Source organism: Natronolimnohabitans innermongolicus JCM 12255 (genome assembly GCF_000337215.1).
GTDB lineage: Archaea > Halobacteriota > Halobacteria > Halobacteriales > Natrialbaceae > Natronolimnohabitans > Natronolimnohabitans innermongolicus.
The window spans coordinates 111,829-153,901 of sequence record NZ_AOHZ01000068.1 but is presented as its reverse complement, the minus strand read 5'-3'; the positions used below and the strand labels follow the sequence as shown (position 1 = coordinate 153,901).

The 42,073-nt window shown below is 66.2% G+C and carries 39 protein-coding genes and 2 pseudogenes (1 of these 41 cut by a window edge); 24 read left to right on the top strand and 17 right to left on the bottom strand.

What is annotated here, in order from left to right; translation table 11 throughout:
* Positions 1–64 precede the first annotated feature (64 nt).
* Together C493_RS14740 and C493_RS14735 are read left to right on the top strand one after the other, a co-directional pair.
* Positions 65–730, top strand: coding sequence for an HAD family hydrolase (locus C493_RS14740; protein ID WP_007260261.1), 666 nt, complete (start codon positions 65–67; stop codon positions 728–730).
* Between the two features lie 50 nt (positions 731–780).
* On the top strand, positions 781–984 hold the full coding sequence (locus C493_RS14735) for a hypothetical protein (RefSeq protein WP_007260260.1): 204 nt from the start codon (positions 781–783) through the stop codon (positions 982–984).
* Between the two features lie 97 nt (positions 985–1,081).
* On the opposite strand, the gene C493_RS14730 is transcribed toward C493_RS14735, so the two are convergent.
* The 3 genes from C493_RS14730 to C493_RS14720 all read right to left on the bottom strand — a co-directional run bounded on the left by C493_RS14730 (position 1,082) and on the right by C493_RS14720 (position 4,187).
* Complete coding sequence (locus C493_RS14730) at positions 1,082–1,345, bottom strand: glutathione S-transferase N-terminal domain-containing protein (protein ID WP_007260259.1); 264 nt, start codon at positions 1,343–1,345, stop codon at positions 1,082–1,084.
* Positions 1,346–1,441: 96 nt separating this feature from the next.
* Positions 1,442–2,095: a helix-turn-helix domain-containing protein gene (locus C493_RS14725; protein ID WP_007260258.1), complete on the bottom strand. Its 654-nt coding sequence runs from the start codon at positions 2,093–2,095 to the stop codon at positions 1,442–1,444.
* Between the two features lie 217 nt (positions 2,096–2,312).
* A complete protein-coding gene (locus C493_RS14720; RefSeq protein WP_049889391.1) occupies positions 2,313–4,187 on the bottom strand; it encodes a molybdopterin biosynthesis protein in 1,875 nt (624 codons plus the stop codon).
* 199 nt (positions 4,188–4,386) lie between these two features.
* On the opposite strand from C493_RS14720, the gene C493_RS14715 reads away from it, so the two are divergent.
* From C493_RS14715 to C493_RS14695, 4 genes are all read left to right on the top strand, one after another.
* Positions 4,387–5,865 carry an MATE family efflux transporter gene (locus C493_RS14715; RefSeq protein WP_049889383.1) on the top strand — a complete coding sequence of 493 codons (1,479 nt, stop codon included), beginning with the start codon at positions 4,387–4,389 and terminating at the stop codon, positions 5,863–5,865.
* A gap of 291 nt (positions 5,866–6,156) precedes the next feature.
* Positions 6,157–6,480, top strand: coding sequence for a hypothetical protein (locus C493_RS14705; protein WP_007260254.1), 324 nt, complete (start codon positions 6,157–6,159; stop codon positions 6,478–6,480).
* Positions 6,481–6,646: 166 nt separating this feature from the next.
* Positions 6,647–7,972, top strand: a complete 1,326-nt coding sequence (locus C493_RS14700) for a TIGR00341 family protein (protein WP_007260253.1) — start codon at positions 6,647–6,649, stop codon at positions 7,970–7,972.
* 53 nt (positions 7,973–8,025) lie between these two features.
* The gene (locus C493_RS14695; protein ID WP_007260252.1) at positions 8,026–9,153 is read left to right on the top strand and encodes an EstA family serine hydrolase; all 1,128 of its coding nucleotides are present in this window, start codon (positions 8,026–8,028) and stop codon (positions 9,151–9,153) included.
* Between the two features lie 8 nt (positions 9,154–9,161).
* Here the strand turns inward: C493_RS14695 and C493_RS23470 are convergent, their stop codons facing one another.
* On the bottom strand, positions 9,162–9,302 hold the full coding sequence (locus C493_RS23470) for a hypothetical protein (RefSeq protein WP_007260251.1): 141 nt from the start codon (positions 9,300–9,302) through the stop codon (positions 9,162–9,164).
* A 111-nt stretch (positions 9,303–9,413) separates the two neighbouring features.
* The gene (locus C493_RS14690) at positions 9,414–10,742 is read right to left on the bottom strand and encodes a molybdopterin molybdotransferase MoeA (protein ID WP_007260250.1); all 1,329 of its coding nucleotides are present in this window, start codon (positions 10,740–10,742) and stop codon (positions 9,414–9,416) included.
* A 119-nt stretch (positions 10,743–10,861) separates the two neighbouring features.
* On the opposite strand from C493_RS14690, the gene C493_RS14685 reads away from it, so the two are divergent.
* The 4 genes from C493_RS14685 to C493_RS14670 are packed head-to-tail and all read left to right on the top strand — an operon-like array spanning position 10,862 to position 15,016.
* A complete protein-coding gene (locus tag C493_RS14685; protein ID WP_007260249.1) occupies positions 10,862–11,695 on the top strand; it encodes a hypothetical protein in 834 nt (277 codons plus the stop codon).
* A gap of 51 nt (positions 11,696–11,746) precedes the next feature.
* Entirely contained in the window at positions 11,747–12,118 is a 372-nt protein-coding gene (locus C493_RS14680) for an Hsp20/alpha crystallin family protein (RefSeq protein WP_007260248.1), read from the top strand.
* Positions 12,119–12,164: 46 nt separating this feature from the next.
* Positions 12,165–13,874, top strand: a complete 1,710-nt coding sequence (locus C493_RS14675; protein WP_007260247.1) for an ABC1 kinase family protein — start codon at positions 12,165–12,167, stop codon at positions 13,872–13,874.
* Between the two features lie 53 nt (positions 13,875–13,927).
* Positions 13,928–15,016 carry an enolase-like domain-containing protein gene (locus tag C493_RS14670; protein ID WP_007260246.1) on the top strand — a complete coding sequence of 363 codons (1,089 nt, stop codon included), beginning with the start codon at positions 13,928–13,930 and terminating at the stop codon, positions 15,014–15,016.
* Positions 15,017–15,274: 258 nt separating this feature from the next.
* On the opposite strand, the gene C493_RS14665 is transcribed toward C493_RS14670, so the two are convergent.
* Positions 15,275–15,934, bottom strand: a complete 660-nt coding sequence (locus tag C493_RS14665; protein ID WP_007260245.1) for a hypothetical protein — start codon at positions 15,932–15,934, stop codon at positions 15,275–15,277.
* Between the two features lie 303 nt (positions 15,935–16,237).
* On the opposite strand from C493_RS14665, the gene C493_RS14660 reads away from it, so the two are divergent.
* Positions 16,238–16,612: a translation initiation factor IF-5A gene (locus C493_RS14660; RefSeq protein ID WP_007260244.1), complete on the top strand. Its 375-nt coding sequence runs from the start codon at positions 16,238–16,240 to the stop codon at positions 16,610–16,612.
* Positions 16,612–17,481, top strand: a complete 870-nt coding sequence (gene speB, locus C493_RS14655) for an agmatinase (RefSeq protein ID WP_007260243.1) — start codon at positions 16,612–16,614, stop codon at positions 17,479–17,481. Before C493_RS14660 ends, speB begins: the two co-directional genes overlap by 1 nt.
* 85 nt (positions 17,482–17,566) lie before the next feature.
* On the opposite strand, the gene C493_RS14650 is transcribed toward speB, so the two are convergent.
* The 3 genes from C493_RS14650 to C493_RS14640 all read right to left on the bottom strand — a co-directional run bounded on the left by C493_RS14650 (position 17,567) and on the right by C493_RS14640 (position 19,967).
* Positions 17,567–18,055 carry a hypothetical protein gene (locus tag C493_RS14650; protein WP_007260242.1) on the bottom strand — a complete coding sequence of 163 codons (489 nt, stop codon included), beginning with the start codon at positions 18,053–18,055 and terminating at the stop codon, positions 17,567–17,569.
* 94 nt (positions 18,056–18,149) lie between these two features.
* Positions 18,150–18,986 (bottom strand): hypothetical protein, encoded by an 837-nt coding sequence (locus C493_RS14645; RefSeq protein ID WP_007260241.1) that lies wholly within the window; start codon positions 18,984–18,986, stop codon positions 18,150–18,152.
* A gap of 63 nt (positions 18,987–19,049) precedes the next feature.
* Positions 19,050–19,967 (bottom strand): acetamidase/formamidase family protein, encoded by a 918-nt coding sequence (locus C493_RS14640; protein ID WP_007260240.1) that lies wholly within the window; start codon positions 19,965–19,967, stop codon positions 19,050–19,052.
* A 259-nt stretch (positions 19,968–20,226) separates the two neighbouring features.
* Here C493_RS14640 and C493_RS14635 point away from each other — a divergent pair, with 259 nt between their 5' ends.
* Positions 20,227–20,721: a universal stress protein gene (locus C493_RS14635; protein ID WP_007260239.1), complete on the top strand. Its 495-nt coding sequence runs from the start codon at positions 20,227–20,229 to the stop codon at positions 20,719–20,721.
* A gap of 336 nt (positions 20,722–21,057) precedes the next feature.
* Positions 21,058–23,611 (top strand): annotated as a pseudogene (locus tag C493_RS14630) (cbb3-type cytochrome c oxidase subunit I).
* A 44-nt stretch (positions 23,612–23,655) separates the two neighbouring features.
* On the opposite strand, the gene C493_RS14625 reads toward C493_RS14630, so the two are convergent.
* Positions 23,656–25,350, bottom strand: a complete 1,695-nt coding sequence (locus C493_RS14625) for an MBL fold metallo-hydrolase (RefSeq protein ID WP_007260235.1) — start codon at positions 25,348–25,350, stop codon at positions 23,656–23,658.
* A 42-nt stretch (positions 25,351–25,392) separates the two neighbouring features.
* Between C493_RS14625 and C493_RS14620 the strand changes: the two genes are divergently transcribed.
* The gene (locus C493_RS14620) at positions 25,393–26,259 is read left to right on the top strand and encodes a Nif3-like dinuclear metal center hexameric protein (RefSeq protein ID WP_083912421.1); all 867 of its coding nucleotides are present in this window, start codon (positions 25,393–25,395) and stop codon (positions 26,257–26,259) included.
* Positions 26,260–26,272: 13 nt separating this feature from the next.
* On the opposite strand, the gene C493_RS14615 is transcribed toward C493_RS14620, so the two are convergent.
* Positions 26,273–26,662 carry a pyridoxamine 5'-phosphate oxidase family protein gene (locus C493_RS14615; protein ID WP_007260233.1) on the bottom strand — a complete coding sequence of 130 codons (390 nt, stop codon included), beginning with the start codon at positions 26,660–26,662 and terminating at the stop codon, positions 26,273–26,275.
* Positions 26,663–26,802: 140 nt separating this feature from the next.
* Positions 26,803–27,564: pseudogene (locus C493_RS14610) on the bottom strand (glycosyltransferase).
* A gap of 326 nt (positions 27,565–27,890) precedes the next feature.
* On the opposite strand from C493_RS14610, the gene C493_RS14605 reads away from it, so the two are divergent.
* Complete coding sequence (locus tag C493_RS14605; RefSeq protein WP_007260232.1) at positions 27,891–28,085, top strand: hypothetical protein; 195 nt, start codon at positions 27,891–27,893, stop codon at positions 28,083–28,085.
* Positions 28,086–28,321: 236 nt separating this feature from the next.
* Positions 28,322–29,362: a hypothetical protein gene (locus C493_RS14600; protein WP_007260231.1), complete on the top strand. Its 1,041-nt coding sequence runs from the start codon at positions 28,322–28,324 to the stop codon at positions 29,360–29,362.
* Between the two features lie 127 nt (positions 29,363–29,489).
* Here C493_RS14600 and C493_RS14595 read toward each other — a convergent pair whose 3' ends face one another.
* Complete coding sequence (locus C493_RS14595) at positions 29,490–29,945, bottom strand: pyridoxamine 5'-phosphate oxidase family protein (RefSeq protein WP_007260230.1); 456 nt, start codon at positions 29,943–29,945, stop codon at positions 29,490–29,492.
* 90 nt (positions 29,946–30,035) lie between these two features.
* Positions 30,036–30,284, bottom strand: a complete 249-nt coding sequence (locus C493_RS14590; RefSeq protein ID WP_007260229.1) for a hypothetical protein — start codon at positions 30,282–30,284, stop codon at positions 30,036–30,038.
* Positions 30,285–30,535: 251 nt separating this feature from the next.
* Between C493_RS14590 and C493_RS14585 the strand changes: the two genes are divergently transcribed.
* The 3 genes from C493_RS14585 to C493_RS14575 all read left to right on the top strand — a co-directional run bounded on the left by C493_RS14585 (position 30,536) and on the right by C493_RS14575 (position 34,730).
* Positions 30,536–31,063, top strand: coding sequence for a hypothetical protein (locus tag C493_RS14585; protein WP_241430905.1), 528 nt, complete (start codon positions 30,536–30,538; stop codon positions 31,061–31,063).
* 283 nt (positions 31,064–31,346) lie between these two features.
* Positions 31,347–32,936: a hypothetical protein gene (locus tag C493_RS14580; protein ID WP_007260226.1), complete on the top strand. Its 1,590-nt coding sequence runs from the start codon at positions 31,347–31,349 to the stop codon at positions 32,934–32,936.
* Between the two features lie 216 nt (positions 32,937–33,152).
* On the top strand, positions 33,153–34,730 hold the full coding sequence (locus tag C493_RS14575; RefSeq protein ID WP_049889382.1) for an HTTM domain-containing protein: 1,578 nt from the start codon (positions 33,153–33,155) through the stop codon (positions 34,728–34,730).
* Between the two features lie 73 nt (positions 34,731–34,803).
* On the opposite strand, the gene C493_RS14570 is transcribed toward C493_RS14575, so the two are convergent.
* The 3 genes from C493_RS14570 to C493_RS14560 all read right to left on the bottom strand — a co-directional run bounded on the left by C493_RS14570 (position 34,804) and on the right by C493_RS14560 (position 38,261).
* Entirely contained in the window at positions 34,804–35,529 is a 726-nt protein-coding gene (locus tag C493_RS14570; protein ID WP_007260224.1) for a bacteriorhodopsin, read from the bottom strand.
* A gap of 11 nt (positions 35,530–35,540) precedes the next feature.
* Positions 35,541–37,190, bottom strand: a complete 1,650-nt coding sequence (locus tag C493_RS14565; protein WP_007260223.1) for a methyl-accepting chemotaxis protein — start codon at positions 37,188–37,190, stop codon at positions 35,541–35,543.
* Between the two features lie 264 nt (positions 37,191–37,454).
* Positions 37,455–38,261: a helix-turn-helix transcriptional regulator gene (locus C493_RS14560; protein ID WP_007260222.1), complete on the bottom strand. Its 807-nt coding sequence runs from the start codon at positions 38,259–38,261 to the stop codon at positions 37,455–37,457.
* A gap of 263 nt (positions 38,262–38,524) precedes the next feature.
* On the opposite strand from C493_RS14560, the gene C493_RS14555 reads away from it, so the two are divergent.
* The 4 genes from C493_RS14555 to C493_RS22255 all read left to right on the top strand — a co-directional run.
* Entirely contained in the window at positions 38,525–39,514 is a 990-nt protein-coding gene (locus tag C493_RS14555) for a DMT family transporter (RefSeq protein ID WP_049889390.1), read from the top strand.
* Between the two features lie 201 nt (positions 39,515–39,715).
* Positions 39,716–40,795 (top strand): Vms1/Ankzf1 family peptidyl-tRNA hydrolase, encoded by a 1,080-nt coding sequence (locus C493_RS14550; RefSeq protein WP_007260220.1) that lies wholly within the window; start codon positions 39,716–39,718, stop codon positions 40,793–40,795.
* Between the two features lie 135 nt (positions 40,796–40,930).
* Positions 40,931–41,569: a hypothetical protein gene (locus C493_RS22260; protein ID WP_007260219.1), complete on the top strand. Its 639-nt coding sequence runs from the start codon at positions 40,931–40,933 to the stop codon at positions 41,567–41,569.
* Between the two features lie 192 nt (positions 41,570–41,761).
* Positions 41,762–42,073, top strand: partial view of a midas domain-containing protein gene (locus C493_RS22255; RefSeq protein WP_007260218.1) — the 5' portion only. 417 nt of this gene lie beyond the right edge of the window; the window shows 312 of its 729 coding nt (coding positions 1–312); its start codon is at positions 41,762–41,764; the stop codon falls past the right edge of the window.

The following is a 42,073-nucleotide window of genomic DNA, read 5'->3' as shown; positions in this document are numbered from 1 at the left end:
TCCGATCGCGCCGATCGGGTGAGCCGATACATCTTTACTCGAGACGGTCCTACTCCGTGGCCCGATGGAAATCGACGCCGAGTACGACTTCTGGCTGCTCGACCTCGACGGGACGCTCGTCGACGTCGAGTGGTCGTATACGCGGACGGTCTTCGACCGGGTCGGCGACCGACTCGGTCGCGAGTTTACCGATCGCGAGGCCGATATCCTCTGGAGCGGGCTGACCGGCTCTCGCGACCGACAACTCCGGGAATGGGGAATCGAGCCCGACGAGTTCTGGACGGTCTTTCACGACGAGGAGGATCCGCTCGTCCGGGCCGAACAGACCTACCTCCACGACGACGCCGACTTCGTCGCCGACCTCGAGGCGCCGGTCGGACTCGTCACCCACTGCCAGCAGTTTCTCTGCGAGCCGGTGCTGGACGCACTCGACATCCACGACTGGTTCGACGCGCGCCTCTGTTGTACCCCCGAGACGGGCTGGAAACCCGATCCGGAGCCGGTCTATCGCGTGATGGACGACCTCGGCGTCGGCGAGAACGGTCACGTCGGCGTCCTCGCGGGCGACGGTGCGAGCGACGTCGGCGCGGCCTGGAACGCCGGCCTCGACGCCATCCACGTCGAACGCGTCGGCCACGCGGAACGCGGCCGCTGCGTGCTCGGCGACTACCGCGTCAGTACCTTCGACGACCTGTTCGAGGAGGCGACCGTCAGCCAGGCCGACGGATGAAACACCGAAAAAGTTTCAGGAACCCGGTTGCTGCTCCCCATAGAGCCGCGATGAAATACTGTCTCAACTGCGACTGGAGTCTGAGTCCGACCGACGAACCGTCAGACCGAGTTCGATCGCGCGAGGCGATCGACCACCACGTCGAGACGGGCCACACCATCGACTCGAGCGACGGCGTCGTTCCGCCGCGCATTCCCGACGTTCCCGACGAGGTCCTCGTTCGAGACCTACTGCCGCGGGCGAGCGGCGACTGAGACGGTTCACTGTCCGTCCGAGACAGTCCACCGACGGGACGGCGTGTACGACGAACCGGTCTCTGCGTCCGCCCCACCGTCTCGAAGTAACGTCGAGTCAGCCGTAGTGGGTCTCGAGGTAGTCGACGATCGCCTCGCTCTCCGAAAGCGTCTCCCCGCGGTCGGTGTCGACGAGAACCGGAATCGTATCCTCGCCGTTCAGTTCGATCATCGCGTTCCGCATCTGTTCGTTTCTGACGTCGCCACCCTCGGATCCCGGACGGCGCGGGTTGTGGGTCACGTACGAGACGCCGAGTTCTGTCAGCGTCTCGCGAACGTCGCTACTGTGCGGACAGCCTTCCGCCTGATACAGTTCGAGCATGGCTTCTGTAGCGACGCCGCTCGAGCCCGTAACGGTTGGCCCCGCAGTCGCTGCGGTGGCGAGAGCGGACTCGAGCGGCTGTAGACGCCATCGCCGTTACTCGAATTCGGATCGGCCGCCGGCCGGCTGAAGTTCGTCGTCGACCAGTGTCTCGTAGGCCCGACGGAACCGCTCGGAGAGCGCCTGATGGGAGATGTCGAGTTCGTCGGCCAGTTCCTCCATCGAGATGCCACGGGGAATCTCGAAGTAGCCGTGTTCGAGGGCGGCCTCGAGCGCCTCCTGTTGCTGGGGGGTCAGTCGCGTTTCGGTGTCCGTCGTGCCGCTGACGTCGCTGACGCGTCGCAAGTCGACCGTGAGGCCGGTCGACTCGAGACGATCGTAGGCCTCGGAGAGCGCCTCTCGGTCGCGAAAGCGGACGCTTACCTGCCACCAGCCGTCGCGGCCCCACATCTCGAGCAGCGAGCCGCCGTTAGCGAGGAGTTCGTCGCTGATCCGAACGCTCTCGTCGACGAAACTCACGTCGTACAGCAATCGTGATCCGGTTTCGACGAGGAGTTCGTACTCCTCGACCGACGGATCCGCCTCGAAGGCCCCGTCGGCGGTCGGCCGGTCGACGCCGGCGACCCACAGCGAGGGACGCGTTTTCGAAACGGAGGACTCGAGTTCGAACGTTGCGTCGGGGGCGTGTTCGAGCGCCGTCCCCAGTGTCGTCTCCGCAGCCGGAAGCCGAAACTCGGCGATCGTGGACATCACGAGTCGTACACCGTACTGCGGTAAAAAGCACTGTTCAGGCAGCCCTGACTGTCGCGTTCGACGAACGTCCAACCTGTCCTGACGGTCAGGACGGTCCGGCAATCGAAGCGGGAGACAGCGGGGTCGGCGACGATGAACGACGGGGTGGTGGCGACGGTGAGTGACGGGACGAAAACGGCGAGACGATTCGGTTCGGCCCGCGTCGTGGTTGCGTTCAGACGTCCTGAAGGTCCTCGCGGTTGAGGTCCGCGAGCGCGGCCTCGAGTTCCCGAACGCCCGCCTTGGCCGTGCGGTCGGGATTCGCGAGGACGCGAACCGGCTGCGCGTCGACGAGGACGAATCCGAGGTCGAGGTGGTCGGCGGTGGCGCGCAGTCCGATCGCGACGTCGGCGTCGCCGGCGATCACCGTCCGGGCGGGGCTCTCGTGGGCGCGCAGGCCCAGATCGAAGCCGTCGATCGACTCGCGGAGTTCGGTCGCGTCGACGCCGCGGTCGTCCGCGAGGGCCGCGAGCGCGGCCTCGAGACTCGAGCGCAGACCGGAGTCGGTCGTCCGGTTGACGAATCGCAGGTCCCGGTCGACCAGGTCCTCGAGCCCCTCGAGGTCGTGTGGGTTGCCGGCCTGGACGACCAGGCCCCACTCGCGTTCCCAGCGGCCGAGTTCGTCGGCCTCGAGGTCGCGCTCGAGCGGGCCCGCGACGACCGCGACGTCCGGGACGCCGTTCCGAAACCGGCGAACGGCCGGTCGGGTGCCCACCGAGAGGTAGCGCGGGTTCGCAAGCGAGTCGAGCAGTCGGTTGACGGTCGGGTCGTCCTCGCCGAGGCCGAGCAGCGTCGGCGAGCGGACGTCCGCCGAAAACAGCTTGACGGTGACCGACTCGCCCTCCTCGAGGTAGTCCGTTTCGGGACCGACCTCGACGACGCCGTCGGCTTCGGCGAGACTGGTCGTCGCGCCGCTGCCCTTGTCGACGGGGTAGACGAGGGTCTCGCCGTCGGCATCCGTTACCAGACCGACCGGCATCAACCGCAGTCGCCCCTCGCCGTAGCGCTCCTCGCGGGCCATCGTTCCGGCGACCGTCGCCGCTCTCGGCTCCGGCACGCCGGCGGCCTCGCGAATCGCGGGCGCGACGAAGGTTCGAAAGACCATCATCGCGGAGACGGGGTAGCCGGGGAGCCCGACGTACGCGGAGCGGTCCAGTCGGCCGACGAGCATCGGTTTGCCCGGCTTGACGCTGACGCCGTGTAAGAGGAGTTCACCCTGCTCCTCGATGACCCGGTAGATGACGTCGACCGCGCTCGCGCTGGTCGACCCCGATGAGAGCACGAGGTCGCACTCGTCGGCGGCCTCGCGCAACACGCGCTCCATCTCGTCTTGATCGTCGCCGGCGTGGGGGTAGAGCACCGCCTCGCCGCCGGCGTCTTCGACGCCCGCGGCGATCGTGTAGCTGTTGACGTCGTAGATCTCGCCGCGGGCGCTGTCGACGTCCTCGCCCGGTCGCACGAGTTCGTCGCCGGTCGAGACGATGCCGACTTTCGGCGGCGCGCGGACGGGGAGTTCGTCGACGCCGAGCGCCGAGAGCAAGCCGATATCGCGGGGCGTGATCTGCGTTCCGGGACCGAGCGCGCGCTCGCCCGCGGCGACGTCCGCGCCGGCGAACATGACGTTGTCGCCGGGCGCGACCGAGGTGCGGATCAGCACGTCGCCGTTCTCGTCGTCGAAATCGGTTCGTTCGACGGGCACCATCGCGTCCGCGCCGTCGGGCATCACTGCGCCCGTCGAGATCTCGGCGGCCTGGCCTGTCTCGAGTTCCACGTTCGGTTCCTCGCCCGCGTGGATCTCGCCGACAAGGTCGAGGGAAGCGGGGTCGGCCTCGTCGGCGCCGAACGTGTCCCGCGCCCGGAGCGCGTAACCGTCGAGGCTAGCCCGGTCGAACCCCGGCACGTCGAGTTCGGCGTCGAGTCGCGCCGCGAGCACGCGGCCGCGGGCGTCTTCGAGCGAGACACGCTCGAGACCGCCCTCGAGCGACAGCGAGTCGATCGCCGCCCGCGCCTCCGCGGGGGAGGCGAGGTCGCGAAACTCCTTGCGTTCCATACGCGGCGTTCGGACGCCGTCGTAAAAACGATGGGCGAAGACGTCGGCGGTCGCGGCGGACTCGATGGCCGACCGTCGACGGATCGGCGAACCCGTGGCTAATGAACGATCGTGGTGTATTCCGGCGGGAATGTGCGAAAACGTCACGCAACGTGTCGGGATATGAAGGTATTTCAGCGCCGAAGGCGAACCGGACGACGTGAGTTCTCGCTGGAGTTCGCTTCCGAACCCCATCCGATGGCTGTTGCTATCGGTCGGGGCCGTGCTCGCGCGTCTCGGGGTGATCGACCCCCGAAGAGCGGAGCGCACGACCGACCTCGCCTGGCCGCGGATCGTCACGGGGCTGGCCCGAATGTCGAAATCCGCGGCCGACGTCGCGATGGTCGGAATCGCCCTCGGGCCGGCGGCGATCGCCGGCGTCGGGCTCGCGGCGCCGTACTGGGGACTGGCCTTCGCCGTCGGCGGCGGCATCGCCGGCGCGACGATCGGCCTGGTTTCACAGCACTATACGGGCGGAACCGATTCGGGGCTCTCGCTCGCGGTGACGACCAGCGCCGTCGTCGTCGCCGCGCTCACCCTCCCGCTCGGGCTCCTCTACTGGGTCGCGCCGGAGTCGCTGATCGGCCTCGTCGGTAACGACGCCGCGTCGATCGCCTACGGTGCCGACTACCTGCGAGTCGTGGCCCTGGGCATCCCCTTCGCCGCGTTGAACCTCATCGGGAGCCGGACGCTCGTCGGTGCCGACGACGCCTGGACGCCGATGGTCATCCGCGCCGGCGGCGCCGTCGCCAACGTCGCGCTCAACGCCGTCCTGATCTTCGCCCTCGGAATGGGCGTCGTCGGCGCGGCGATCGGGACGGTCCTCGCGAACGTCCTCGTCCTGGCCGCGTTCGTCGTCGGTTTCACGGTCGGCCGACTGCCGCTCGTCGGCGCGTTCCCCGTGACGCTCTCCCTCGAGCGACCCCGCGTGACCGTCGCGGACGCCCGCGACGTGGTCTCGATCGGGACGCCGCTGGTCTTTACGAACGTCGCCCGCCGAGCCGCCCAGTTCCCGATGCTCGCCATCGTCGCGCTGTTCGGGCCGAACGTGCTCGCGGCCTACGTCGTCGCCCGCCGCGTCCGGGACCTGATGGACACCCCCGGCTGGGGCTTCTCGCTGGCCTCGAGCAGCCTCGTCGGCCAGGAGTTGGGCACCGGCGACGAACGGAGCGCGGACACGTACGGTCGCGAGGTGCTCTGGTTCGGCACCGCGGTCTACCTCGTCAGCGGCGGACTGGTCCTCGTCTTCGCCGAGCAGGTGAGTCGACTGTTCGTCGACGATCCGTCGATCCTCCCGCTGGTGACGACGTTCGTTATGGTCGCCTGCATCAGCGTCGTCTTCCGCGGGATCAGCGGCGGTGCGACCGGCCCGCTCCGCGCCAGCGGCGACACGCGCTGGCCGTTCTACGGGCAGGTACTCGGACTGTACGTCTTCGCCGTCCCCATCGCCTTCCTCGGCGCTGCGACCGTCCCGATTCCGGGTCTGGAGGCCGTGACGCCGCTCGGTATCGAGGCGCTGTACGCCGCGTTGATCCTCGAGACGCTCGTGCCCGCCGCGGTCACCTACTACCGATTCTCGGCGGGCCACTGGAAGGCGATCAGTCGGTCCTACCGACCCGAGACGTCGGCCAGCGACTGATCGCGCACGATACCGTCGGACAGAACGGCGTGACGATCGGTCGCGCTACTGCGGCCGTCTCCGACGGCGACGGCCGCGAATTCGCAACCGACTTCGTATTGACTGCTGTCCGACAGTATGAGCAGAGCCGGCCGAAAAGCGTTCCAGTCGGACGCTGCGCCCCGCGGGTCGTCGGTTTTCCGGCCCGATCCAGACGCGAGCGGATACCGTCCGAACTGCCGATCTTCCACTGTCATATTTAACCGCAACCGAAAGGATGGCTTTTTGGGACCGAACGGAGTAGGGCGTGGTATGGCTGCCCATGGCTTTCAGGGTGGGACCGGTGTCGGTGTCAGGCTTCCCGACGCCGTTCCGTTCGAACTACCGCATCCGTCGCGACTGAGCTGGGAACTCGGATCGCGCATTATCGACGGCGACGAGGCAACGCTCCACAGCGAGTGGGCGCGAACGGGACGCTCGTGGGAACTGTCGGTGTTTCGAGTGACGACGAACACGGTCGTCGTACGCATCCGAACGCCCGTCGGCCGAGAACGATTCTACGGCACCGCCGAACAGGACCTCGAGCCGGCGCTCGACCGACTCGAGTCGGCGACGGCGTGGCGGCGACTCGAGTAGGAGCCGGTATCCGTCGCTCTCGTCCGGTTTCCCGCCCGTTGGTGGTGCGCGGCCGAACCCGGTTCGGCGTGTCGCGGTCTCTCATCGCAGCGCCGTCCGCTCTCCGACCGGCGGCCAATCCTGTTTCTTCCCCCGGATAGATATGTGAGAGTGTTGACCGACGGGTATGCGCCACGTCGAGATTTCGCTCCGGCCGGACGCCCGAGAGCCGGTACTCGAGGTGCTCGAGGCGGAGGGAATCGACTACACGCTGGTTCCGGCCGAGGGAAACGAGTACGTCGCGCTCGTTTCGTTCACGCTGCCGAGAAACGCGGTCGAAACGGTGCTTGACGACCTGCAAGCGGCTGGTCTGAGCGAAGACGACCACACCGTCGTCGTCACCGCCGAGACGGTCATCTCACGAACGTTCGGCACGCTCAAATCGCGGTACGCGAGCGACGCGCTGGGAGATGACCGCCTCGCTCGCCACGAACTGTACGCCGAGTCGGACGAACTCATTCCGACGGTTCCGATCTACCTGACGATGACACTTCTCAGCGCGGTCGTCGCGACCGCGGGACTGTTGCTCGATTCCGCCGCCGTCGTCGTCGGGTCGATGGTGATCGCGCCGCTGATCGGTCCGGCGCTCGCCGCCAGCGTCGGTACCGTTCTCAACGAGGGCGACCTTTTCAGGCAGGGGCTCGCATACCAATTGCTGGGCGTCGCCGTCGCGATCGTCGGCGCCGCGGCGTTCGCCTGGCTCGCGAAATCGATGTTTCTCGTCCCGCCCGGTATCAATATCGTCGAAATAGACGAGGTCAGCGAGCGGCTCCTCCCCGACCTCCTGTCGCTGTTCATCGCGTTCGGTGCAGGGATCGCGGGTGCGTTGAGCCTCGCGACCGGAATCTCCGCCGCGCTGGTCGGCGTGATGATCGCCGCCGCATTGATTCCGCCAGCCGGCGCAGCCGGCATCGCGATCGCGTGGGGCGCGCCCGTCGCCGCGATCGGATCGCTCATCCTGGTGTTCGTCAACCTGCTTGCGATCAACATCACCGGGCTGTTCACCCTGTGGCTCATGGGCTACCGCCCACAGGTCTGGGCCGATACGGGGGACGCCCAACGGCAGGTCCGGCGACGGCTCGCGATCGCGACGGTCGCCATGCTCGTCCTCTCGACGTTTCTCGTCGGCGTCACCTGGGCGTCCTACGAACGCGCCACCCTCGAGAACCAGGTGACTGCGGAGACCGAAGACGTCCTCGAGTCGCCGGCGTACGACGACGTCTCTCTCGTCGACGTAGAACTGTTGCTCGAGGAAGACGTGCCGTTCGATCCCCCTGCGTTTCTCGAGGGAGAGTTGCGCCTCGATCGACCCGAACGCGTCGTCATTACCGTCGAACAGCCGGTCGACGACTCGAATCCGGAACTCGCCGAAGAGCTAGACGAGCGCATCAGCGACCGAACGGGATACGAGATGGACGTCCACGTTCGGTTTCTCGAGTACGACGGGGCATAAGGCGCATCGATAGTAGCACAACGGTTACGGGGTTCCCGCTGGATTTCCCTGTTATGTCACGACTTACCGAATCGGATCAGAAGCGGATCGCCGCCCTCTTCGACCGACATCTCGAGGTCGGACTCCACCACGGCGCCCAGTTGGCCGTCTACGTCGACGGCGAGTGCGTCCTCGAGCGTGCGGGGGGAACGACGGGACCCGACGGAGACGAAGAAACGACCGATCAGCGCCACCTCCTCTTTTCGTGTACGAAACCGTACGCCGCCGTCACGCTGCACTCGCTGGTCGACGACGGTGACCTTTCCTACGACGACCGCGTCGTCGACCACTGGCCCGAGTTCGCCGAGCAGGGCACCGCGAAGGCCGAGATTACGGTCAGACAGGTCCTCAGCCACACCTCGGGACTGAATCAGGGCGAGATCGACGACCGGCCCGATCTCTGGAGCGACTGGGAGGCCGTCGTCGAGACGCTCGAGTCCATGGAACCGAACTTCGAGCCGGGCGAGCAGCCGGCCTACCACGCGCTGACCTTCGGCTGGCTGGTCGGCGAGATCGTCCGCCGGGTGTCGGGGACGCCGATCGAGGCGGCCGCCACCGAGCGCGTCTTCGAACCGCTGGGAATGGACGACACCGGGATCGGCCTGCGGGAGGACGAGGACGACGACGTGGCGACGCTGGTCGGCTTCGAGGCGTTCGACCGCTGCCGGGACCCCGGCGAGGGGCTGGGCGACCACACCGAGGTCACCGCGCCGTTCAACGCCGAGGCGATCCACCGCTCGGTGATCCCCGCCGCCAACGGCATCGGCACCGCCGGCGACATGGCTCGCTTTTACGCCTGTCTGGCAAACGGCGGCGAACTCGAGGGGACCCGAATCCTCTCGGAAGCGACTGTCGAGGAGATGACCCGACTCGAGGCCGAGACGGAGGCCGACGGAACCATCGGTCGCGAGGGGCGGTTCTGTCTGGGCTTCTGGAAAGGGGGGACGACGGTCGCCCCCTACGGCTCGCTCTCACCGGAACACGTCTTCGGACACGCCGGGCTGGGAAGCAGCGTCGGCTGGGCGGATCCTGCGGAAAACGTCGCCTTCGCGTACGTTACGAACGGAGTCCGGGACGGATCGTACGAACACGTCGCTCGCGTGAACGCGCTCGCGGACGCGGTTCGGCTGGCGATTCGATAGCCGCGAGTTCAGAATAGCCCGCGGAAGAAATCGCTGAACAGTATCAGGAAGAAAGCGGCGACGAGAATGATCGCGAGGAACGTAAAGAAGATGATCGCCGCCTGGCGTCCGGTGAGCGACTCGCCTTCGAGGAGTTCGTTGACGTCCATAGTGGATGGCAAATACACAGACCACGCTAATAAATGGTGGTACCGGATAGCACGAGAAGCGCCATCACTGGAGGTCGTCGACCCCGTAATCGGCACGTTCGCCTCACGTCGTCACGGGTGGAACTCCCAGTCCTGTACCGCGACCGTCTCGCCCTCTGGAATCCCTTCCCGGTCGTCGTCGACGACCACCCAGCCGTCCGCCAGCGCGACGCTCGAGAGGACGCCCGAGCCGCTCGCGCGCGTCGGTATCGCCGTATACCGCGGCTCGCCGGGTTCGAACGCCTCGCCGTCGTCGGACTCGCGCTCCTCGAGTTGGACCCGCGCGAACGTCCGCGTCCCGGGTTCGCTCGGAATCTTGCGATTGAGGCGGGCGTCCGTGGTCGGGTGAGGGGCTGGTTCGGTGCCCTCGAGCCAGCGCAACACTGGCCGAAGGAACTGCACGGCGTTGACGATACAGGCGACGGGGTAGCCGGGTAGCGCGATGACCGGCGTTTCCTCAACGATGCCGAGACAGACGGGGTGACCCGGCTTGAGGCCGACGCCGTGGACGATCACCTCGCCCAGTTCGTCGATCACCTCGGGGAGGAGGTCGCGCTCGCCGACGGACGAGCCGCCGGAGGTGACGACGACGTCCTTCGTCAGATCACGCTGGATCGCGACCCGCAGCGACTCGAAGTCGTCGGTGACGACGTCGCGGTAGGTCACCCGGCCGCCCCAGCGCTCGACGAGTCGAGAGACGGTCAGCCCGTTGGTCTCGACGACTTCGCCCGGCTCCGGATCGCTCGCGACGAGTTCCTCGCCGGTCGGGATTACGCCGACCGTCGGCCGGTTCGCGACCGCGACCTCACCGTAGCCGGCCGACCGAACGAGTCCGAGATCGGACGGCCGGAGTCGGTGACCCGCCTCGTAGAGGCGCTGGTCGGCCGCAACGTCCTCTCCGACAGGCGCGACGTTTTCGCCCTCCGCGAGGGCGTCTTCGACCTCGAGTTCGCCGACCGACTCGAGTTCGGTGACGTGTTCGATCATCACGACGGCGTCCGCGCCCTCGGGCAGCGCGCTGCCGGTGTGGACCCGCGCGGCCGTCTCGGGGTCAACGGTCGCTTCGCCGCCGGCCCCGTCGGCGATCCGAAGCACCTCGGGAGAGCGCTCGCTGGCGCCGAACGTGTCCGCGGCGCGCACGGCGTAGCCGTCCATCGCCGCCCGTTCGTAGTGTGGCACGTCGCGGGCCGACGCGAGCGGCGCGGCCAGCACGCGCCCGTCCGCGCGTTCGACGTCGATCCGTTCGGTCCCGACGGGGACCGCGCGTTCGCCCTCGCCCTCGAGGACCTCCTCGTCGTCGCGGTCGCCCACGACGGCCGCCCTGAGTCTCCGACGCGCCTCGTCGACCGGCGTCCGCGCTTTGAATCCGGCCCGTTTGCGCTCGCTGTCGGCTCCGTCCATACGCGTACTCGGGTCGCCGGGTGCCTAAAACGTGGGGGAGCGGCGAGAACGGTACACTCGAGCGAAACGGTCTCGCCGCTCGATACGTATATGGGATGGTAGGTCCCACTACCGTGGAAATGGCGGCCCTCCAACTCCAACTCGAGCCGATATCGCTCGCCCTGCTCGCGGTCGGCGCAATCGTCGCGATCCCGCTGTGCTGGTACGCCGCGTCCCAATTTCGGTTCGCCCATCGCGTGCTTCGCGTGCAGCCCGATTCGACGTTCGACGCGCCCGACGGCGGTCGGATCGAACTCCGCGGCACCGCCGAGCCGATCGACGAGGACACGCTCGTTCGAGCACCGTTTACCGGAACTCCCTGTCTCGCGTACGAGTACGACGTCGAGGAGCACGACGGCGGCGGAAGCGGGTCGGACTGGCGGCGCATCGACGACGGCCGCGGCTACGTTCCCTTCCTGCTTTCCGACGACGACGGCAGCGTCCTGATCGAGCCGCCGGGCGCCGACTTTCGCCTCGAGACCGACGCCCGGATCGACGTCGACGGCGGCACCGAACCGCCCGAGCGAATCGCGCGGTTCATCGAGGCGACCGACGCGGTCGACTGCCAGAACACGACGGTCGACCTCCGCGTGTTCGAGCTGAAAACCGGGCGAAAGCGCCGCTTCTCCGAGCGGCGCCTCGACCCTGGTGCGGGCGTTCACGTCTTCGGCAGCGCCCGCTACGATCCGACCGTTTCCATGGTGGCGGGCCAGCACAACGCCGCCGTCGGCGTCGACGAGCGAGCCGTCGCCGACAGTCGCTGGCTTCGAGTGCGCAACGCGGCGTTTGGCGGCCCCTTCCTCATCTCGGACAGCAGCGAGCGCCGCCTCGGGCTCCGCGCCGCCGGGCACGGCCTCATGGCCGCCGCGCTCGCGGCGCTCGCCGGCTGGATCGCGCTCGCGTGGGCGCTCTGAGAGACGACCGCTACCGCGGCCTTTTTCGTATCGGCGTTCGAACCAGTACCCATGTCAGCGCTTCGCGACGCACTGCGGGACCTCTCCGAGGACGTCTTCTTCGATTTACTCGAGAGCGACGACGCCTACCTGCTCGTCGTCGACGTCCCCGGCGTCTCCGCGGACTCGCTCGAAGTCGCCGTCGACGACGGTCGCCTCTCCATCGACGCCCACCGCGAGAAGGCGTCCGACGACGGATACCGGTACGTCGAGGAGAACCGCTCGCTGTTCGTCGACGTCGACCTCCCGCTGCCCGACGACGCGGTCAGCGCACAGACGGAGGCGACCGTCGAGCGCGGCGTTCTCGAGTTGACCCTCCCCAAGGCGTCGGGTGGCGGCGAAACGACGATCGACGTCGACGTCGCCGACGACGAACGAGCGTAACGCGGGGTGACAGAGACTGGCATCCCTCCGTGCGTACAAGCGGTTCGTGCTCGTCGCCTGGCAGTTCCTCCCGTTGCTCGTCGCCTTCGCCCGCGACCGACGACGATTCCTGCTGTTCGGCCGTCCGCGGCAGGTCGACGCCGAGACCCACCGCGAGCGCGCGGAGGTACTGCTCGAGTCGCTGTTGACGCTCGGGCCGACGTTCATCAAGCTCGGCCAGCTGCTCTCGACCCGCCCCGACGTGTTGCCGCCGGCGTACATCGACGTACTCGCGTCGCTACAAGACGACGTGCCGCCGGCCGAGTGGGAGCGAGCGCGGGCGGTCCTCGAGGACGAAATCGGCCCCATCGAAGAGCACTTCGTCGAATTCGAGACGGACGCGATCAGCGGCGCGAGTCTCGGACAGGTGTATCGGGCGCGAATCGACCCGTCCGCGAACGACCGGAACCGAAACGGCGGCGCTGACGGCGACGCGACCGCAACCGCCGCGACCGCCGAGTCGACCCGCGAGGTCGCCGTCAAGATCCGCCGACCGGACATCGAGGAACTCGTCAACGCGGACCTGCAGGTGATCAGGTGGTCCCTGCCGCTCCTGTTGCGCTTCGTCGACGAGTCTCGGGCGTTCTCGCTCGAGAACCTGGCCGAGGAGTTCTCGAAGACGATCCGCGAGGAGATGGACTACGAGCGCGAAGCCGAGATGCTCCAGGAGATTCGCGCCAACTTCGCGGGCGATGACCGCTTCGTCATCCCCGACGTGTTCGAGCACCGCTCCGGGCGGCGCGTGCTCACGATGGAGTACGTCGAGGGGACGAAGATCAACGACGTCGAGGAACTCGAGCGACGCGGGATCGACCGCACGAAGGTAGCGGAGAACTTAGAGCGGGCGTACCTCCAGATGATCATGGACGACGGGATTTTCCACGCCGACCCGCACCCGGGGAACCTCGCGGTGACCGACGACGGCCGGATCGTCTTCTACGACTTCGGCATGTCCGGCCGGGTCGATCCGTTCGTCCAGGAGAAGATCGTCGACTTCTACGTCGCCGTCGCGAACCAGGACATCGACGCAATCTTGGACGCCCTGATCGAGGTCGGGACGCTCAGCCCCGACGCCGACCGCGGCGTGATGGCCGAGGTGATGGAGATCGCCATCCAGGACGCCCGCGGCGAGTCCGTCGAGCAGTACCGGATCAACCAGATCGTCGGCCAGATCGAGGACTCGATCTACGTCTTCCCGTTCCGGCTGCCCAAGAATCTCGCGCTGGTCCTGCGGGTCGCAACCGTCGTCGAAGGGGTCTGCGTCACTCTCGATCCCGATTTCGACTTCATCTCCGTCGCGACCGACTACCTCGTCGAGCAGGGCTACCGCGAGGAGTCGGCCCGCCAGTACGCCCGCGAGACCGGCCGCCAGCTCCGGGAGACCGGCGAGTCGCTGACCAGACTGGCGCCCAAAACCGAGCGCACGCTCGATCGACTCGAGCGAGACGACCTCTACGTCCGAATCGGCCTCGAGGACGAGGACGAGGTCTTCGATACGTTCGCCAGACGGCTGATCTACGGCATGTTGCTGACGATGTCGCTGTTCTCGATGGGCGTCCTCTACGCGCTCGGGGCTCCCGAAGCGTCGATCGTCGCGGCGGTCTTCTCGCTGATCGTCGTGATCCAGCTCTACCGGTCGTTCCGCGGGCCGAAATCGATCCGCGCGAAGCCGCAGTTCACCCGGCAGAACTTGCGCAAACGACGCGGCGAGGAGTGACCGGAGACTGAAGCCGGCCGTAGCTTCTTTTCGCTGGCGGCCGTGCGGTCGGTATGGACTACGAGCGGATCGCCGACCTGTCGGTAACGATCGACGACGTCTCGCTCGAGCGCCGCGAACGTGAGACCTCGAGCGAGTTCACCCGCGTCACGACCGAGTTCGCGCTGTCCGGACCCGGACCCGGGCCCGGACAGGACGACGAGGGCGACGTCGTCGTCGGCTGCGGCGAGGACGTCACCTACGAAACCGACCACCACGACGCGCTGGCCGACTCGGGGCTGCCCGATCTCACCGGCGAGTACACGATCGACTCCTTCTCGGCGCACCTCGAGTCGATCGACCTCTTCCCGGGCGGCGCGCCGGACCGCGAGGTCTTCCGGAACTATCGGCGCTGGGGGCTCGAAGCCGCGGCGCTCGACCTCGGCCTGCGGCAGGCCGAGACCGACGTCGCGAGCGCGCTCGAGCGTTCTCGCGATCCCGTTCGATTCGTCACCAGCACGCGACTCGGCGAGCCGCCGACGACCGATCGACTCGAGGCGCTTCGCGACCGGGTCCCCGGCGTCGAGTTCAAGCTGGATCCGACCCCCGAGTGGACCGACGACGTCGTCGCGGCGGTCGACGAGACCGTCGGCGCCGACGCGGTCACCATTCTCGATCTCAAGGGCCAGTACGAGGGAACCCAGGTCGACGTGCCCGCCGATCCCGACCTCTACGAGCGGGTCCTCGAGGGGTTCCCGAACGCAATCCTCGAGGATCCCGCGCTGACGGCGGAGACGCAGCCGCTGTTCGACGACGCCGACGTTCACAGCCGCGTCTCGTGGGACGCGCCGATCCACGGAGTTGAGGACGTCGCGGACCTGCCGTGGGAGCCCGACTGGCTCAACATCAAGCCCTCGAGATTCGGCTCGCTCGAGTCGCTACTCGAGACGATCGACTACTGTGGGGAGCGCGGGATCAGCCTGTACGGCGGCGGCCAGTTCGAACTCGGCGTCGGCCGCGGCCAGCTTCAGACCCTCGCCGCGCTGTACTACCCCGACGGCCCGAACGACATCGCACCGCGGGCGTACAACGAACCGACGGTCGGCGACGAGCTGCCGGCGAGTCCGCTCGAGGCGCCGGCGGATCAGCGCGGATTTCGGTAATCGGGGATCCGGTCGCCAACAGCTCGCTGCGGAAGGACTGGCTCGAGCGATAGAACCCGTTACAATTTGTCTGACCGAACAAGACAGCCACGAGAGCTATAGTGCTCGGCGAGAAGCGACACGTCCGGGAGGAATACGGGGGAAACCCCGTATCCGACCGGGATGTGAGTTTTTTGTGGGCGGTCGGTCCCGGACGAGTCGTCGTTTCGGTGCCAGGCCTATCACTGTACGGATATCGATCGACCGCGTTACGGCGACTCATTCCGGCCGCCGATCTCGACCCCGCGCCACCCCGCTCGAGGTCGGTCGACACGGCTCCCACAGCGCCGTCGGCGTTTCGTCGTCGCGGGCCGCGCGCTCGACGTCGCGGCGCAACTCGACGGCGCCGTAGCGCTCGTCCTCGAGCACTCGGTCGGCCAGTTCCGGCGTCACCGAGACGCGGCGACACTCGCCCGCGACGACGAGCCCGTCCGGTCCGAACGTGAACTCGACGTCGTAGTAGGCGACGGGCGCGTCTCGAGCCGTACAGACGGGGTGGATCGCCGCCAGAACGTTGGTGACGTACTCGAAGAGCAGGTCCATCCCGGGCGCGTCGGTCGTCTCGAGATCGATCCGAACGACGGGGGCGTAGCTCGGGCGCTGTGCGTCGGCGTCTGCGGCGCCGATCGACACGTCGTCCGTCCTCGAGTCGGCCGCGAAGTCGCCGCGTTCGGAGACGACGTCGATCCGGCGGACCGTCGGCGCTCGCTCGAGGTGCGACCCGACGCCCGGCCCCATCGCGTCGGCGAGGCTGTCCTCGAGTGCGGCCGCGAGCGCGCGTCGGTCCCGCGTTTGGACGCGTCGCCACGCGAACGCGCCCGCGACGGTTATTACGATTACGAGGGCGACGGCGCCAGCGACGGCGACGGTTCCGATCATCGAGGCGAGATACTCGTCGCAGGCAGTCAGCCGTTTCGACCGGCACTCAGCAGTTCGAGGGGAATGGAATCGGATCTCTCCCTCGGTCAACGTGGAGCGAAAGCGGGCCACTCGAGCGACGCGGCCCGCCCGGGACGACCGAGACGACGCGGTCGTGAGACGGACGACTGTCCGTCAGTTCCGGTCCGACAGCGAGCCGTCCGGCGTCAGGCCGGGAAACCGGTACAGTAGACCGTAGGAGTCGCAGCCACCGCCAGCGTCCATTCCAAACGGTTTATGACCGTCGGTTGATTACCCCGGGACATGGCGAAACAGCAGACAGAAGTTCGCGACCTCCAGGAAGGTAGCTACGTCATGATCGACGACGCGGCGTGTAAGATCAACGCCTACTCGACGGCAAAGCCCGGCAAACACGGCAGCGCCAAGGCCCGCGTCGAGGCCAGAGGCGTCTTCGACGGCAAGAAGCGCTCGTTCTCCCAGCCGGTCGACGCGAAGATCTGGGTCCCGATCATCGAGCGGAAAAGCGGACAGATCGTCTCCGTCGACGGCGACGACATGCAGGTGATGGACCTCGAGACGTACGAGACGATCACGATGCGCGTTCCCGAGGACAAGGACGTCTCCCCCGACGAGAACATCGAGTACCTCGAGATGGAAGACCAGCGGAAGATCGTCTAATGTTTCCCGGGGCGACTGACGAACGCGGAGCAGGCGACGCTGCCCGCGACGACGATTCGGCGGACGCGAACTTCGTGGTCGTCGGTGCGCCCCTGGACGTGTCGACGACCTTTCAGCCGGGGACCCGATTCGGTCCGCGGCGCATTCGAACTTTTGCGGAACCGTTCGACGATTACGACTCCCGGACGCACCAGCACTTCTCTGACCTCGGCGTCGTCGACCGCGGCGACGTCCACGCCTGGGACGACGTCTCCGCGTATCTCGAGTACCTCGCCGGAACCGTCCGCGATGCGGTCTGGGAGGAGGCGATCCCGCTCGTGCTGGGCGGCGAACACACCGTCTCGCTTGCCGGCGTCCGCGCCGTCGAACCCGAGGTGTTCGTTTGTCTGGACGCCCACCTCGACCTCTACGACGCCTACGACGGTAATCCGCTCTCGCACGCGGCCGTTACCCGTCGAATTCTCGAGGACGTCGACTCCGTCGAGGAGGTCGTCATTTTCGGCGCACGAACAGGGAGCGAACTCGAGTGGGAGCGTGCCGACGCCGACGACGTAACCGTCGTCTCGCCCGAGACGGTCGCGGAGCCGTCCGTTGCCGTCTCCGACGTCGTCGACCTCGAGGGACGAGACGCGTACCTGAGCGTCGACATCGACGCCGCCGACCCGGCGTACGCACCCGGGACGGGAACGACGGAGCCGTTCGGCCTCGAGCCCCGCGAGATGCGCGGTATCGTTCGGGCGGTTGCGCCCCACGCGAGCGGCTTCGACGTCGTCGAAGTCAACGACCGCGACGACGGGCAGGCCGCGGCCCTCGGCGGGAAGTTGCTTCGGGAGTTCGTCTTCACGAAGGCGGCTGACGGCGACGGGTGAGGTCCCGAGGAGTCGTCCGTTCGCACCGCTCTCGAGGACGGGAACGAGCACGCACACGAGCACGAGAGTCGGATCGGATTCAGATTCAGAACAGTAACAGCGACAGCGACGTCTCGCGATCGACGACCGAATACCCCTGTGCGGCGAGCACGTCGGCGTAGTACCGATCGGTGAGCGCACCCTGAACGAGGTACGCCAGGCCGAATCGGCGGTTCGGTTCGCCCTCGATCTCGAGGCGCGTCTCGTCGCCAGCGTCCCGGGTCGCGACCGTGTGCGTTCCCCACGGACGGTCGTTCGCGGTCGTCGTGATCTCGAGCGTCGAGACGCGGTCGTCTGCGCTCGAGTCGGCCGCGTCGTCCGTGTCGGTCGGGTCGGACGAGTTGGCGCCGCTCGCGACCGTCATCGTCGCCGACTGCAACCCGAAGGCGTACGAGAAGTCGTAGGTGCCGCCGTCTGCAGTCGAGCGAACGTCGTCGGCGAGCCCCCACTGAAAGGCGAGCACCGGCGGCGTGGCGCCGTCGAAGTCGGCGACGACGGCGTCGCGGCCGGGCTGTCGGTCGATCGATTCTGTCATGTGACTCACTCGCGAGACACGGAAGGTAGTAGTGTCGATCGGCGAGAATGACCGTAGCGGTAGCCCGGACTGTGTCTCGAGAGGAGCCGACGCCTCAGAACAGCGTGGGGAGCCACGCGCCGAGCGCGATCAGTACGATCGCGTGAGTGACGTGTCGGATCGCGCTCGATCGGTGTCCCGATCCCCGTTCGTCGAGATCGCCGATCACGACGGTCGGCGTCCGCTCGTTGGCGGGCGCCAGCACGGCCCCGTCTCGAGTCTCCCGGATGGTCCCCTCGACCGAGAGCGCGTCGCCGTTTTCGACGACGACCGCCTGGTACCGGTCGGGCGTCACCGAATTTCCGCCGACGCCGAGTGCGAACTCCGGATCGCCGAAGAGTCCGCGGTCGCCGATCAGCCGCAGTCGCTCGAGGAGTTTCGTCACCGGATCCGGGTCGCTGAGTCGGACGTCGATCGACGGCGTTCCCAGATCGAGGGCCGGGTCGTCGAACGGATCGTACGGCTCGCCCGAGTCGTCCGGTTCTGGTGAGAGAGCGTCCGCGTCGACCCGGACGTACCGCCCCTCGTGTCGAACGTCGAACTCGCCGACCGCCAGCCCGCCCTCGACCGTCTCGATCGCGGACGAACTGCGGCGCCCGGGCGAACTAGAGTGGCGACGGATCCGCCACGCGAACAGCGCTGGACGCTGAGTGTCGCCGGTCGCCGCCTCGGGCGGCGCGCGCTCGGGTCTCGCCGACTCGACGACCGAGACCGGCCCGGAGACGATCGTCGCGTCCGCCGTTTCCCGATCTTGCTCGAGGGTCGCCGCGGCGCCGCGGACCGCTCTGTACCGTCTGAACGACGTGATCGCCTGGTAGCAAGCCGCGACGCCGAACAGAACGAGCAGGAGAGAAACGAGCGTCAGATCGAACGAGACGTCGATCGAATCCATACGCCCACGTGTCATCGAGGTGTGATAACCGTTTGCGTTAGCCGTCGTCGAAACGCGCCCGCGTCAGAACGGCGACGACAGGTACGCCTTCGGCACCGCGTTTCGCACCGTCACCAGCGGATCGACCACCTGGCTGATCTCGAGTCCGCCGACCAGACTCGAGAACAGGTAGGCGTCGGTCGCGTCGAAGTCGTGTTCGGCCGCCAGCAGTTCGATCGCGTCCCGGTTGGCCAGTTCGCAGGCCGCTTCGAGCGTCTCCGCGCTCGCGACCGTCTTCCAGGCGTCTTCGGTCTCGAGCAGCGGCCGTTCGAGGTCGACGTCGTCGGCGCCGCCGTCGATCACCTCGAGGGTGACGTCGATATCGCAGGCGATCTCCGATCCAGTTCCGCACATCTCGCCGTCGGCCATCGCGGCCTTGCAGTCGCCTACCGCGAACATCGCCCCGTCCTGGAAAACCGGGAAGTAGGCGACCGTCCCCGTCGTCACGTCGGTCGTGTCGAGATTGCCGCCGTGGTCGTGGGGGATCAGCGTCGTGTACGACTCATCGGCGGGAGCGACGCCGATCGTGCCGATAACGGGGTCGATCGGGATCTCGAGGTCGCCGAAGGCGATCGTCTCGCCGTCGTCCGCGACGTGATTGATCCGCGTTCGCGGCGCCTCGATCTCCTCGCGGCCGTCGAGGAGGCCGAAGCCGTCGATGGAGACCACGCGACCGCGATCCTCGGCGATTCGCACGTCCTCGATCTCGACGCGGAGCGCGTCGCCGGGCTCGGCCCCCTCGATTTCGATCGGCCCCGTCGCCGCGTTAACCTCGGCGGGGACGGACTCGATCACGTCCGACTCGATCTGGACCGCCCCGTCTAAGCTGTCCCGCGTCTCGATCGTCAGCTCCGCGCCCGATTCGACCGTGGCGACCGCCTCGAGATCGGGAGTGAACTCGTAGATCGCGCCGTCCTCGTCGGTAACCGTCCGTCGCGTCATAGTCGACACATCGGACTGGAGCCCGGTAAATCAACTCCTCGAGGGTACTGCTGCCGGGACGTATTAGCCTCGGGATAGCCCGTCGCGGCGGAACCGAATCGGCTCCTCGAACGATATAGTAGCCACTGAAAGTCAATGCACACCTGATTCGCAGTACGGCGTTGCGATCAGTGTGTAAATCGTTTCAGTGACTACTATAGTCGTCGAATCCGAACGGTACCCGTACTGCTTTATCAGTGTGGTACGAACTGTCAAATGTATGTTCAGCAACATCCTCGTTCCGACGGACGGTAGCGAGGCAGCCGAACTCGCGGTCCCCTACGCGGTCGAGTTGGCCGAGCGGTTCGAAGCCACCGTCTATCCGATGTACGTCGTCGACACCGACGCGGTCAGTCACGCGCTCGGCTCCGAGCAGGTGGATCGACTCGACGCGGGACAGTTCAGCGAGATGACGGCGGTCCACGAGCGGGCAGCGGACGCGATCGATCGCGTACGCGAGCACGCCGACGAGTCGTCGATCGACGTTCACCCGGTGATCGAAGCGGGCGTTCCGTACAGGGAAATTACCGCCTTCGCCGCGGAAAACGACGTCGACCTGATCGTGATGACGTCCCGCGGTCGGGGCGGCGTCACCCGCGCCCTGTTGGGCAGCGTCACCGAACGGGTCGCCCGAAACACGCCCGTGCCCGTGCTGGTCGTCGACACGGACGACGACTCGATCGACTCCGCGGGAGTCGCGGCCGAACCCGCCTGATCGTCGGACGGGTTCGGAACCGGAACCCGAATCGCGACGAGCGCGGGGTGTGCACACACTCACGACGCTGCTAGCCGGCTTCGAACGAACGTGTGTGGGCGGACCGGCTCCGAAGGCAAGTCGTGAAACGACCGGTTGCGGACGACCGTCAGGCGCAAAACCTTGCGAGTGCGCCCCATACATTGATTCCGAGGATAGGTGAGAGAAACGCTGCTAGTATGTGTGTGAGTCGTATTCGCGGGACGTCGACGCGACACCCACTCGACGCTCTCGGCGTCGTCGGGCGATCGACAACCACGAGAAAAGCCGGTACCGGGGTCGGTCGAGGTGGGCGGCGTGAGTGAGCTTCCGCCGATGACGTCGGTTAAGCGCTGGCTGGTCACGACGAACCACAAGGACGTCGGGATCCTCTATCTCGCGACGTCGCTGTTCTTCCTGCTGTTCGGCGGCGTGCTCGCGTTGCTGTTCCGAGCGCACCTCTGGGAAGTCGGTGGAACCGGGCTGCTCACGGCCAACGAGTTCAATCAGGCCGTCTCGGCCCACGGGCTGTTGATGGTGTTCTGGTTCCTCTCGCCGATCGCGACCGGATTCGCGAACTACTTCGTCCCGCTACAGATCGGGGCGAAAGATCTCGCGTTCCCGCGGCTGAATGCCATGAGCTACTGGTTCTACCTGTTCTCGGGGATCCTCTTCGCGCTCTCGTTCTTCCAGGGGCGGACGTTCGCCGGCGGCTGGACGATGTACGCCCCGCTGAACGTCCCGACGTACACGCCCGCGTTAGAGGCGGCGACCGGCGGAAACACCGCGATCCTCGCGTTGATCATGTTCGTCCTCTCGATCACGATCGGGACGGTCAACTTCATCACGACGATCCATCGCTCGCGGGCGGAGGGGATGGGGCTCTGGAACATGCCCCTGTTCACCTGGACGTGGCTGCTGACGGTCTGGATGATGCTGTTTGCCTTCGCGGCGCTGCTCGCCGCGCTCCTGTTACAGGGGACAGATCGTCTCTTCCTGACCCAGTACATGGCCACCGATCAAGGGTCGGGACTGTTGTGGGCCCACCTGTTCTGGTTCTTCGGCCATCCGGAGGTGTACATCGTCTTTTTCCCCGCGCTGGGGATCATGTTCGAGACGTTCCAGACCTTTACCGGTCGACGGCTAGTCGGGCGCAAGTGGGTCATCATCGCGATGGTTCTCGTGGCCGTCCAGTCGTTCCTCGTCTGGATGCACCACATGTTCCTGACCACGATCAATCTGGAGATCAAGACGCTGATGATGGCAACGACCATCGGGATCTCCCTTCCCTTCGACCTGATGGTCTTCGCGCTGATCTACACGATGGTCAGGGGGCGAGTCCGCTTTACGACGCCGTTCCTGTTCGCGATGGGGGCGCTCGTGTTGTTCATCCTGGGCGGGATCACGGGCGTCTTCCTCGGCGCCGTCGTCCTCGACTACGAGTTCCGCGGCACCTACTGGGTCGTCGCCCACTTCCACTACGTGATGGTCTCCGGCGTAACGGCCCTGATCGGCGGGCTCTACTACTGGTGGCCGAAGCTCTCCGGGAAGATGTACTCCGAGACCCTGGGTAAGCTCAATTTCGCCGTCTACTTCGTCGGGTTCAACCTGCTGTACTTCCCGATGTTCCTCGCCTGGGAGACCCCGCGGCGCGTCTTCAACTTCGATCCGGCGCTGGAGGTCTACCACCAGATCGCGACCGTCGGAGCGTTCGTCCTCGGCGCGTCGTTCCTGATCATGTTCGCGACGTTCATCCACAGCTGGGTCAAGGGTCCCGTCGCCCCCGACAACCCCTGGGAGTTCNATCATGTTCGCGACGTTCATCCACAGCTGGGTCAAGGGTCCCGTCGCCCCCGACAACCCCTGGGAGTTCTCCCGAACCGCCGAGTGGGCGATCCCCTCGCCACCACCGCTCGAGAACTGGGACGGCCGCCCGTCCTACGCCAGCGGCCGCCTCGAGTTCGTCGACGACTCGACGACCGCAGCCGACGGCGGGGCGGCGACCGACGGCGGCGTCGCCACCGGAACCGGGACGGCACAGGAAGCGGAACACGCGGATCACGCCAGCATCTGGCCGTTCGGGATCAGCATCGGTCTCTTCGTGTTCTTCCTCGGACTCTCCGGACTCACGCCCTACATGGTTTCCTTCGCGGATGGAACCGGAACGGCTCCGGACACGCTCACCGGCACGGCCGCCGACGCAAACGTCCTCTATCCGCTGTTGACGGTCCTCGGCGTCGTGATCCTCGGATACACGCTCTTCGAGTACGGCCGCGAAGAATTCCACGCCCCCGAACTAGCGATCGCCGAACGCTGGCCGTTCGAGGGCATCGGCAACACGAAGTTCGGCGTCTGGGTGTTCCTGGCCTCCGACGTCGTCGTCTTCGGCGCGGTGATCGGCGCGTACGTCTTCATGCGCCTCCACATGGGCTGGAACGAGTGGACGATGGTCCCGTTTGCCTCCTGGCCCGGCCTGCTCAACACCTACGTCCTGTTGACCTCGAGCTTCACGGTCGTCCTCGCGCTCGTCTTTGCCGAACGCCGGAACAAACGCGGGCTCCTCGGCGCGATGAGCGCGACGCTGTTGCTCGGCCTGACGTTCATGAGCGTCAAGGCCTACGAGTACAGCGTCAAGTTCGCCGACGGCGAGTACTGGTGGTACGGCCTCGAGTACTCCATCTACTACGTCACGACGGGTCTACACGCCCTGCACGTCATCTTCGGCCTGCTCATCGCCGTCTTCATGATCTACCGGATCGCGAGCGTCGACGCCTACCTCGAGGACCACCGACCGGTGGAGTTCTTCGGGCTCTACTGGCACTTCGTCGACATCGTCTGGGTGTTCCTCTTCCCGCTGTTTTACCTGCTGTAGCGGTCGGTCACCCGCTGGACGGGATTCGTTCCGCCCCGACACCCTCACTCCGGTTCGGCGGTCGACGCGTCGATCGTGATCTCGACGACATCTCCGGCGTCGACGTCGGCACGCTCGAGGAGCCGGAGGATCTGCTCGCTGTCGCCGTCGGTCAGGACGCGGGCTGGAATCGTCTCACGCTCCGACTTCAGTTCCGTCCCTATCCCCGCCGCCGTCTCCGGATTCGCCGTCGAACCGTGACTCGACTCAGTCGGTCCGGGTCTGACTCGCTCGTCCGATCCGTCACTGCGTCTCGTCGCCGACGCCGGGGTTCCCTCGCTCGCCGCACTCGGCGCCGGGGCGTCCGAGCCGACGGCGAAATCGCGCTCGAACGACTCGAGGTCGACGCCTTCGGCCTCGAGGTCGACCGAACCCCGTCGGACCGACGGCAACGAAGCGGTCACGTCGGTCGATCGACTCTGGGCGAGTTCCCACCGCTGGGTCCGAATCTGGGTCGCCGTCTGCTCGGCGATCCATCCCGGCGAGAGCCACTCGCCTTCGTCGTAGAGTCGGTGGACGTCCTCGTCGTTCGTCCCCCAGGTGAAACAGTGATCGAAGCGCCGCTGAAACCAGTTGAGCGCGCCTCCGGTGGCGTGTTTGACGACGACGTGTGTCGGCGCCAGTTCGTGGACGAGGTCGTCGATCGTCTCCAAAGAGGGGTGGTTCCGGAGGTCGATACAGTGGGTCGTACACCGTACGCTGGGGAGCGATTCGCCGTTGCCCGTTCCGAGTCGGACGAAAACGGCAGCCGGATCGTCCGCGACGGCCCCGAAGAGGCGCGAGGCGCTTCCCCGCGTCGGATCGGCCGGACCGGCGACCGTCACGCCGCCGTGCTCGAGAACCGCATCCGGGCGGTCGAACACCGAGACCGTCTCGACGGCGGAATCAGTCTCGTCCACTGCGCCGCTGTCTGTCGCTTCGAGTGCGGCGTACACCGTGGCGGTCTGGCCGACGAGCGTGATCGGCAGGTGTCGATCGAGCGTCGCCGCGAGCCGATCGAGCAGCGTCGCGACGTGGACGCCGGTCAGCGAACTCGTCGCGACGACGACTCGAGAGCCGGCGTAGGCCCGCTCGAGGATCGTCCGCAACGCGGTCTCGAGGGCGTCCGGATAGGTGTCGTCGCTCGAGACGGTCAGGAACAGCGTGTCGATATCGAACGGGTATGCGGTCGCGAGCCCCGGAAAGCCCGCACAGGGGCGGCGCGTGAAATCGCCGGTCACCAGGAGGTGGTGCTCGTCGGAGAAGGGGCCGTTGGCTCCGTTCTCGTCTCGAAACCGGACCACGAAGCCCGCCGCGCCGGGCGTGTGTCCCGCGGGAACGGGACGCACCTCGAGGTCGGCGAGGATCGACGTCCAGTCGTCGATCGCCTCGAGGTGGTCGAAGACTGGCGAGAGATCGCCCAGGTCGTTGTCCTTTCGTGCTTCCGGGAGCGCGTGCTCGAGGACGGCCGCCGTCGCCGGCGACGTGTATATTGGGGCGCTGTGGCGAACGCTTCTCGCGAGCGTCCGGTAGTGGTCGATGTGGGCGTGCGTGAGCAAGATCGCGTTCAGGTACTCGTCAGGGGCGAGCAGCGCGTCGAGGTCGACGCCGGCACCCGAGTCGACGAGAACGCACGCACGCGTTCCGTCGGCGGCCGTGAATCGGAGAAGCGACGACTCGTTGCCGTCGCGAACGTTCGCGTGCTGGTACGAGACGCGCATCTACTGGCGTTCAATGCGTCCCGAATCTACTTGAATTCCCGCATGTGTTTGATAGAAATCAGTTGCCGGGCGGGCGAAGCCGAGTCGGTCGGCCGCGTAGAACCAACCGAATACAAGGTCCTCGCCGGCCACGCTCGAGACATGGAGCTCTCGGAGTTCGTCGACCGACTCGACGCGGAACTGCGCATCGACGACTACGCCGAACTGGACGCGAGCGCGAACGGCCTGCAGGTCGGCCCCGACGACGGGACGGTCGATCACGTCGCCGTCGCCGTCGACGGCGTGGAGGCGACGTTCGAGCGGGCGATCGACGCCGACGCGGACGTCCTCGTCACCCACCACGGCATCTCGTGGGGCGGCTTCGACCGCGTCACCGGCCGCACCTACGACCGACTCGAGCCCCTCGTCGCAAACGACCTCGCCCTGTACGTCTCCCACCTGCCGCTGGACGGCCACCAGGAACTCGGCAACGCCGCCGGCGTCGCCGACGTCCTCGGACTCGAGGACCGGTCGCCGTTCGGCGAACTCGGCCCCGAGTACATCGGCCAACGGGGGACCGCCGCCGACGCCTACTCCATCGACGACCTGCGCGAACGCTTGCAGACGGCACTCGAGACCGGCGGGCAACCGGTTCAGACGCTCGCGTTCGGCCCCGACGAGATCGAAGAGATCGCGATCGTCACCGGGAGTGGAACGGACTGGCTCGACGAGGCGGTCGACGCGGGCGCCGACGCGCTGATCACCGGCGAGGGGAAACAGAAGGCCTACCACGAGGCCCGCGAGGCCGGCGTCCACGTCGTGCTGGCGGGTCACTACGCGACCGAGACCTTCGGCGTGCGAGCGCTTCAGGGCCTCGTCGAGGAGTGGGGACTCGAGACGACGTACCTCGAGGAACCGACGGGTCTGTGAGCGAGCGACCGATTCAGTACGTCTGATACGACGCCGATCCGACGTCGATCCGGACGAGCGTGTTCTCATCGTAGGCGCCGCGATCGGCGCCGTACTTCGCGTTGATCCGCCGCCGCGCAGCCGCGGTTTCCGCCTCGTCTTCGATCACGGTCGCCGTGCCGCGGAGCGTGACCGTCCACCGCGTCCGCCCGTCGTCGTCGGCCTGAATCGAAAGCGAGACGCGCGGATTGGCTCGAATATTCGCCAGTTTCTGGCCCGTCGTCACGATCTCGACGGTCTCCGTATCGGCCTCGTACCGATACCAGACCGGCGCCACGTGCGGGCGCTCGTCGACGCAGGTCGCCAGGTGGGCCATCAGCGGTTCGCTCTCGAGCAGCCGTCCGGCTTCCGCTGGTACCGTCACGGGCGAACACCCGGCGTCGGCGTGCAAAAGCGGACGCCATGACGGTGCCAGCGAAGCGCGTTCGTCGACCGGACCGACGGACGATGGAGCGGGTGTCCCGCGACCACCTTCGTTCGAACGCCCGCCGCCGTACGGTCGCGCTACGGCGCGGAATCGCCCGTACTCGCGGTTCGCATCCGTTCGGCGTCCAGCGTCGCGTAGTGCCAGAGCGTCCCGGTCAAGCCGTCGGCGGCGACCCGACGTCCGGAGCTCTCGACCAGCACGTCCGGACAGTACCCCGTCGGATACCGCCGCGCGAGCCGTCGGCTGAACGCCGTGTCCTCGTTCGGAACGTCCGGAAAGCCGCCGACATCGTCGAACACCGTTCGCCGAACGACGGTGTTGAACCCCGGGAGGATCGGTCGCTCGAGGCGCGGGAAGACGCGGTTGATCGTGGCCTCCATCAGCTTCGCCCGGCGCGGACCGGTGATCCGACAGCCGGAGCTGCCGGCGGCCAGCCCGTTGGCCTCGAGGTAGCCGAGAAGCGCCGTCAGGTAGGTCGGGCGCAGCGTCGTGTCGGCATCGACGAACGCGAGCCACTCGCCGTCGGCGGCGGCCACTCCCTGATTTCGCGCCCGCGCGATGCTCGTTCCCGAGCCCTAGAGGACGGTCGCGCCGTGCTCGCGGGCGATCGTCCGCGTCGCGTCGCTCGAGTCACCGTCGACGACGATCGTCTCGCGGGCGTAGTCGGTGTCGAGTCGGGCGATGCTCGCGAGCGTCCCGTGGAGGTACCCGCCCTCGTTGTGCGCCGGGATCACGAAACTCACGTCCGGCGAACAGAACTCGCCCGCGTCGGTACTCGCGGACGCCGCATTCGACGGCCTCGAGTCGTCGCCGGTGCGTTCGTCCCGTCTCGTAACCATCCTAGCCTGTCGGTCACGGCCGGCCGGCTTAAGCCTCCGGCGCTCGGGTGCGCGCTCGAGGCGTCCCGGTCGAACGTACGCGTCAGCCTCGAGGCCGCGGCTCCAGCGCGTCGGCCGATCGTGTCACACCGACCCAAGAGGTTTGTTTTCACACACCTGGGAGTGGCAGGATTATCTATCATGAACTTTTATAACCAAGGAGCCTGTAGAGGGGTGTACAGATGTCGGTCGTACACGTAGTAGCCTAAATTCGCCGCTTCCGACGAGTCTCCGTACCGTTCGACGACGATACCACCCACACCATCCACCCCCACCCCCCGACCGACATGAGCACCCAACAGTTCCGAACCCGACCCGACGCCGAACCGCACCCGACCACCCGAACACGACCCACGACCGAACCGATCAGCGCTCGAGCGGCCGTCGCCGGCTCCCCGCAAACGTTCTCGAGCCGAAACACCGCCCAGTTACAGAACCTGATCGACGAGTTCAACGCCGCCTTCGCCGCCAGCGGCGACTAACGCCGGTCAGCTGAATCCGAACCGACTTTTGTATCGCGCCGGTAGACTCGAGTGGCCGATGACGACCCACTCGCTCCGAACCGGACTCGGCACCCGGTGGTGACGAGCCCTATGAGTGCCGAGGCCATCGATTTAGATAGGGTCCTCTTTATCCGAAGAATCCGACTAAGCGTGATAGCTGACTGTAGTGTCGCCGAAACATAATCTATATCATGCTAACAGATAATTGGAGTGTAATGTACCTCTATACACCGGACGAAATCGATCGAGAGCGAGCGCATCATCAGGCTGTTATTCAAGGGACGGATAATCTGGACATCAAACGTATCGGGAATCTCGGTGAACTCGCGTTCGAACAGTTCTGTCGCGAGTATCTTCCCGTGGAAATGTGGGAGTGGCAAAACGAGGAGGCTATCCGTCGGTGCAATCCCGAGAGTTTCGCCGGTCACGACTTCGAAGTCTTCGGCTACGAGATCGACGTGAAAACCTCGAGGGACGTCTCTGCTTTCCGTCCTGCAAACCTCTTGGAAAACGATCCGGATGACGATATCATCGCAATGGTCTGGCATCGAGACAACGAAGACGCACTCATCCTGCTCGGTTGGGAGCGGACTGAAACGCTCAAATCGAAGGTTAAAACCCAGGAAGCGTACTCCGGCGAAGAACCCGCGAAACTCGCACACCTGGCCGCCCGTCCGATGAATGAGTTGCACGATTTAGGACCGAACACAGCTCACCTCAACCAGAAACCGGAGAATCCGTTTTCACCGGGCGATCGCGTGGTAAAGAAGGGAGATGATGATGCCTCGGTTGCGGTAGTCATTGAAGTGTTGCCTCCGGAGAAAAACACCACGGCATACGGTCAAGAGATGGACGGTGAGGCGGTGAACGTGGCCTTTCCGAATATGCTCGACGACGGCCCCGGCAACTGGCGAGAAATCCATCCGGCGAAGCTAGCTTCCTATTGTGATGATCAGAATATCAAGCTCTACACCTACAAACACACGAATCTCGAGTACCCCGAGAATCCCTTCACCCCAGGCGACTACGTCATCAAACCCGATTACGATGACCCGGATTTAGCGGTGGTGCTCGAGGTTGCAGAGGAGAGCGACGCAGACCGAGAAATTACAGTTGCGTTTTGCAAACACTTCGAGAAGGAATGGGGTGACCAAACGTATCATCCCCCAGCCGATCTCGCGTCGCGTTGGGAAGAAACAGGCGGAAAATCGTATACATATTGCTATAGCGAGCTTCGCTTCGAACAACAGTACTAAGTCAGGATGTGGTTGTGAAGCGACGCGGCGTCGCAGGCAACAACTCGAGCAAGCGGAGACGTCGAGACGCTCGAACGGGACGGCCTCGACAAGTTCGTCACCGACGTCGCCAGCGGCCGCGAGCGGTTCACCGATCGGTCTCCGTTCGCATCCGATTGGAGTAGTCCCAGCTAAAGACGGTGTGGGGCTCGATGCGGATGTGAACCTCGTCGCGCTCGTCGTCGAGCAACCGCTCGGCGAGAGGTGAGTCAGTTCCCTCGAGGTAGCGCTCGAGGAGGGATCGGAGGACCGCCTTGTCCTCGTCGGGCGACAGCGACGCGGAGCCGTACCCCCGGACGCCGCGGTAGGGGATTTCGTTCGTCGAGACGTCGAAGGCGACCTCGGAGTCGGCCCGGAGGAACGACACCAGCGTTGCGTCGGCCGAGGTGGCACACTCGAGGCGTCCGTCGCGGTATCGGTACCACAGGGGAACCACCCAGGGCGTGCCGTCCGGCCGGCGAACGGCGAGTCGAATCGGGATCGTCGCGTCCCGGAAGAATTCGGCAACCTCGTCTTCCGTCCAGGCGCCGCGAAACTCGACCATACCGTCTTCCACGCCGCGGAGCCGCAAAAACCCTACCGCCGGCCAGCCGCCTCGAGCGGGGGCAGAGAGTGCGACGCGTCGGATCGGAGACTACACCAGCGACACGAGAAATACCGAGAGCGTATCGGTAAGTTCGTCGACCCGGTTCCCGTCCTCGTCGGCGGTGTATCGAACGATATACACGTCCTGTTCGTCGGCGTCGTAGGTCGCATCGAGCTCGCTGACGCCCTTCCAGATGCCCGTCACCTCGACCGTCCCGTACTGTTCGTGCTCGTAGGTTTCGTCGCGCTCGACCACCCGATCGGCATCGACGTCCGAACGATCAGCGGGGTCAGCCATAGATCGGTGTACTCGTAACGTGGTCGTCGGTCTCGAGCGAAGCGACACTACCCGCCCGCTTCGAACGGACGGCGGTTCGCTGCCCGGTTTCGATTCCTCGGCTGCGAATTCGAGCGGAGGGGCGCACGGTACGAGCCTGGGACGGGTCGGTTGTGAGTCCGTCTGTTACGCAGGTAAAAGCGTTCTCCGTGGCGCACGCCGAAGCGGGACATCGGTAACTGTTAACAAACCAGCGCTCGAGTAGTCGAAACATGAGGGATATGCGGGACGATCCCACGACCGACGAGCAACTGGCCGATCATCCGGCGGCGGAGATCGAGACCGTCGTCGTCGATCCGGACGACGTCGTCGACGCCCTCGAGCGAACCCACGAGTCGTCGACGCCGTTACGCACACACGTCTTGCGGCTCGTCCCGCCGTTCGAGGAGGAGGTCCGTGCGGAGCCACACGTCCAGGAGGGGCCCCGTCGGAATTCGCCCGAGAGGGAGCCCGAACCGATCCACCTCGAGCCGGCCACGTTCGTTCGCAACGAAACCGGCGTCCACCCCGACGAGACGCATCTTCGCCATCCGACCCGCGAGCAGGCTCGGACGGTCGCCCGCGACGAACACGGCGACGACGTCGACCACGCGGTCGTCACGACGTACTACGAGGACGCCTGCGAAGAGTGGGAACGGCGCGTTCGCGAGTCGCTACTCGAGCGAGTTCGGATTTACTTCGAACACAGGGACGGGGACGAGATCTGGACGGACATCCGATACGAGAGCGTCGGCGACTGATCGGAAACCGAGTCGGTTGGAACGGTGGGGAACCGATTCGCGCAGTGGGGACGATAGCAGTCCCCGAAGCGGCTCACACGGACACACATCGGTCGCGAACGACGAACTGGAGGAGCCGTCGATTCGAACGGTGCAGACGAAACGCCGCCGTTGCGAGCCGACGGGTTCGAAGGAACGCATCTTTGGCGACGTCTGCACGGACGGTACGCGTCACGCGGTGACGGACGAGCGTTGGGCCCGGCCGTCGGTACGTTTTCATCCGTTCGAGCGAATGTCAATCATGATGGGTGATGACGATACACAAAGGATCGACGACGCGGTCGGTCCCGACGAGTTTCTCCGCAAAACGTCGAGGGCCGACGAGTCAGGGGCGAGAACAGAATCGGAACCAGGAACGGTAACCTACGTTGAATCGACGCCGGATTCGAACACAGACGCTACCGAGATACGCGAGACGATCGAACGAAACGCCCCCGACGTCGTCGCGGTCGAACTCGGAGATCTCCGCTACAGCGAACTGGTCGAAGAAGCGGAAACCGATGTCGATCGAGACGAGGTCGTCGGCGGGAAAACGTCGGCGCAACTGCTCGGCCACTGGCTGCTCTCGGCGACCCGAGATCGACACCGCGACGGAACCGATACTGCTCCCGCCAGTTCGGCGGCGGCCGCGGTGTCGGCCGCTGACACCCAGAACGTGCCCGTCGCGCTCGTCGATCGACCACTCGAGAACACCGTCTCCGATCTCTGGAGACGACTCTCGCGGCGGGCGAAGCTGTCAGCCGGAGGTGCACTCGTCGCGGAGTTCGGCGGGCCGCTGAAAGCCGGTCTCGGAATCGGATTGTTCTGGGGGTTGTTACTCGGCGCAACTGTTCGGCTCGTACAGGGACCGCTGCTTGTTCCCGTCGAGGCGCTCTCGAGCGGTGGTTCCGGAGACGGGTTCGGTCTCCTAGAACCGCTGCTTTCGGTCCTCGATGCGGTCGTCTTGATCGTCCTGATCGGACTCGTAATCGGCGCGTTGCTTTCGGTACTGCTCTCGCGGGCAACCGCCGGGTTCGAACGCGCGGAAGATCCAGCAGCCGACGGAGACGAGATCGCGACCGTGATCGCAGAGCGCAGCGAGTCGGCTGCGGACGCCCGAACGCTCACCGAGCGCCGTGATGCAGTCACGGCCCGACGGTTGCTCGCGCTTCGCGAGGCGGGGTACGACGTCCTCGCGGTCGTCAGCGCGGGTCGCCGACCGCAAATCGAACGGTTCGTCGAGACGCCAGCGTCGGTTCCCTCGACGAGGGTCGACGACGCCTCGAGTTCGACGCGACTTCGATCGATCCTCTACCGGGTCGTCGGCTATGCATTCACGCTCGGATTCCTCTCGGTGTTCGTCCTGCTGGCGCTTGGCGGCGCACAGGACTGGTTCGTCCTGCAACTGTTCGCCGCGTGGTTTCTCGTCAACTTCGTCGCGGCGGCCGGCGTTGCCTGGCTCGCGGGTGCTCACTGGACCAGTGCGGGTGCCGGCGGCGCGGCCGCCTGGCTTACCAGCGTCAATCCCTTCATCACGCCGGGGCTGTTCATCGCGTACGTCGAACTGCAGTATACGCGGGTGAAACTGGCCGACATCTTCCGGATCAAGGAAACGCTCGCGATGCGAGATCGAGGGCTCCTCGAGCGACTCCGCGGACTTCACGCCAACGTCGGACTCTTCCGATTGCTGGCGATCATGACGGTCGCGAACCTCGCTAGTTTCATCGCGAGCGTCGTCTTCGTCGTCGCGATTCTGCCGTTCCTCGCTGCCGACGTCGGCGGACTCGATGGCGTCGGCGAGCTTCTCCTCGACGGGATCCGCGAGGGGAGACGTCTGCTCGAGGCCGCGCTCTGATGAGACGTTGGTGGTCGGAAACGGAACGCGTCGCTTCGTCCGTCGTCGCTCGCGACGACGGCGTTCTCCGTAATCGACACATCGTACACGATACCCGTTCGTGACAGTCGATGGCGCTAACTCGAAGCGGGCGCCATCACGTGGACCCGTGCTGGCGATCGACCGCCAGATCCGGGATGAGAACAAATATGACTCTCCTGTGAGCGATGGTACTCGATGAGGCCCGTCTCGAGTCACCGCTTGCGACCCTGGATCCGCACCGCCGGATCATACCTCCGCGAGTGCGTACGGATCGACACTCGAGCGCTGGCGATGTTCCGGATCGTCGCCGCGCTATTGATCCTCGCTGACCTCGCGCTACGGGCCCGGAACTTCACGTACTTCTACACCGACCAGGGCGTGGTGCCCCGCTCGCTGGCGATGGACGCGCTGCCCGTCGACGCGTCCGTGTACTTTCTCACCGGGAGCCAGACGGGAACGGCGGCGCTGTTCGCGATTCACGCCCTGTTCGCCGTGCAGTTGCTGGTCGGCTACCGGACCAGAATCGCGACCGCGCTCTCGCTCGTGTTCGTCCTCTCGCTGGACCTGCGGAACCCACTCGTGTTGAGCTACGCCGACACGCTGTTCGTCTGGTTGCTGTTCTGGGCGATCTTCCTCCCGCTGGGCGAGCGCTGGTCGGTCGACGCCGTCCACGCCGACCGCGCGCCTCGAGCGAGCGTCGCCACGCCGGCCACGGCGTTGATCCTCGCCCAGCTGGTCACGATGTACGTCGTCAACGGCTACCACAAGACCGAGTCGGAGCTGTGGACGAGCGGCGAGGCGGCCGCGCTCGTGCTCGGACTCGACGACATGACGTTTCTGCTGGCGGATCTCGTCCAGCAGGTGCCGACGCTGCTGCAGTACGGCGGGCTGGCGTGGTACTACATGCTGTTGTTCGCGTGGGTGCTCTTGCTGGTTCGAGGCCATCTGCGAACGGTGCTGGTCGCGCCGTTCGTCTTGGCGCACCTCTCGTTCGCCGTAACCGTCCGCATCGGCGCGTTCGCGTTCGTCGCCCTCGCCGGACTGCTCCTGTTCTTCCAGACGCCGTTCTGGGACGACCTTCGAGCGCTGCTGGTGCGGGCTGGCGTGCCGATCAGCCGGATGAACGAACGAGCCTCGAGGCTCGAGACCGTCGCGGCCGCGTTCCCGCGGTGGCGACCGCTCGAGGGCGTCGTCGTTCGACTCAGCCGAAATCCGCGACGAACGGCGGTGGCGGCGGGCGCCGTTCTCTTCGGCGCGTTCGCGCTCCTCGCGGTGCTCTCTGCCGGCGGATTGCTCGCCGACGACGTCGATCCGGCGGAGACGGCCCAGCGCGGTGCCGTGGGATTCGTCGATCACCAGACGGAGTGGAGCATCTTCGCGCCGAATCCGCGGACGACCGATCGGTACCACGTCTTCGCGGCCCAGACGGAAGGCGGCGAGCGCATCGACGTTTACAACGATCGTCCGCTGACGGTCGACAAACCGGATGCGGAACTACAGACGCAGTACGGGACGTACCGAGAGCGATTCTACATGAACAGCGTCAGGGCCGGGGAGCCCGCCGATACGCAGGCGCTGTTTGCCGATCACATCTGTGCCGAGTGGAACGAGGACGAGGCCGTCGACGGCGAACTCATCTACATTACGATGTACGTGGTCGAAGCGGACGTGACCTGGGAGACGATCGACTCACCGAGCGAGCGGACGTGGGAGCCGTCGGAGCTCTACCGACACGGCTGTGGGGACCGAGAGCCGACTGTGGTCGAATTGTAGTAGCCACAGATGAGTAGCGGCCGATCACGCTGACTGCGGACTCGAAAAAAGCGTACCTGATCGAACCGGTCCGTCAGTCGGCGGCGTTGACGGCCGCGTCGACGTCGCCGCTGGAGTCGGACTCGGCATCGAGGGCTGTCGATCGGCTCGCAGCGGTGTCCTCGAGCGCGTCCGTGCTGCGGAGGACGATGCCGGCGAAGCCGACCAGCAGGATGGCTTCGACGTAAATGATCGAGAGTTGCTCGAGGAAGTCGTCGGTGAGCGCGAACTCGGCGCCGCTCAACAGGCCGAGCGCGACGAGACCCAGCCACACGAGGACGATCAGGTTCCTGAGTTTCGCATAGAGGAGCCGTCGCGTGCTGCTGACGGTCGCGGCGGCCCGTGCGAACGGGCCGAACAGGACGTAGACGCCGGCGATCAACATAACGAACGGAAACGCGGCGAGCAGCGTTCCGAGGACGCCCTCGACGTGCCAGCTGAGCAGCGTCACCCAGACGCGCGCCTGAACGATTCCGAGAAGCACCAGCGTCAGCGTTCGGCCGGCACCGGAGACGGCGCCGACGAGAAGACAGATTCCCGCCCACATGGCGCCGTACCCCACGAAGCGCAGATAATCCGTCTCGATACCGGCCATCTCAGCGGGCACCATCGCCACGTACGCGATCGCCATCGACCCGCAGGCGGCGACCGCGGCGTAGCCGTAGAGGCGCGTCCGCGCCGAGAGCTGGAGCGTTCCGACGAGCGCTAGAATCGTCACCAGCGAGAAGGTGACACCGGACGCGAGGAGGACGCTCTCCATCTGAATCACGTTCAGTCACCCCCCGCAGGCGTTACACCCGCCGTCGGACCCGCCGGATTCGACAGCGAGCGATCCAGCGTGAACGAACCGACCAGCGAGCGAAGCGCTTTCGCGTCCTCGTCGAGCGAGTTCGCCGTCGTCGACACGTCGTCGATCGTCGCGGTCGTTTCCTCGGAGGCCGCCGCGACCTGCTGGGCGGTCGTGCTGGTGTCCGTCGAGACGTCGGCGACGTCGTCGATGATCGTCGCGAGTTGCTGGGCCGCGTCGGCCTGGTCGTCGGTGGTCGTCGCGATCCCCTGGATGCTCTCGTCGACCTGATCGATCTCGTCGGCGATCGTCCGCTGTTTATCCGCCAGTTCGTCGATGTCCGTCGCCGTCTCCCTGATTCCGTCGTCCACCGTCGAGATCTCTTCCGCCGTCGCCTCCGTTCGCGCGCGGATCGACTCGAGGGTGCCCTCGATCTCTTCGACGGCGTCCATCGTCTCCTCCGCGAGGGACTTGATCTCGGTCGCGACCACGCCGAAGCGGTCGCCGTCCTCGCCGGCCGTCGTCGCCTCGATCGCGGCGTTCAACGCGAGGAGGTTGGTCTGGTCGGCGATGTTATCGATCAGCGAGATGATCTCGCCGATCTGTTCGGTCTCGCGGGTCAGTTCGTCGACGGAGTCGACGACCGATTCGGTGTTGTCGACGAGCGAGTCGATGTCGTCGGCCGCCTCAGTTGCCGCCTGACGACCCTCGTCGGCCAGCGTAGCGACTTCGTCGGACTGGGCGGCGATTTCGGCGGTCGTCGAGGCGACCTCTTCGGTCGCTGCCGAGAGGCCGTTGACCTCGCCCGCGGCGTCGTCTAGCTGTGCGGTCTGTCTGCTCGCGCCGTCGGCGATCTCCTGGATGGATTCAGCAACTTCCTGACTCGCGCCTCGAATCTGCTCGCTCGAGCCCTGCAGATCGGCCGCGACCGTCTCGACCGTCTCGGCCGAGGTCTGGACCTCGGCGATGGCCTCGCCGATCTCGTCGAGCATCTCGTTGAACGACGCCGCGATCGCTTCGGTCGCCTGGTTGTCGACCTGGGGCTCGAGGCGCCGGCTGAGATCCCCGTCGGCACAGGCGTCCATCACTTCGGAGAAGCGCTGGGCTTCCGCGACCAGTTCGTCGTTCTGTCGTTCGATCTCCTCTCGCGTCTCCTGGACGCGCTGTCGTTCGGCTTCGACCTCTTCGGCGCGCTGTTCGGCGCGTTCTTTCGCCTCCTGTGCTCGCTGCTGTTCGGCTTCGACCTCCTCGAGCGACGACTCGAGCGAGTCGCGCATCTCGGCGAGCGTCGCAGAAAGCTGGCCGATCTCGTCGGTCCGCTCCGTCTCGAGGTCGACGTCGAACTCGCCGTCGCCGATCCGTTCGGCTTTGCCGCCGAGTTGGGTGAGCGCCAGGGCGGTGTTGCCGCCGATGACGATGCCAAACAGGCCGAGGCTCATGAAGAAGACGACCATGAGCCCGGTGATCGCCGACGTCGCGGCCGCTTCCGTCTGGTCGGCCGGCACCGTCGTCACGTAGTAGCCGAACAGAAGGGCAAATGCGAACGTCACGGCGACGATACAGCCGAGTGCCGTCGCGATTTTCGCGCTGTACTGGCGTCGGATTCGAGCCGGGACGAACACCTCGGCTCTCATCGCTGCCTCCCGAGATCGATTCCCACCACTGTGTGTATACTCATAACCTATCAGATCATGTCCACAGCGAGTAGATAATTGTTATTGCCAAATGGTAATTCAACGGAGAATATAGACGCAGCGCCACTCGGGACCGCCATTTGACGATCGCTGCGACGAATTTACAGTTAAATATTCGATCAGCCGACGTGTCTCATCGGCACTCGTGAATGAATAGATAAACCGAATGATAGTTGGTCCCACTGGACACGAAGACGACCGTAGTCACTCGAGCGAGAAGCCGGCTTCCGAGAGCGTTCGGGCGCTCGACCAGTACTCGGCGACCGTCTCCGTCGCCCACGTTCGAACGGCGGGGTCGTCGGTATCGATCGACGCCCGAAGCACGCCCTGTTCGTCGCGGACGAGCAGGTAGACGGTGTCGTCGAGGATCATCACCGCGAGGGGGACCGCGTCGTCGCGGACTCGGATCGACGCCTCGTCGGTCGACCGCAGCGACGCGAGCCGGGCCCTGAGTTCGGAATCGTCGGCCAGCGCGTCGATCGCGGATCGCGAGAAGACGCCGCGGAACGTCTGCTCGCCGGCGGCCGTCCGCTCGTCGACGACCGTCAGCGTCTGTTCGTTGAACGCGTGCGAGACTGTCCGGACGTCCGCTGCATCCCGCAGTAACTCGAGCAGCCGCGACAGCGGCGCGTTCGGACGCGTCTGGCTGGGGGTGGTGATCCGAGCGTCGGCCAGCCGGCGAAGATCGAACGTCAACTCGTCAGCGGGGAGATAGTCGACGACCGACCGAAGGCGCCGTTCGGTCTCGATGATCTCCTGAAGGTCGGTCATCCCCGACGCGACGAGCGCGCCCGTCGCGGTCGCGGCGTACTCGCTTCCGTCGCGGCGAATCCACGAGCGGTCCTGAAAGTCACCCAGAATCCGTCCGAGCGTCGCCTGCGAGGCGCCCGTCTCCGACGCGAGTTCCGTGCGCGTGTGTGGCGTCTCCGCCAGCGCCTCGAGCACCGCGACGCGGTTCGGCGAGAGCGCGAGAAATTCGATCTCCTGGAGCGCCGATTCCGTCCCGTCCATATCGGGTATTCTCCCATCCACGTCATAGTGCTTTCGCACCGTGAAATACTTTCACGCGGTGATATCGCCGGCCGACGAGTCGCAGCTTTCGTTGCGTGACGACCGACACGCGCCCTACCACGATTTCTTCTCGTGAAATATTTTCTGAACTGAACTATGGGGTTGGCGCCCGTCTCTTGGAGTATGATGCCCTCTTCGCTCTCTGCGCCGGCCGATCGCCGATCGGCTCGGTCGCTGCTCGGTCGCTCGCCGAGGGTGGTCGGATGATCGACCGCCGCTCGGCGATCTTCTTTGCCCTCTCGAGTCTGTTCTTCGGCGGGACGTTCGTCGCCGCGAAGGCCGGCCTCGAGTACTTTCCGCCGCTGACGTTCGTCGCGATTCGGTTCGACGTCGCGGCGCTGGTTATGCTCGGCTACATCGCGATCACCGCCTCGCGCGAGGAACTCCGTCCCAGAACGCGGGCCGACGTCGTCGGGATCCTCGCAACTGGCGGACTCGTGATCGGGCTGGCGAACGCGCTCATCTTCGTCGGCCAGCAGTACGCGACCAGCGCCGTCGGCGCGATCGTCTTCAGCCTCAATCCGATCCTGACGCCGGTGTTCGCCGCTGTGCTTCTCTCGAACGAGCGCCTCTCGACGCGCGGCGCCGTCGGGATGGTCCTCGGTCTCGTCGGCGTCGCACTCGTCGTCAGCCCCGATCCCGCGATGATCGTCGGCGGCGACGCTCTCGGCCGCGCCGTCCTCTTTGCCGGCGCCGTCAGCGCCGCGCTCGGAGCCGTCCTCATCCGCCGGGCCAGCACGCACGCCACGCTCTCGAGTACGGTCCGGGTCGCGTGGGGACTCCCCATCGCCGCGGCGCTCAGCCACGGCCTGGCCTGGTCGGCCGGCGAATCGGTCGGCGAGATCGTGTGGACGACGGAAGCGGTGCTCGCACTCGCCTACGTCAGCGTCGTCGCCGGCGTCCTCGCGTACATCGCCTACTTCGGCCTGCTCGAGTCGACCGGCGCGATCCAGGCGAACCTGGTCTTCTACGTCGTCCCGGTCGTCTCGACGCTCGGCGGCGCGGTGTTGCTCGGCGAATCGATCGCCCCGCTCGCCGTCGTCGGCTTCCTGACGATCTTCGCCGGCTTCGCCGTGCTCGGCAGCGAGTCGGTCGACCTCCGAACGCGGCTGCCCGACTGGCTGATCGAGACGCCCGCTCGCGGGGAGGCGTCGACGGTCGGCGACGACCCTCGAGGCTACCGAGGCGACTGAGGAACGCTCGAGGAGCGACCGGCGCGTGAACGAGCGCCGACGGACGCGTCCCCCGAGGGAAGCGTCTCGACTTGAGCACGCCAGCAGGTCGCTCAACCGTCGCTCCGTCCTAGTGCGATTACAGTAACCGCCGGTCGTCGTCTCGAGCGACGACGTCTCGTCGATGTTCGAGGCGGTCCGGATACGTATACAGCGCAGATCATGTCATCTTCGTCCTACGAACTCCACGAACGACTCGATCGACTCTCGTCCGCTTCGGCCGACCGAGATGTCCTCGTCACCCTCGCCGTCCCGCCCGACGAGACGATCGGTGAGGCCCGGCAACCCGTCGAGACCGACTACGCCGAGGGCAGCCAGCTCGACGAACAGTCGTTTCCAAAGCCGCTGACCGACGCCCTCGAGACGGTCAGGAGCACGCTCAACGAGTACGACGAGATCCCGGAACACGGGCTGGCGATCTACGCCGGCGCGCCCGACGGCGACCTCCTCACGGTCGTCTTCGACGACCTCCCTGTCCCGATCAAGGAATCGACCTACCGCCACGCCAACGAGTTCGACCTCGGCCCGCTCCAGGACGTCACCGAGCCCGAGTCGACCCACGGACTGCTGGTCGTCGAACGGGGCGGCGCCGCGCTGGGACGTCTCGACGGTCAGGGCGTCGACGTCGTCGACACGTTCGACAGCAACGTCCCCGGAAAGTCGAGCGCCGGCGGCCAATCGGCCGAGCGCTTCGAGCGCGACCGCGAACGGCAGAAACGGGAGTTCTTCGACGAGGTCGCCGAACGCGCGCGGCGAGCGTTCGTCGACGACGACCCTGTCGACAGCGTCCTGCTCGGCGGCACGACCGGAACCATCGAGACGTTTCGGGAGGAGGCCGATCTCGACCACCGACTCGAGGATCGCCTCACCGGCGAGTTCGCCGTCGAATACGCCACCCAGCAGGGCCTCGAGCAACTCGCAGAGAAGGGCCAAGAGGCACTCGAGGAGCGCGACCGAGAGGACGTAACAGAAACGCTGTCGGCGTTCTTCGATCGCGTCGGCGACGGCGAGGAGCCGGTCGCCTACGGCCGCGAAGAAATCGACGACGCCCTCGAGTTCGACGCCGTCGAGACGCTGTTGCTCTCGACGGAACTCGAGGCCGACGACCTGCAGGAGCTTGGCGACCGAACCGAACAGCAAGGCGGCGAGACCGTCGTCGTCCCCGACGACTTCCCCGACGGCAGTCGGTTCGCCGAGGCGTTCGACGGCGTCGGCGCGCTGTTGCGGTTTCCGATCGACTGAGCGATGACACTCGTCGCCGAACCGACCTCGCGTCGCGGGAGAGACCCGGGTAATCCGGTGAGGCGCGGCGTGAACTCCGATCCACGACGAATCAGAGGGTTTAGGGGCTTGCCCGGAGAACCCAGCTAATTAACAATGTGTGCGACGTTCACCGACGACGATATCGGGAAGCCCGTCGAGCGCGCTGACGGGAAGGTGATCGGAACCGTTGGGGCGCTCGAAGACGACGGCGTTCGCGTCGATCCCGCCCCGGACGCCATCGACAGACTGCTGGTGAGGTTCGACCGGGCGGAGCCCGACCGTCCGTTCATCCTCGAGGCCGAGGACGTCAGTCTGGTTGCCGACACGCGAATCTACCTCGACGACAGCTTCTCTCGAGCGGACGCGACGGCGGCCACGGCTGGCACAGCAGCGGCCGCCGACAACGGGGAGACGGAATCGGAGTCCGCAGAAGACAATGTCGAGGGAGCGGATGAGACGACGGAGTCGAACCGCTCCGACGGCGGCACGACGACGGTGCCAGAAACGAGTTCGAGCGCCGGCAGCCTCCGTTCGTTCGACAACCGGTTCCAGATGGTTTCCGCGGGCGTCGCGGTCCTCTCCGGAATTATCGCGTTGCTCTTTGCCTGGTACGGCTACCAGGAGATGGACCTGCTCACGGTCGGTCCCGAACTCGGCCTCGTCTCGGGGGCGGCCGGATTCATGATGTTCGCGTTCCTCGCGGCCGCCGCCGTCGTCGCCGCGGCGTACATGGAACCGGGGCTCGATCACTGAACTGAAAGCGGCCGAACCGCCCGACACGGTCCGAATCGAACCGACGCTACCGACGAATCCGCGAATCTGCGCGAGCGTCGGACCGACAGATTCGCTCGGCGAGGGCGCGGAAACGAACGACGGGCTCCCGTCTCCGTCGTCCCGACGATCGCAGGCACCACTTGCTTTTCTCGACGACTGATATCGGCAGACATGCACCGTCCGTTTACCGACGACGACGTCGGCAAACCCGTTCGAAACGCCGCCGGCGAGGACGTCGGCGTCGTCGCGGCGATCGAGGGTAACGTCGCTCACGTCAGACCGAACGCCGACGCGATCGACTCCGTCACGTCCTCGATCGGCTGGGAAGGCGTCACCGACGAGACCCGTCCGCTCGAGGCCGATTCGGTTCGCGAGGTGACCGCCGACGCCGTCCGACTCGAGGGCGAACTCCCGACGGAAGCCGAGGGGGCGAGCGAGGCGCCCGAGGTGACTGAGACGTCCGAGCCGTCAAAGCCGTCCGAA

What these genes read in the sequence shown, in the direction of transcription:
- C493_RS14580 (WP_007260226.1), top strand. Translation starts at nt 31,347, where the DNA reads ATGGGTGATGACGATACACAAAGGATCGACGACGCGGTCGGTCCCGAC.
- C493_RS14590 (WP_007260229.1), bottom strand. Translation starts at nt 30,284, where the DNA reads ATGGCTGACCCCGCTGATCGTTCGGACGTCGATGCCGATCGGGTGGTC.
- C493_RS14575 (WP_049889382.1), top strand. Translation starts at nt 33,153, where the DNA reads ATGAGGCCCGTCTCGAGTCACCGCTTGCGACCCTGGATCCGCACCGCC.
- C493_RS14635 (WP_007260239.1), top strand. Translation starts at nt 20,227, where the DNA reads ATGTTCAGCAACATCCTCGTTCCGACGGACGGTAGCGAGGCAGCCGAA.
- C493_RS14640 (WP_007260240.1), bottom strand. Translation starts at nt 19,967, where the DNA reads ATGACGCGACGGACGGTTACCGACGAGGACGGCGCGATCTACGAGTTC.
- C493_RS14735 (WP_007260260.1), top strand. Translation starts at nt 781, where the DNA reads ATGAAATACTGTCTCAACTGCGACTGGAGTCTGAGTCCGACCGACGAA.
- C493_RS14690 (WP_007260250.1), bottom strand. Translation starts at nt 10,742, where the DNA reads ATGGACGGAGCCGACAGCGAGCGCAAACGGGCCGGATTCAAAGCGCGG.
- C493_RS14670 (WP_007260246.1), top strand. Translation starts at nt 13,928, where the DNA reads ATGGACTACGAGCGGATCGCCGACCTGTCGGTAACGATCGACGACGTC.
- C493_RS14705 (WP_007260254.1), top strand. Translation starts at nt 6,157, where the DNA reads ATGGCTGCCCATGGCTTTCAGGGTGGGACCGGTGTCGGTGTCAGGCTT.
- C493_RS14555 (WP_049889390.1), top strand. Translation starts at nt 38,525, where the DNA reads ATGATCGACCGCCGCTCGGCGATCTTCTTTGCCCTCTCGAGTCTGTTC.
- C493_RS14730 (WP_007260259.1), bottom strand. Translation starts at nt 1,345, where the DNA reads ATGCTCGAACTGTATCAGGCGGAAGGCTGTCCGCACAGTAGCGACGTT.
- C493_RS14595 (WP_007260230.1), bottom strand. Translation starts at nt 29,945, where the DNA reads ATGGTCGAGTTTCGCGGCGCCTGGACGGAAGACGAGGTTGCCGAATTC.
- C493_RS14740 (WP_007260261.1), top strand. Translation starts at nt 65, where the DNA reads ATGGAAATCGACGCCGAGTACGACTTCTGGCTGCTCGACCTCGACGGG.
- C493_RS14685 (WP_007260249.1), top strand. Translation starts at nt 10,862, where the DNA reads ATGGCGGCCCTCCAACTCCAACTCGAGCCGATATCGCTCGCCCTGCTC.
- C493_RS22260 (WP_007260219.1), top strand. Translation starts at nt 40,931, where the DNA reads ATGTGTGCGACGTTCACCGACGACGATATCGGGAAGCCCGTCGAGCGC.
- speB (WP_007260243.1), top strand. Translation starts at nt 16,612, where the DNA reads ATGTTTCCCGGGGCGACTGACGAACGCGGAGCAGGCGACGCTGCCCGC.
- C493_RS14605 (WP_007260232.1), top strand. Translation starts at nt 27,891, where the DNA reads ATGAGCACCCAACAGTTCCGAACCCGACCCGACGCCGAACCGCACCCG.
- C493_RS14565 (WP_007260223.1), bottom strand. Translation starts at nt 37,190, where the DNA reads ATGAGAGCCGAGGTGTTCGTCCCGGCTCGAATCCGACGCCAGTACAGC.
- C493_RS14680 (WP_007260248.1), top strand. Translation starts at nt 11,747, where the DNA reads ATGTCAGCGCTTCGCGACGCACTGCGGGACCTCTCCGAGGACGTCTTC.
- C493_RS14700 (WP_007260253.1), top strand. Translation starts at nt 6,647, where the DNA reads ATGCGCCACGTCGAGATTTCGCTCCGGCCGGACGCCCGAGAGCCGGTA.
- C493_RS14560 (WP_007260222.1), bottom strand. Translation starts at nt 38,261, where the DNA reads ATGGACGGGACGGAATCGGCGCTCCAGGAGATCGAATTTCTCGCGCTC.
- C493_RS14570 (WP_007260224.1), bottom strand. Translation starts at nt 35,529, where the DNA reads ATGGAGAGCGTCCTCCTCGCGTCCGGTGTCACCTTCTCGCTGGTGACG.
- C493_RS14645 (WP_007260241.1), bottom strand. Translation starts at nt 18,986, where the DNA reads ATGGATTCGATCGACGTCTCGTTCGATCTGACGCTCGTTTCTCTCCTG.
- C493_RS23470 (WP_007260251.1), bottom strand. Translation starts at nt 9,302, where the DNA reads ATGGACGTCAACGAACTCCTCGAAGGCGAGTCGCTCACCGGACGCCAG.
- C493_RS14720 (WP_049889391.1), bottom strand. Translation starts at nt 4,187, where the DNA reads ATGGAACGCAAGGAGTTTCGCGACCTCGCCTCCCCCGCGGAGGCGCGG.
- C493_RS14625 (WP_007260235.1), bottom strand. Translation starts at nt 25,350, where the DNA reads ATGCGCGTCTCGTACCAGCACGCGAACGTTCGCGACGGCAACGAGTCG.
- C493_RS14620 (WP_083912421.1), top strand. Translation starts at nt 25,393, where the DNA reads ATGTGTTTGATAGAAATCAGTTGCCGGGCGGGCGAAGCCGAGTCGGTC.
- C493_RS14585 (WP_241430905.1), top strand. Translation starts at nt 30,536, where the DNA reads ATGAGGGATATGCGGGACGATCCCACGACCGACGAGCAACTGGCCGAT.
- C493_RS14650 (WP_007260242.1), bottom strand. Translation starts at nt 18,055, where the DNA reads ATGACAGAATCGATCGACCGACAGCCCGGCCGCGACGCCGTCGTCGCC.
- C493_RS14665 (WP_007260245.1), bottom strand. Translation starts at nt 15,934, where the DNA reads ATGATCGGAACCGTCGCCGTCGCTGGCGCCGTCGCCCTCGTAATCGTA.
- C493_RS14725 (WP_007260258.1), bottom strand. Translation starts at nt 2,095, where the DNA reads ATGTCCACGATCGCCGAGTTTCGGCTTCCGGCTGCGGAGACGACACTG.
- C493_RS14550 (WP_007260220.1), top strand. Translation starts at nt 39,716, where the DNA reads ATGTCATCTTCGTCCTACGAACTCCACGAACGACTCGATCGACTCTCG.
- C493_RS14600 (WP_007260231.1), top strand. Translation starts at nt 28,322, where the DNA reads ATGTACCTCTATACACCGGACGAAATCGATCGAGAGCGAGCGCATCAT.
- C493_RS14695 (WP_007260252.1), top strand. Translation starts at nt 8,026, where the DNA reads ATGTCACGACTTACCGAATCGGATCAGAAGCGGATCGCCGCCCTCTTC.
- C493_RS14660 (WP_007260244.1), top strand. Translation starts at nt 16,238, where the DNA reads ATGGCGAAACAGCAGACAGAAGTTCGCGACCTCCAGGAAGGTAGCTAC.